The following is a 56,417-nucleotide window of genomic DNA, read 5'->3' on the forward strand; positions in this document are numbered from 1 at the left end:
GCCCGCCTTGCCGGCCGGGTCGGCTGGTTCAGCGCTGTGCTCGAACACGCCCTGGACGCCGCTGTCGAAGCTTTCCTCGTCGGCCTCGAGGTCGCGCAACTGCGCCACCGCCCGGCCATCGCGGAAGAACAGCACCCGCGCAGCCGGGAACATGCAGCCGAAGCCGGCCACCTGGGTCGCGCGCGGCGCCACCCCGACCACGCGGTAGTCCTTGCCCCAGGCCATGTCGGCGCGGATGGTCCAGCCGGCTGCGACCGCGGCGCGCGCCTCGCTCGACTTGGCGTCCTCGGCGCAGTCCGGGACGCTGCCGTCGTCGGCCAGCGGCGGCGTGGGCGCGACATAGCGGGGCAGTTCGGTCACCGCTTCCAGGCGCAGTTGCCCGACTTGGCCCTTGGCCCCCACTTGCGCAGCATCTGCCTGAGGGGTGTCGACTCGGGCAGCCTCTGCCCGGGTAGCATCGACCCGGCTCGCACCGACCTGGCTCGCACCGACCTGGCTAGCGCCGTCAGGAGCGGTGCCGACGGGGGTGGTGCCGTCGCCGGCCGAGCAGGCGCCCAGGGCCAACGATCCGAGCAATATCCAGGCCCGCGTGACGGCGGCAGTAGAGGGGTTGGCCTGCGATTCCATGGCGTCTGACTCCTGAGAAGAGCCCGCACGCTATCTGATCGCCGCGAAACGGGTCAATAATGACCGCCGTTTTCGCCTCTCGCCGTAACCGATGCCCTTTCTCGAACTGACCCTGCGCTGCAGCGAAGCCGAACAACCGCGCTACGAAGCCGCGCTCGACGATGTCGGCTCGCTGGCGGTGACGATGCTCGATGCCGATGCCGACACCGGCAACGAGCACGCGATCCTCGAGCCCGGCGTCGGCGAAACGCCGTTGTGGCAGTCGATCGTGCTCAGCGCCCTGTTCCCGCACGATGCCGACGCGCTGGTGATCCTGGCCGCGCTGGAATCGTTCGACCCGGGTCTGGAGTGGACCCAGGTGCGTTTTCGCCAGGTCGAGGATCAGGACTGGGAGCGCGCCTGGATGGACCAGTACGAGCCGCTGCAGTTCGGCCGCCGCACCTGGATCGTGCCGTGGAACCACGAGCTGCCCGCGGGCGCGGATGCGGCCGATGCCGCGGTGGTGCGCCTCGACCCGGGCCTGGCGTTCGGCTCCGGCACCCACCCGACCACCTCGCTGTGCCTGCAATGGCTCGACGCGTTGGCCGACGAAGGCGCGCTCGCCGATCGCAGCGTGCTCGACTTCGGTTGCGGCTCCGGCATTCTCGCCCTCGCCGCGCTCAAGCTCGGCGCCGCGCACGCGGTCGGCGTCGACAACGATCCGCAGGCGGTCATCGCCACCCACGACAACGCCGAACGCAACGACGTCGCCGAACGCATCGAGGTGCATTTGCCGCAGGACGAACCGGCCGCGACCTATCCGGTGGTGGTCGCCAACATCCTCGCCTCGGCGCTGGTCGCCCTGGCCGATACCCTGGCCGCGCGCGTCGCGCCGGGCGGGCGCATCGCGCTGTCGGGCATCCTCGCCGGGCAGGAAGACGAGGTGCTCGCGCGCTATGCCGCGGACTTCGAGGGGCTGCGCGCCGACCGTCTCGAAGACTGGATGCGCGTCACAGGCGTACGCCGGCGCTGAGCGCGACGGCATGATTGAATACTGAAATGTTCGCTGCCTGCCCCCATTGCGGATACCTCGTCGCGTTGATCGTCGCCAAGGACGGTCCGACCCGGGCCTGCCCGCGTTGCGGCGGCGACCTGGCCGCCGCGGCGGCGATCGAGTCGGCGGCTGCCGAATCGACCGCCGTCGAACCGGCCACAAACGAACCGGCCTTGGTCGAATCGGCGGCGACCGGCGCGGCGAGCGCGCCGGTTGCGAACGCAGCGACGGGCGCCGATGCGCTGTCCGCCGAAGCTTCAGCGACGCAGGCCAGCGCAACGCCGGCTCAAGCCGACGATACCGTCGCCGAGCACGACCAGGCCGGCCATCTTGCCGCCTCGCCGGAACCGGCGACGCTCGGCGCGCAGGGCGCCGCCGAGACGAGCGACGACGACGACGCAGTGATGGCCGTCCCGACCGCCGTGCTGACGCCACTTAGCGCTGCGGCCGATGCGGTCGTGCCGAAGCGCGCGGCGCGCAAGCGGGCCGGCAAATCCGAAACCGCGGTGGCGCATGCGCGCCTCGCGCCGAGCTTCGTGCGCAGCCGCGCCCGCGCAGCCGCGCCGGCGGCGCGCCGGCACTGGAGCGGCCCGGCGGTGGCGGTCGCGCTCGGTCTGTTGCTGGCCCTGCAACTGCTGCTTGCGCAACGCGACGAACTCGCCGCCGACGCGCGCTGGCGCCCGCTCGTCGGCGCCTTGTGCGGGGCGCTGCCGTGCACGATTCCGGCATGGCGCGAACCGGCTGCGCTGACCATGCTCAATCGCAACGTGCTGCCGGTCGCAGAGCGCGCGGGTGTATTGCGGGTATCGGCCAGCTTCCGCAACGATGCGCGCTGGGCGCAGCCCTGGCCGACCCTGCTGCTGAGCCTGGAAGACGTCGATGGCCGCCGCGTCGGCCAACGTGCGTTCTCTCCAAAGGACTACCGCAAGGGGTACAGGGAAGGCGAACTGATCGCGCCGGGGCAGAGTGCCGCGGTGCAGTTCGACGTGCTCGAACCGGCGCCGCGCGTAGTCGCGTTCACGTTCGATTTCCGTTGAAATATCGCACCGTCGCGTTGTCTACAGCGACTCCCGCGCGCTAGACTCCCCCTCCCGTCGGCGATGCGCAGCGAGCGTATCGGCAAGCCCCCGGCGGAAGTCACTTGCCACGGGGATGCACTTGAACGCTCTCAACGACCGCAACGAAGCCGCCCGCTCCGGACCTCGCGTTCCGCTGCGCGACCATGTCGCGACTTCGATCCGTCGTTACCTGGGCGACTTGAACGGCAGCGGCACCGAGAACCTCTACGAGATCGCCTTGCGGGAGCTGGAAATCCCGTTGTTCGCCGAAGTCCTGCAGCATTGCGACGGCAACCAGAGCCGCGCCGCGGCCATGCTCGGCATTCACCGTGCGACCCTGCGCAAGAAGCTGCGCGAGTACGGGCTGGAATAACAGCCGTCGCAGCGCAGCGAAAGGCCTGCGCGCGAATCCTCCGACGCGAACCCGGTGCAGGAGCGGCGTAAGCCGCGGCAGACGCAGCGGTCGAGTATCACGGCATTCGCCGAAACGGCCGATGCCCGGTTTGCCCCAAAGCCCGCAATACCTGCATACGCCCCCTGTAGGAGCGGCGTAAGCCGCGACAGACGCAACGGTCGAATACCACGCAATTTTCGCAGCCATCGACTCATCGTGGCAGCTCCCGGCTGTCCGGACTTCGGCCGTTGCGCTTGCGTACACCGCTGCGGTTGTCGCGGCTTACGCCGCTCCTACAAAGGCGACGAACCCTCCGGGGTAAGAGCGGCGCAAGCCGCGACAGGCGAAGGGGACGAATACCACACGGTTGCCGGAGCGCCGACGCTGCGGGCTTCCGATTGTCCGGGCTTCGGCAACGGCGCTTGCGTACGTCGCTGCGGTTGTCGCGGCTTACGCCGCTCTTACAAAGGCGACGAATCCTCGGGGTAGGAGCGGCGCAAGCCGCGACAGGCGAAGAGGGCGAATACCACGCGGTTGCCGGAGCGCCGACGCTGCGGGCTTCCGATTGTCCGGGCTTCGGCTACGGCGCTTACGTACGTCGCTGCGGTTGGTCGCGGCTTACGCCGCTCCTACAAAGGCGACGAACCTTCCGGGGTAGGAGCGGCGCAAGCCGCGACAGGCGAAGGGGACGAATACCACGCGGTTGCCGGAGCGCCGACGCTGCGGGCTTCCGATTGTCTGGGCTTCGGCTACGGCGCTTGCGTACACCGCTGCGGTTGTCGCGGCTTACGCCGCTCCTACAAAGGCGACGAACCCTCCGGGGTAGGAGCGGCGCAAGCCGCGACAGGCGAAGGGGGCGAGTACCACGGTTGCCGGAGCGCCTACTCTGCGGGCTTCCGATTGTCCGGGCTTCGGCTACGGCGCTTGCGTACACCGCTGCGGTTGGGCGTGTGACCGGACCAGCGCGCAATGCGCGCGTACGGCGCTTCTTCGTGTACTCGCTGCCGTCCTTGGCAAGACTTGCGCGAGCTTCGTGATGTCCGGCCCGGCCATCCTTGGCCGGGCGTGTAGCCGACGCGCGAGCCAATGGCTCGCGAGCGCGTCGGCTACACCCACCAATATCTGATCAGGTGGAAGAAGACAGGGGCGGCGAAGCAGACCGAGTCGAGACGGTCGAGGACGCCGCCGTGGCCTTCGATCATGTGGCCCCAGTCTTTGATGCCGCGATCGCGCTTGATCGCCGACATCACCAGGCCACCGTAGAAACCCATCAGGTTGATGACCAAGGCCAAGGCTGCCGCCTGCCAGGGCGTGAACGGGGTGATCCACCACAATGCCGCGCCCAGCGCGGTCGCCGAAGCGACACCGCCGACGAAGCCCTCGACGGTTTTCGACGGCGACAGTTTCGGCGCGATCAGACGCTTGCCGCACAGCTTTCCCCAGACGTATTGCAGCACGTCCGAGGACTGCACCACGATCACCAGGAACGCGATCAACAACAAGTTGCGCCCTTCGTAACCGGGGATGCGCAGATTGATCAGCGCCGGCACGTGCGAGATGCAGAACACGCAGATCATCAAGCCCCACTGCACCTTCGCCGTGCGCTCCAGATAACGCGTGGTGTCGCCGCCGACCGTCGCCAGTATCGGCAACAGCAAAAACGCGTAAACCGGAATCAGCAAGGTGTACAGGCCGTACCAGTCGGTGTAGACCAGCCAATACTGCAGCGGCAACGCGAGATAGAACGCGGCCAACAAGGCGTAGTAATCGCTGCGCCGGGTCGGAGTCAGGGTGATGAATTCGCGCAAGGCGAACAAAGACACCAGTGCGAACAGCGCGATCATGCCGACCCGGCCGACCACGAACGCCAGCCCGACCACCAACGCCATCACCCACCAGGCGCGGATGCGCGCGACCAGGTTGGCGATCACCGCACTCGGCCGCTCGCGCGTGCGCCAGCGCAGGTATTCGGCGATCGCGGTCGCGACCAGCAACACCGCGGCCACGCCGATGAACAGCAACAGCGAATGCGGCAGGCCGCGCAGCGTATCGATCATGAGCCGCCTCCCTGGCCGCCGTGGTCGTGCGCATGCGCGTGGTCCGACAGGGCCAACAAGGCATTGCGTGCGCGTTCGAGGAACTGGGGTTTGTCCTCGTCCGGGCCCAGCCGCAAGGTATCGCCGAAAGTCGCCGTGCACAGCAGCGGTAAGGGCAGCAGCTTGCCCTTCGGCATCACCCGCGCCAGGTTATCGATCCACACCGGCACGAATTCGAGCTCGGGCCGCCGGTGCGCCAAGTGGTACAGGCCGCTCTTGAACGGCAACAGCGGCTCGTCGCTCTGGTTGCGGGTGCCTTCGGGAAACAGGATCAACGAACAGCCCTCGTCGACGGCCTCGCACAAGGTGTCGATGGCATCCTGCTTGCGCTGTACGGGATCGCGCTCGATCAGCACGCCGTTGAAGACCTCGCGAATCAGATAGCGGCGCAGCGCGTCGCGCTGCCAGTAGTCGGCGCCGGCCACCGGCCGCACTTCGCGGCGCAAGGCCGGCGGCAGCGCCGACCAGATCATCACGAAATCGCCGTGGCTGACGTGGTTGCCGTAATAAACCCGATGATCGGACGAGGGCGCGCATCGCCACAGCGCGCGTGCGCCGGTCAGCAGGCGGATCGCGCCGCTGAAACCGCTGGCCAGCCACTGCGAAATCATCGCGCCTCCAGCTCGCGCACGATCGCGCGCAGACGCTGGGCGATGGTCCAAACGGCGCCGACGATCACCGCGGTCAGGGCCGCCAACAACATCCAGGCGACCACCACGGCATGCCCCAGGGCCAAGCCGATCGCCGCGAGCACGGCGGCGACGGCGGTGGCGATCATGCGCGTGCGCCGCGGCATCGGGCCCTCCTCGTGTTCGCGCAGGCCGCAGGCCATGCCGAGCACGCGCACGTAGGCGGTGCCGACCGCGAGCAGCGACGCCGCCCAGCCGAGGTCCGAGGCCCACGCCAGCCACGGCGTCAGACCATAACCCACGCCGAGGAACACCAACGCATCGGCGAGCCGGTCCGGCGCGTCGCTGTAGACCTCGCCGGCCTTGCCGACCATGCCGCCGCGACGCGCCAGCAACCCGTCGAGCCGGTTGCACAGCAAGCGCCCGACCAGGCACAGCGCCGCGAACAGCAACAAGACCGCGCCGTAATGCGGTGGGTCGCGCAAGGCGAAGAAGAACGAAAGCCCGGCCAGCGCCGACAAGCCGATGGCGAACAGGGAAATGCCGTTGGGCGTGGCGCCGTGCGCGCGCAAGCGCGCGGCCAAGGCCAGGCGCCAGTCCCGGCGCTGCAACGGCACCGGTCCGTTGGTTGCCGGTTCGGGTTGGTCTCTATCGGAGCCGGGCCGGTCGGAGCCGGGTTGGTCGGAATCGGGTCGTGTCGTCATCGCTGTACTCCGTTCAATCGCCACCGCCACCGCAACCGCCACAACCGCTGCCGCCGCCGCTGTCGCCGCCGCTGCCGCAACCGCTGGAACTGCTGCTCGAGTCGCTGGAACTCGACACCGGCGTGCGCAAGGTGTGGTATTCGGCCAAGGGCGTGCCGACCAACGCCATCGTCCCGGCCAGCGCGACGCGCTCGGCCAGATCGTCGGAACGGCGCGTCTTGATCGTCGCGTCCAGCAGCGCCCGGTCGCCGGCGCGGGTGCGGCGCTGCGCCGTGCACAGCTGCACCAACACCATCAATCCGGCCAAGGCGGTCAGCACCACCAGGAATCCGACCGGCCGCCCGCGGGCCTCGCCGATCGATATCTTGGTCACGCCTAGAACCACGACGGCGTACATCGGCAGCGCCGCGGCCAGGCGCCCGCGCCAACGCTGTCCCGCGCTGAGCCACCAGCCCTTGCTTTGCATCGGTTCGGCCAGGCGCGCGTAGTGCGCCTGCAGCGCCGGCATCGCCTCGGCGAGCTGCTGAGTGCGCTGCACGATCTTCGCCAGGCCCAGCAATCGCGGTGGCACGCCGGCCGCGCCGGCACTGGCGCGCAACCACACCGGCGAACGCGACGAAGCGGCGCTCTCCGCCGCGCCCGGATAATCCAGCCTGATCGCATCGCGGGTGAGCAATTCGACCAACGCCACATCGGCGGCGCGCTCGGCGCCGCCGGCCAGGAAGCCGAGTTCGATCGAATCGGCCGGCGCTTGCGCACTCGGGCCGTCGCGGCCGCGCATGAAGCGCTGCAGCGCGTTGCCGGCCGTATACGTCCAACCGATCACGGCGAAATACAGCGTCAGGAACCAACCGCCGCGCCACTCCAGCGGATCGAAGGTGCCGTTCCCGGCGCCGCCAAGCAGAAAGACCGCGGCCAACAGCCCGCTCCAGCCCCAGAACCACCGGCCCAGTCCCTTCGGCTCGAACAGCCAGGGCGAGTTGACCTCGGTCAGCGGCAACCACACCGATTCGTCCGCCGTCAGGCGCGCCGGCTGCGGTTCGCCGGCCCAGAACCGCGTCGGCGGATCGCCGAAGTAACGCCGGTAGCTGTCGACGGTGGCGAGGTATTGGCGGCGATGGCGCTCGTCTTCCGCCAGCCCGCCGAGCGAGGGCGAATGATGCAGCGGCTGTTCGAGCGCCTCGGGGCAGAACTTCAACCAGTAGTCGCGGGTGTCGGTCATATGCGTATGCCAGACCCGATCGACGATCTCGCTCGGGGTGACCGCATGGCCGGCGCCGACGGCGAGAAAACAGAAGCGCCGATACTCCTCGATCGCCGCCTGCGCGGTTTCGCGGGTCGACTGGCAGGCGTGCGCGACGCGGTCGACGAACGCCTCGGGTTGATCGCCGCCGAAGCGGTAATCGCTGAGACGCTGCCACAACGCCTGCCGTTGCGGCGTCCAGATATCGTGGTCGTCCAAGGGAACTCCGTTCATGCCCACACTCGTCCATACGCCCACACCAGGGCCGCCGTCTGCACCGACAGGGCGATCGCCTGGCGCATCATCAGACCACGCGCACCGCGCCAACGCGCCGGCCAGTCGCGGCCTTCGCGACCGGGCTTGAGCAAACCCAGCGCCAGCAGACTCGCGTCGAGCCGTTGTGCGGCGCGCGCACTGTCCTCGTCTTCGGAAGCGGCCTGGAACAGGCGCGCGTCGAAATCCACCCGCAGCGCGTAATAGCACTGCAGCAAGCCGGCGACGAAGCTCAGCGCGAGCGGCAACGCGCCCGGCGTAGCCGTCGCCACGGCCGCCGCCGGCAGCGCCGCCAGCAGCAGTGCCGCCGCCAGCAACAGCAGCGACAGCGCGTGCAGTTGCCTCCCCTGCGCCAGCAGGGCCGCCATGGCGCGCAGGTCGAACGACGTCGCGACGGGACTCGTCATACCGTTTGTCCTCGCAGCAGCCCCGCTGCGGCAGCGTCCGCGCCGCCGAGCATGACTTGGAGCGCACGCCGATGCGCCGCACCGAGCACGATCGCCGGCCGCGCCCTGCGCAGGATCGCGACAGCCTCGTCGACGTTGGCGGCGCGCCCGCTGAGCAGCAACCACGCGGCGATCGCCGCGGCGCTGCGCGAATAGCCCAGGGCGCAGCAGACCAAGGTCTTGCCGCGTTCGCGCACACGCTGGATGTCCTGCGCCACCTCGCGCAACTGCGCCGGCGTCGGCGCGACCAGGTCCAGCATCGGCCGCACCGCATCGCCTTCGCGCCACACCGGCAGCGGCAGCTCGGCGCTGCAATCGACGAGTGCGGCGAATTCGCCGCGCTGGCCCGCGCCCGGCACGCGGCCGAGCCAAACGCCGTCGGCCACCGCCACCGGTTGCGGCGCACGCCGCGTCCACCAGCGCGAATTGAGCCAGGCGCCCAGCAGGTAGGGCGCGTACAGCCAGCGCGCGGCCAGGCTTAAACGCCCGTCGTCGCGTTTCTGGAAACCCGCGGCGCCGAATACGGCGTAGTTCGAGGCGACCATCGCCAACGACCAGGCCGGCCACAACAGCCACCACGCCGCCCCGCCGAGCGACCACGCCGCGAACGCGGGCACCGCCGCACCGGCGCAATAAACCGCCGCCAACTTCCAACGCTGCGGATCGCGCGCCAGAGCCGCGCCGCGCCAGGGCGCGGCGACGCGCTCGGGCCACAACCACACGCACAGCCAGCCGGCCAGCAGGCCGGTCGGAATATCGATGAAGTGATGCTGGAAGGTGGTCAGCACCGACACGCCGATCAAGGCGAACCACAGGTGCAGCAGCCAGCGCCATGGCCCGCCCAGATGGTGCGCGAAACGCACCCACAACACGATCAGCAGCACGATGTGCAGCGATGGCGCCTGGTTGAAGGGTTTGTCGAAGCCCAGCAGCACGTCGAACAACCAGCCGAACAGGCCGTCGCTGTCGGGGCGCTGGAAGGTGTAGCGCAAGGGCAGCAACAGGAAGCAGCCGACCGCGATGATTTGCGCGGTCAGCAGGCGCAGCGCCTGGTTGTCGAGCTCGCGGCGGTCGCGGCAGACGAACAGCGAGATGCCGTAGAACAGGTCGATCGACCAGTACGGCACGATGGTCCAGGCCCAGAACGGAATCGCATGCTCCCAGGCGAAGACGATGTGCGGCACGTCGGTGCGCGCGGCCGCCACCGAATTGGCGTAGCCGTAGCTCAGGAAGAACAGCGGCCCCAGCAACGACAGCCACAGCAGCGCCCTGCCCCAGGGACGCCGCTTCGGCGCCCCGGACGATGAGCCGCCCCGCTCAGGCGCTCCCGAGCCGTGCGGCGCTAACGCCGCGGTCATGCCTCGACCCGCTGCGCCAGCGATACGGTGAAGATGCCCCAGGCGTCGATGCGCTGGTCGATCTTGCGAAAGCCGGCTGCGGCGACCAGGTCGTCCATCTCCTGCTGGCTGCGCCGCCGCATCACCCAGGCTTCGCCGCCGCGGTGGCTGGTCAGGGCGCGGGCGATGAATTCGAGCTGCGGGTGCCAGGGCTGGCCGGTGTAGACCAGATAGCCTCCCACCGGCACCGCCGCGGCCAAGCCGTCGAGCGAACGCCGCACTTGCTCGTTGTCGGGGAACAATTCGTACAACCCCGACACCACCGCCAGGGTCGGGCGCGGATCCAGGGCCGCAAGCGCTTGGCGGTCGAAGGCATCGCCCTGGTCGAAGCGCGCGATCGCGCCGGCGCCGAGCTCATCGATCAAGGCGCGGCCCTTGTCGACGTTGAGCTCGCTGTAATCGCGCAGGCGGATCGAGTCGGCGCGCTCGGCGCCGCCCGCCAACGCTTCCAGCGCATAGCGGCCATGACCGGCGGCGATATCGACCGCATCGACCGGCAGGCCGGCCGCGCGCAGGCGACGCATCGCGACCCGCAACAACTCGTGCAGATGGGTGCGGCGCACGCGGATACCGCGCCAGCCGATCGCCTGCAGATAATTGCGATCGATCATGCGGCCGAGCGGCCCGCTGCCGCGTGCCTCGTTGCGGTAGACGTAGTCCAGGCTGCTGCCGGAATCGAAACCGGTGCCGATGCCGAGCTTGATGCCTTCCGAGAAGCGGCCGCCGAAGCGCAGGCCGGCACGGACGAAACGCCAGCGCAAGTCCGCCAGCGACCAGCGCTCGGGCGGCCAGGACAGCTTTTCCGATTCCTCGAAACTCGGGCCATGGCGATGCGCATCGAGCAGGTCGGCGCGGCGCAAGGGTTCGGCGAAACGCGCCTGGACGAAACTGCGGACGCGGTTCACCGCCGCCGCCCGGCCTTTTTCGCCGAGGGTGTCGTGATAGAAGTCCGGCAACAGGTGGCGTTCCTTGATGCCCGAACCCAGGCGTTCGTAGAAACGGTCCTGCGGGCCGCGATGCACGACGAAGTCGGCGCCCGACACCAGCAACTGCGTCGGCACCGTGATCGCCTGGGCGTCGGCGACGATGCGGTCGGCGGCTTCGTACAGACCCAGCAACACGCGCACCGAGATCGGCCGCGCGATCAGCGGGTCGCTGCGATAACTGGCGATGCGTTCGGGGTCGTGGCTCAGCCATTGCGGCTGCACATAGCTGTTGACGAAGAAGTTGCCGCGCAACTTCTGCATCAGCTTCAAGCCCGGCCGCGCCAACGGCACGTACAGCTTGACCTTGAAGGCCGGCGAGGCCAGCACCAGCGCGCGCAGGCGCGGTGCGTAGTCGTGGACCCAGGTCGCCGCGACTACCGCGCCGACGCTCTGCGCGACCAGCGCGATCTGTTCGACGGCGATGCCGTGGGCCTCGGCGATGTGGGCGATGAAGCGGTCGAGATCGCGCACCAGGGCCTCGAAGCCGGACGCGTCGCCGCGTTCGCCGGGCGAGCGGCCGTTGCCGCGCGCGTCCCAGGCGAAAAAGTCGCAGTCGTTGAGGTTCAACTCGCCGACCAGGTGCGCGACCCGGCCGGAATGTTCGTGGCCGCGGTGCAACAGCACCACGGCGCGGCGCGGCTGTCCCGCCGCGGCCTGCGTCGCCGGCCAGTGGCGATAGAACAACTGCGCGTCGTCGAAGCTCGCGTAATGATGTTCCTGATGTTCCCTCATCGCTGTTCTCCTTGTCGTTGGCCGACACTGTCTTGCGCGGCATCATGCCGCAAACCGGCGCGCACCCGGCGCACCACGGTCCACACGCACATCAGACCCATCAAGACGAGCGCGAGTTCCGTAATCGCCGCGCCGATCCAACCGCCGGCGAGCAGGACGCCGAGCAGACCGATGCCGAAGGCGCGATCGCTCTTGCCCATCGGCCCGTCGTAGCGGCGCGGCGCGCCGACCATCAGCCCGAGCACGCCGGCGTACTCCGTCAGTGCCGCCAACAGCACGAACACGAGCAGCGGCGCCGCGGCGAGGCCCGGCACTGCGAACAGCGACAGATACAAGGCGCTGTCGGAGACCACGTCGCACAGCTCGTTGAGGTAAGCGCCGAGGCGCGACTGCTGGCCGAACTCGCGCGCCAGCATGCCGTCGATGGCGTTCATCGCCATGCGCAGGAACATCCACAGCGGCAACAGCGCGAACAGCCAGGGCCGCGCGGCGGCGCCCCAGCCGACCGCGGCCGCAACCGCGAGCGAGATCACCGCCGCCGCGACGGTGACCTGATTCGCGCTGACGCCCAGCGCATGCAGGCGGCGCACCAGCGGCCGCAGCAGCGCCTGGAAGCGCCCTTTCAAAGCGTAGATCGATGCCATTCCCTGTGCGTTCCATCCTGCCCGGCGTGGGCCGTCGCGCATCAGCTTAGCCGCTGGCCGGGGCGATGACAGTGCCGCGCCCGCTGAGGCCTCCATGGCAGTTGCAGGTGCGCGGCGACGGGATTCCGTTGGGGCGCATGGCGTTGCGGGTGTTGTGCGGAGAGCGAAATCCCCCCTGCCCCCCTTTTCCAAAGGGGGAACGACAGAGGCCGCCGCAGGGGTGACTGGCTTGCCGCTTCGCGCTGTCGCTTGGAGGTTCGAGAACCGCAGCCCCTCCCGCAGTTGCCTCCTTTGCAAAAGCCCGTAGTTGCCCCCTTTTCAAAAGGGGGCGGCGCTTGCGCAGCAAACGCGGGGGATTTGCTTTTGCTCTAAGCCCCGGCCCGCCAAACCGCCCGAAACCACGCAATCCCCGCCCTGCCCGCATGAACGGCCGGCGCCCGGGTCCCCCGCAGCCTATAATTCCCGCGCCCTTCCGCTGCCCTACCTCCCCGAATGACCTCCGATCGCCTGCCCGGCACGCCGGTTAAAATCCGCCGCGCCCTGCTGTCCGTGTCCGACAAGACCGGTCTCCTCGAACTCGCCCAGGCCCTGGCCGCGCGCGGGGTCGAACTGCTTTCCACCGGCGGCACCGCCAAGGCCATCCGCGACGCCGGCCTGGCCGTGCGCGACGTATCCGAGGTCACCGGCTTCCCGGAGATGATGGACGGCCGGGTCAAGACCTTGCATCCGCTGGTCCACGGCGGCCTGCTCGGCCGCGCCGGCACCGACGATGCGGTGATGGCCGAACACGGCATCGCCGCGATCGACCTGCTGGTGCTGAACCTGTATCCGTTCGAGAAAGTCGCGGCCAATCCGGCCAGCAGCTTCGACGACATCATCGAAAACATCGACATCGGCGGCCCGGCGATGCTGCGTTCGGCGGCGAAGAACTTCGCCCGCGTCGCGGTCGCGACCGACCCGGCCCAGTACGCCGAGCTCATCGCCGAACTCGACGCCGGCGACGGCGCGCTCAGCGCCAAGACCCGCTTCGCCCTGTCGGTGGCCGCATTCAACCGCGTCGCCCAGTACGACGCCGCGATCAGCAACCACCTCTCGGCGATCGCCGAGGACGGCAGCGCGCAGACCTTCCCGGCTCAGCACAACGCCAATTTCGTCAAGGTCATGGACTTGCGCTACGGCGAAAACCCGCACCAGCAGGGCGCGTTCTACCGCGACCTGCATCCGGTCGCGGGCACGCTGGCCACCTTCACTCAGCTGCAGGGCAAGGAGTTGAGCTTCAACAACCTCGCCGACGCCGATGCGGCCTGGGAATGCGTGCGTCAGTTCGAGCGTCCGGCCTGCGTCATCGTCAAGCACGCCAACCCCTGCGGCGTGGCCGAAGGCGTGGCCTGCGGCGATGCCTACGAACTGGCCTACGCCACCGACCCGACCTCGGCCTTCGGCGGCATCATCGCCTTCAACACCAAGCTCGATGCGGCGACGGCGAAAGTCATCCTGGACCGCCAGTTCGTCGAGGTGCTGATCGCACCCGACTATGAAGACGGCGTGCTCGACTACGCCAAGAAAAAGGCCAACGTGCGCGTGCTGCGCATCCCGCACGGCGACGGCCGCAACCGGCACGACGTCAAGCGCATCGGTTCGGGCCTGCTGATCCAGAGCAGCGATCTGCGCGAAGTCGGCCGCGACGAGCTCAAGGTGGTCAGCAAGCTCGCCCCGACCGACGCGCAGCTCGCCGACCTGTTGTTCGCCTGGCGCATCGCCAAATTCGTCAAGTCCAACGCCATCGTCTATGCGCGCGACCACCGCAGCATCGGCATCGGCGCCGGCCAGATGAGCCGCGTCGTCAGCGCCAAGATCGCCGCGCTCAAGGCCGAGGAAGCCGGTTTGATCGTGCCCGGCTCGGTGATGGCCTCCGACGCTTTCTTCCCGTTCCGCGACGGCATCGACGCCGCCGCGGCCGCCGGCATCAAGGCGGTGATCCAGCCGGGCGGATCGATGCGCGACAACGAAGTCATCGCCGCCGCCGACGAGCACGGCCTGGCGATGGTCTTCACCGGCGTGCGCCACTTCCGTCATTGATCGAACGGCGCGGATGCGTTGCATCCGCGCCACTTGCGAACTCCCGACTTATCGCTGCCAGCCACTGGCGGCGCTCTCTCCGCCATGAACCGACCGTCGCCGCGACACACGCTGGGCCGTTCGATCGCACGCAAGCTGCTCGTGCTGGCGCTACTGTGCGTGGTCCTCGCCGGCTGGGCCGGCTGGCAGTATTCGCGCCGGCAGGCGGTCGACAGCGAAGTCCTCGGCGACTACCGCGCCGGCGGGCGCGCCGTCACCCTGCTGCTGGTCGAACCGGACGTGTCGTTGAACCTCGACGCCGGCCTGCGCCGCGACTCCACCGCGCGGCTCGCGCGCGCGCTCGAACGGCGCCTGAGCGACCTGGGTTACCGCACCCTCGCCTTGTCCGCGCGCAGCGACGAGGAACGCTTCGGCCAGACCGCGCAAGCCGGCGTCCGCAACGCCGCGATGCAACACCAGGCCCGCACCACCCAGGCGATTCGCGAGGCCGGCGCGCCGGTGCTACGAGTGTCGCTCGAGGGCATGAAGCGCGATGGCCGCGAGATCGCCGAACAGGCCTACCGGCTCGAACTGCTCGACCCGCAGACCCTGCAGCCCGCCTGGCGCGCGACCCTGACCTGGCGCGAGGGCCGCTATCAATCCCTCGCCCTGCTCTGGCACCTGCGCCAGAACCGGTTGCCGCCACCGCTGTGGGACAGCCTGGCCGACCTGGCCATGGCGAAGATGCGCGAGGACGGGGTGATTCGCGCCGAGGCGCTGATCCAGTAATGCCTGCTGCGCTTCGGGTCGCACGCCGACCGCGGCGATCGCCAGCTTTGGGGTAGGAGCGGCGCAAGCCGCGACCGCTCGAAGCCCGGCCCCTCCAGCGCAACGCACTTCTCCGAAGCGACACCTCTCCTGCTGAACCACCTCTCCGGCCGGAGATCGTGGCTTGCGCCGCTCCTACCCGGAGCCTCGCTGCGCCAGGCGAGCCGTGCAGCGGTCGCCCCGCCCCCTGCCAGCGCGTAAAATCGGCGGCTGATGTCCTTACCCCCGCTGGAGCACGCATGAAGATCCTCGTTATCGGTTCCGGCGGACGCGAGCACGCGCTGGCCTGGAAGCTGGCCCAGTCGCCGCGCATCGACGAGGTGCTGGTCGCGCCCGGCAATGCCGGCACCGCGCACGAGGAGAAGTGCCGCAACGTCGCCGTCGCCGCCACCGACATCGACGGCCTGCTCAAGCTCGCCGCCGACGAAGGCGTGGCGCTGACCGTGGTCGGCCCCGAAGCCCCGCTGGTCGCCGGCGTGGTCGACCGCTTCCGCGCCGACGGCCGCCGCATCTTCGGGCCCACCGCCGCGGCCGCCCAGCTCGAAGGCAGCAAGGCCTTCGCCAAGGACTTCCTCGCCCGCCACGGCATCCCGACCGCGTACTACGCCGTGCACACCGAGGTCGATGCCGCCCTCGCCTACCTGCGCGAGAAAGGCGCGCCGATCGTGGTCAAAGCCGACGGCCTGGCCGCCGGCAAGGGCGTCATCGTCGCCATGACTCTGGAAGAAGCCGAAGCCGCCGTCGTCGACATGCTGTCCGGCAACGCCTTCGGCGCCGCCGGCGCGCGCGTGGTGATCGAGGAATTCCTCGACGGCGAAGAAGCCAGCTTCATCTCGATGGTCGACGGCAAGCACGCGCTGCCGATGGCGACCTCGCAAGACCACAAGCGCGTCGGCGACGGCGACACCGGCCCCAACACCGGCGGCATGGGCGCTTACTCGCCGGCGCCGGTGGTCACGCCGGAAGTGCACGCGCGGGTGATGCGCGAAGTGGTGATGCCGACCGTCGAGGGCATGATCGCCGACGGCGTGCCGTTCACCGGCTTCCTCTATGCGGGCCTGATGATCGACCAGGCCGGTGCGCCCAAGGTCATCGAATTCAACGTCCGCTTCGGCGACCCGGAAACCCAGCCGGTGATGCTGCGCCTGGATTCTGACTTGCTCGACTTGGTCGAAGCCGCGCTCGACGGCAAGCTCGATAGCGTGCAGGCGCAGTGGAGCCCGCGCCCCTCGCTCGGCGTGGTCATGGCCGCGGCGAACTACCCGGAAACGCCGCAGGCCGGCGACGTCATCCACGGTCTGACCGCGCCGCAGCCGCCGCACGCCAAGGTGTTCCAGGCCGGCACCAAACTCGGCCCCAACGGCGAGGTGCTGACCGCCGGCGGCCGCGTGCTGTGCGTCTGCGCCCTCGGCGACGACGTCGCCCAGGCCCAGCGCGAGGCCTATGCCGCCCTCGCCAAGATCCGTTGGGACGGCGAGTTCCACCGCAACGACATCGGCTGGCGCGCGATCGAACGCGAACAGGCGGCGAATGGCTGAGGCCTAGGTTTTATCCACCGCTGCGCATAAACCGAAACGGCCGGAAGAGTCCCCTCTCCCGGCCGTTTCTCTGCCCCCGACGCTTCGGTCGCGACTCACGTCGCTCCTACAAGGCAACGCAGCCCAGGGTAGGAGCGGCGCAAGCCGCGACCGCCATGCTCCGATCTCGCGACGCCATCGACCCGGCTCCTGTAGGAGCGGCGTGAGCCGCGACCACGGAATACGCAGAAACCACAAAGCCGTCGCCGTCGATATAAACCACGACCGCTACGCCGTATTCGCTCCACCGAACCATTCGCTCAACGCCGTGCTCAACCCGGCATCGCTCCCATCACCCACCCAAGCCACGTACCCGTCCGGCCGGATCAACACCGCCGCCGGTGCCGTCACCGCACCCAACGCCGGCAACTCCCAGGCGCCGTCGTAACCAGCCTCGACCACGCGCACCCGGTCCGCCCAGGCCCCGATATCGACGGCACCGGGCGCACCGAAATCGAGCAGCACCGGCCGGGCCTCGCGCAACAAGGCATACACCCGCATCGACTCATCGCCGACGAGCAAGTCCAGATCCGGCATGCGCCGCCCGAGCAGCGGATGCCCGTCGCCGAGCTCGTAACGAATCCCCAATCCCGACAACATCGCCGCAAACCGCTGGCGCGACTCCTCCGCCCCGAGCAACTCCGCGACGGTCTCGCGCAAGGCCGTCGTACGCTCGTCGCCGCGCCGCAACGCGATCGACGCCATCGTCGTACGCAGCACTCGCGCCGCGACCGGATGGCGCTCGGCGTGATAGCTGTCGAGCAGACTGTCCGGCGATATCCCCTTGATCACCTGGGCCAACTTCCAGCCCAGGTTCACCGCATCCTGCACGCCGAGTTGCAGACCTTGCCCGCCATCCGGCGCATGCACGTGCGCGGCGTCGCCGGCCAACAACACGCGCCGCTCGCGATACGTCGCGGCCTGCCGCGTCGCATCGGTGAAGCGCGAGATCCAGGTCGGGCTGTGTACGCCGTAGTCGGTCCCGCACACCGCGATCAAGGCCACACGCAAATCCTCCAGCGTCGGTTCGCCGCCGGCCCCGACCTGCGCCTCGGTCAGCATCACCCGCACCGGCCCGGCGTCGCCGTAGATCACTTCGCCGTTACGGATCTCGTACTCGACCCGGCCGAAGGAATGGATGCCGAAGCCGCTGCGGTGGATACCCAAGGGCGGCGTCTGCGCCATCTCGACCTCGGCGATCAGATGGCTGGTGGTCGCGTCCCAACCGGGAAAATCGATGCCGGCCGCCTTGCGCACCCGGCTGCGCCCGCCATCGCAGCCGACCAGATACTGGGCACGCAAACTCGTACCGTCGGACAGCGCGACCTCGACGCCGGCCTCGTCTTGCACCAAGCCCACTACCTCGCATCCGCGATGGATGTTCACGCCGAGCTCGTCGACCCAGTCGGCGAGAATGCGTTCGATATGGTTCTGCCACAGCCCGAGCCCATAGGGATGGCGGGTCGGAAAGCCGCTCAAATCCAGCATCACCCCGGCGAAGCCGGCGACCTGCGCCACCTGCCCCTGCGCGAGAAACCGATCGACGATGCCGCGCTGATCCAGCGCTTCGAGCGTGCGCGCATGCAGCCCGCCCGCGCGCGACCCGGCCAGCTCCCGGCTCGCGCGCCGCTCGACCACGACCACGTCGACACCGGCCAAAGCCAACTCGCCCGCCAACATCAAGCCGGTCGGCCCGCCACCTGCGATGACCACCGCATGCCGACTCGCCGCGCGCTCGTCGTGCCCCTGATTCGCGCGCAGCGCTGGATAGCGGCGATCCGTCGCCGTATCACTCGCGCCACCGTGATTCGCGCGCTCCCGCACCGCCCATTTCGATAACCACATGCTCATAGCCCGTCTCCCGGTTCCGTAGCCTCGCTACGGCGGGCGATTGAGCACCACGCCCGGGGGCTTGCCGCAAGCCCCCAGTCGGCTAAGATATTGATAGGGACGGAGCTGCCTTCCTATCGAAAACGCCCCGTCCCCCTTGTCGGAGCGGCGCACGCAGAACCCACCGCCGCGCCGACGACCAGCGACACAGGGGTAGGAGCGGCGCAAGCCGCGACCACGGGACGCGCAGAAGCCTCACCCTTATCGCCGAATATCGAGGCCGCGCAAGCCAAGGCCCCATTTCGCGCCGTCCGCCTCACACCAAGGCGAGAGAGAAACCGCTACGCAGCGCCCTCCTCAGGCGCCGGCTGCAAGGCCACCACCACGACCTCCAACTCGGCGATCTCCTTCTCCAGGGCGTCGTACAACTCGCCCTGTCGCGTCATCAGTTCCTCGATGTTTTCCGCCTGCTTGAGCTTCTTCAACTCGCCGTCGAACAGCAGCCACTGCGCGGTCAATTGCTCGACGTAGTTCTTGGCGTAATGACGCATTTCCTTGAGCTGGTTCAGCGCCGCATTGACCTGGTCCAACGGTGTCTTGGTATCCGCAGACATATCCGACCTCCTCTTCACCAAGGTGCCGGCCCCAGGGTAACGAGGCCATGCAGGCTCGATGTGAAATTCGGCATCGCTTTGCACCATTCAGGCTATGAACGTTCACCCGATGCCGACATTTCCGAACGCGCCGTCGGCCGTGCCAGACTTGGCGCCCAATCAAGATCGCAGCGTCGCAGCCACCACGGAAATCAGACAATTCATGGCACCGTTTCGAGACGGATGGACGAAGCAAGACATCGAAGCCGCAGTCGCACGCGGGTTGCCCGAAGAACTCCTGTATGTCCCCATCGTGATCGGCATGGACCCGCCCGATTGCGGGTGGGCAGAAGCAATCTGTCTGTCGCTGGTCGGGCACCCGGACTTCAACGTCAGAAGTAATGCCGTCCTCGGGCTCGGCCATCTTGCCCGTACCTGCCGCCGCCTCGACCTCGCGGCCGCCGTTACCGCAATCGCCGCGGGCTTGCACGACGAGAACGCGCACGTCCGCGGCCAGGCCGACAACGCCGCGGACGACCTGCTTCATTACCTCGGAGTCCGGGTGCCGGGCCACGTCCCCTAGAGCGCCGACCGCGGAGCGCCAACCGCGCTCAACTATCGCGAACCGCAGGCGACCGATGCCGAAACGTCGGCATGCAGCGAGTGCGGTCGAGCACGACGCGCTAACCAATGTCCTCTTACACTGCCGGTCAATTTTTCGAGCCAAGGACACCGCACCCATGTCGCCGACGATCGCACAAGGCGCCTATATCGCCATGAAGCTGGGCGAGGCTCTGGCGATCCTGGTCGGGGCCTGGCTATTGACTACGTTGCTGCGGCAATTGGTGCGGCGGATCTGCGCCCGCTACGACATCGCGCCGGCGTTCGGGCTGGGGCTGCGGCGGGTGCTGAGCACCTTGATCTACATCACCGCGCTGCTGCTGTTCCTCAACCGGCTCGGCATTTCCGGCTCGGTGGTGTGGACGACGCTGACCGGCTTCGTCGCGGTCGGTGCGGTGGCGTTCTTCGCCGCGTGGAGCGTGTTGTCGAATATTTTCTGCGCGTTCCTGATCCTGACCACGCGGCCGTTCCGCTTGTACGACTACATCGAGGTGCTGGAGAACGGCGACAAGCCGGGGCTGCGCGGGCGGGTCGTCGACATCAACTTCATCTACACCACCTTGCAGGAGATCCACGCCGACGGCGAGGACTCGGTGCTGCAGGTGCCCAACAGCCAATTCTTCCAGCGCACTACGCGGCGCTGGCGGCAGGAGCCGGCGTGGTCGCGGATCGCCCGAGAGCGGCCCGAAGGTTCGGCAGATTGGCAGGATGCGGCGGGGCGTTGAGTGGGGTGGGTGCTAAGCGACAGCGGCCGTTGTTGCCCCCGTTAGGAAAGTAGACGGTGTCTGCGCGGCAGACGCGGGGATTCGAGCTTTTGCTATCACTTTGCGTCAGCGCAAAAGCAAATCCCCCCTGCCCCCCCCTTTTCCAAAGGGGGGACCGGCGAAAGCGGCGCCTTAGACTGTAGAGGGGATAGGCGGCAGTTTGCCGTTGCCCCCTGTTGAAAAGGGCGCCGCGGCTCAGGGCGTTTCGTAACTCAAGGTGGTGTCGTTGGGCAGCACCAGCTTGCTGCTCGCCAGGTCGAGGATGATCTGCGAGCCCGTGGCCAACGGCGCCATGCTCGGCCCCGGTTGCCCATAGAACATCAGATCGCCCGCGGCGAGCAGCACCAGCCGGTTGCCGGCATGCACCACGTCTTCCTGCGGATAGAAGTTCACCCCGACGTATTGCGGTTCGCCGGCCACGCTCGGCTTGCCGTGCGCCAGACTCTCGGCGTGATTCAGGCTGAGCGAGGCGAAGTTGAACGGACGCAGCGTGCCGTCCGGCAATTGTTCGGCGAGGGTCAGCATCAGGTTGGCGCGCGCGCCGGTGGAGGCGACGATACCCTCGAAACGCGGCATGCCGGACAGGTGCAAGTCGTTGGTCAGCGGCGCGGTGACGAACGCGACACGATCGTCGGGCAACGGCGTCGTTTCGTTGACGTCCTGGCCGGAATAGTCGTTGTAGTCCGCAAAGCCCACGCTCTGGGTGGTGCCGAGCGTTCCGGTTACCTGCGGGTACAGCGTCACCTTCTTGCCGGTCGCGGGCCACCGCGGCTCGTTGCGCCACTTCCCGGCGTCGTCTTTCACCTGCACCCTGGGCGCGTCGAGGATGCCGGTGTTGCGATTCTTGAGGAACTGGTCGAACCACGCCGTCATCACCGTTATCCAGTCGCTGCGGTCCGGCCAGGCGTGATCCCACTGGCCGAGCCAGGCCTTGAACGGCACGTTGCTGCCCTGCAAGGCTTCGATCCAGCCCTCCATGTTGTGCGGCTTGACGTTCCAGTCCTGCAGGCCGTGGATGTAGAACACGCTGGCGCGCTTCTTCGAGGGGTCGGCCTTGAGTGCGGCAAGATGGTCGCGCGCCTGCCAGTACGGGGTCTTGTCGCCGGCGACGAGGGAGGTGAAACCTTCCGCGGTAACGTCGATGCGCTCCTTGCAGACCTCGCCGATCACCGCATCGGGCGCGGTGACCGGATCGAGCAACTGGCTGCCGCCTTCCAGGCCGGCCGGGACCATGCCGTCGAGCAGCCAGTAGTAGGTATTGAAGCCCCGGGTGTCTTCGATCGTCACGCCGTTGACGTAGTTGTACTTGTACATATCGGAAAGGCCGCTGATCGGCACGATCGTCTTCAGGTGCGGCGGCGCTTCCACCCACAGGTCCTGCGGCGCGGTGCCGTCGTAGCTCACGCCCATCGCGCCGACCGCCTGGTTGGACCAGGGCTGGGCGGCGAAGTACTCGATCGCGGTCGCCATGTCCTTGGCCTCCTGCGGTCCGCCGATGCTGAAGCAACCGCCGGACGCGCCGGTGCCGCGCATCGACAGGATGCCGAAGGCATAACCGCGCTTGATCAGCTCCTGGAACGGCTCGGCGATGGCGATGTTCAGCGGCTGGTTGGCGGCGCTGCTGACCGGTCTGGTCATAGTCGGATCGCCACCGCCGTAATACGGGGTGAGTTCGAGCACCAGCGGCACCGGACCGGTCAGGTTCGGCCGCACGATCCAGGCATCGAGTTCCACGCCGTCGGCCATGGTGATGCGGTGATGCTCGGTGATGCCGGTCATCCAGCTCACCCCGGGAATGGGCTGCGACACGTCGTGCAGGTAGCTCGACACGGACGCCGACGGCGTCACCTGCGGCGTGTCGACAGGCAGGGTGCCGAGATCCAGGGCGGATACCGCCGGAATAGCGAGAGCGACGAGCAGGACGGCAATAAAGCGGCAATGACGGACGGACATGGACCGGGCTCCTACGACGGATGCGGCCAATGTCGACATTGCCGCCGGCGTCCGGCACCCGGCAAAACCCTCAGCGGCATGACGGAAAACCACCAATGCGATTCAGTGGTGACGGCAAGAGCGATGGCTTGGCACTTGCGCGGCTTGGTGTAGACAACGCCGTTTGCCGTTGCCCCCCCTTTGGAGAGGGGGCGGCGCCTGTGCAGCAGGGCGCGGGATTTGCGCTGTTGCTGTTGTGGTTACGCTGGGTTGGAGCAAGGCCTCCATTCCCCCTCTTTTTCAAAGAGGAACGGCAACAACAGTAGCCTGACGCACCGCTGCGAACGGTCGCCTCACAGCGCGGTCACCTCGACGATGGCCTGCGCGAATGCCTCCGGCGCTTCCTGCGGCAGGTTGTGGCCGATGCCGCCCCGCAGTTCGCGGTGCGCGTAGGGGCCGGTGAACTTGCGCGCATAGGCCGCCGCCGGCGGGTGCGGGGCGCCGTTGGCATCGCCTTCCAGGGTGATGGTGGGCACGGCGATGGCCGGCGCCTGGGCCAGGCGCGCTTCGAGCTCGTCGAATTGCGGTTCGCCTTGGGCCAGGCCGAGACGCCAACGGTAGTTGTGGATCACCACCGCGACATGGTCGGGGTTGTCGAACGCGGCGGCGCTGCGCTCGAACGTCGCGTCGTCGAAGCGCCATTGCGGCGAGGCCAGTTCCCAGATCAGGCGCGAGAATTCGCGCCGGTTCTGCGCATAGCCGCGCTCGCCGCGTTCGGTGGCGAAGTAGAACTGGTACCACCACTGCAGCTCGGCCTTCGGCGGCAAGGGCGCCTGGTTGGCCTGCTGGCTGCCGATCAGGTAGCCGCTGACCGAAACCAGGCCCCGGCAGCGCTGCGGCCACAGCGCGGCCAGGATGCCGGCGGTGCGCGCGCCCCAGTCGCAGCCGCCGACGATCGCCGAGTCGATGCCGAGCGCGTCGAGCAAGGCGATGGAGTCGGCGGCGAGCGCGGCCTGTTGGCCGTTGCGCGGGGTGTCGGCGGAGAGGAAGGCGGTGGCGCCGTAGCCCCGCAGATAGGGGACGATGACGCGGTAGCCGCGCGCAGCCAGACGCGGCGCGACCTCGACGTAGGTGTGGATGTCGTAGGGCCAGCCGTGCAGCAGCAGCACCGGCGGACCATGGCGCGGGCCGAGTTCGGCGTAACTGACGCGCAGCACGCCTGCGTCGATTTGCTTGAGCGGGCCCCAGACGGCCGCAGTGGCGGCACGGCGAGGGCCGGCGCTGCCGGCGGGCTCGGCAAAGACGGAACCGACAGCGCCGAGCGGAACGGCGAGCAGAGCCAGGGCGGCGCCGCCGAGCAGGCTGCGGCGTTGCGGGTCGTGTGGGCGGTCGGTCGATGCGGCGGTCATGGCGGGCTCCTGGCGCGGTGGGCGGACCAGGGCATTCGACCGTGACGGGGTATCCGGCGCGTGTCCGCGGCCACCGGGTTTTGTATGCAAGCCGGGCGGGAACGGGCGCGGATACATTGGGATACACAAAGACGGCGGGGGCGTGGCTTCGAACGCGGGGAGGGCATGGAGCGCGGTTCTTTGGAGCGAGAACGGCCCCCTGCCCCCTTCTCGAAGGGGGAACGGCAAGACGGTTCTTGGGCGGAACCGCAAAGGCGGGTCGAGAGGAACGGCCATCGCAGCGTGGCGGGACCGCCGTGGTAAAGGCGTTGCGGCTTGGCGCCGTAGCTTCGGGGTCTACTTTTCCGCTACTCCGCCCGTTCCCGCTACACGGCGCGGGGATGGGTTTGTTAGGCTCGCCCGGCGAATCCTTCGCGCGAGCCGCACATCGACGTGCGGGTTTGATCGGACAAGCAGGACGGCATGGCGCACAACCAGTTCGCGTTGCTCACCCAACGGCGTTTCCTGCCGTTCTTCCTGACCCAGGCCCTGGGCGCCTTCAACGACAACGTCTATCGGCAGGCGATCATCGGCCTGTTGTTCTATCTCGGCGTCAGTCCGGAGCAGCGCACGCTCTATACCAATCTCGCGCCGGCGCTGTTCATCCTGCCCTACTTCCTGTTTTCGGCAACCGCGGGCCAGATCGCCGAGAAGCTTGAGAAGCACAAGCTGATCCGCATCACCACGACCATGGAAATCGCGATCATGTCGCTGGCCGCGGTCGGGTTCCTGACCCAGAACCTGCCGGTGCTGTTGATCGCGCTGTTCGGCACCGGGCTGCAGTCGACCCTGTTCGGACCGGTCAAGTATTCGATCCTGCCCTCGGTGCTCAAGCCCGAGGAACTCACCGGCGGCAACGGCCTGGTCGAGATGGGCACCTCGATCTCGATCCTGGTCGGCATGATCTTCGGCGGCCTGATCTTCAAGCTCGCCGGCAGCCACGGCCCGGTGGTCGCGGCCAGCGCCATCGTCGCCCTGGCGATCACCGGCAACATCGTCAGCCGCCTGATCCCGCGCGCCGACGCCGGCGAGCCGGGGCTCAAGATCAACTGGAACCCGATCCCCGAGTCGGTCAGGGTGCTGCGCATGACCCGGCGCCAGCCGGCGGTGCGAAACTCCGTGCTCGGGGTGTCGTGGTTCTGGTTCGTCGGTACGGTGCTGACCTCGCAATTGCCGACCTACGCCGTCGACAACCTCGGCGGCGCCGAGACGCTGTACATCTTCGCCCTGGCGCTGTTCTCGGTCGGCACCGGCGTGGGCTCGATGTTGTGCGAACGGCTGTCGGCACGCACCGTCGAGATCGGCCTGGTGCCGCTCGGCGCGTTCGGCATGAGCGCCTTCATGGTCGACCTGTTCTTCGCCCGCAGCGGCGCGGCCACGGTCAGCGGCCTGGAAGTCGCCGGTTTCATCGCCCAGCCGGGCAGTTGGCGGATCATGATGGACCTGGTCGGCATCGGCGTGTTCGCCGGTTTCTTCGTCGTGCCGCTGTTCGCGCTGATCCAGAACCGCACGCCGAAGAACGAACTGTCGCGCGTGATCGCCGGCATGAACATCCAGAACGCGGCCTTCATCGTCCTGGCCGCCGCGCTCGGCGTGATCGTGCAGAAGTTCTTCCACTGGACCATCCCGCAGATCTTCCTGGCCCTGGCGATCGCCAATGCCGTGGTCGCGATCTACATCTTCACGATCGTGCCCGAGTTCCTGATGCGCTTCCTGAGCTGGGTGCTGGTGCGCACCCTGTACCGGTTGCGGGTGTCGGGCACCGAACGCATTCCCGACGAAGGCGCGGCGCTGGTGGTGTGCAACCACGTCAGCTACATGGACGCGTTGATCCTCAGCGCGAGCATCCCGCGGCCGGTGCGCTTCGTCATGTACTACAAGATCTTCAACATCCCGGTGATGAGCTGGATTTTCCGCACCGCCAAGGCGATCCCGATCGCCGGCGCGAAGGAAAACCCGGAGGTGATGCGGCGCGCGTTCGAGGAAATCGAGGCCGCGCTCGACGACGGCCAACTGGTCGGCATCTTCCCCGAGGGCGCGCTGACCAAGGATGGCGAGATCGCCAAGTTCAAGTCCGGCGTCGAACACATCCTCGACAAGCGGCCGGTGCCGGTGATCCCGATGGCGCTGCGCGGCATGTGGTCGAGCATGTGGAGCCGGCGCAACGCGCGCGCCGAAGGCGGTCGCCTGGCGCGGATGCGAGTGCCGCGGCGTTTCCGCGCCCATGTCGAAGTGGTGGCCGACGCGCCGGTGCAGGCAGAAACGGTCAGCGCCGAATCGCTGGAAGCCCAGGTGCGCGCGCTGCGCGGCGACCGCGCCTGAGCGCCGCGGCCCAGCGGTATATCGGGCCGCACATCGGGCCTCGAACGCCCGGCCGGGAGTGCCGGGCCGCAAGGCGCGCTGATAGGATGCCCCGACCGCCGCGTCGCGGCATCCATCGTTCGAGAAAGGGGATCTCATGAATCAGCCGTCCGCCGGAGCACCGGTTTCGCCGTACCCGAATTACCTCGCCTGGTCGATCACGGTCACCGTGCTGACGTTCTGCCTGTGCTGCATGGTCGGCTCGATCCCCGGCATCGTCGCGATCGTCTACGGCAGCCAGGTCAACGGCAAGTTCGCTTCCGGCGACGAGGCCGGCGCGCGCCGCGCATCGGAGAACGCGAAGATCTGGACCTGGGTCTGCACCGGCCTGGCCGTGCTCGGCCTGATCTGGATGATCGTGTCGTTCTTCATCAACGGCGCCTCCTTCCTGTACGGCGATGCGCTGCAGGAATTCCAGCGCATGCAGACGCGCTGATCGCTTCAGGCAGCGCCGCAGCGACACCATGAAACCCGGATCGCGCCATCTCGCACTCGCCGCGACCGCCGCAGCCTCCACGGCCGCGGCGGCCGCCGGTGTGTGGGTGTTGCGGCGCTTCGACCCCAGCGCCGCCGGCAGCCCGCTGCCGGGTTGTCTGTTCTACGAGTTCACCGGCCTGTACTGCCCCGGCTGCGGCATGACCCGCGCCTTGCACGCGCTGGTGCACGGCGACCTCGCCCAGATGATGGCGATGAACCCGCTGCTGCCCTTGTTGATGATCGCGGTGCCCTTGCTGGCGCTGCAGGGCTTCGGTTATCGGCTGCCGTTGCCGAAGGCCGTCGTCGCCACGCTGATCAGCGCGAAATTCTGGATCGGCCTGCTGTTGGGCTTCTGGTTGCTGCGCAACCTGCCGTGGTGGCCGTTCGCCTGGCTCGCACCGGGCTGATCGCGCGCCGCCTGGCCGCTCAAAAACGATACGTCGCGCTGACCAGGTAATAGCGCCCGACCGGATCGTCGTCGACGATGCTGTAGCCGCCCGGGCTTTCGTCGTAATTGACCGGCGTGTGGTCGCTCAGATTGCTGACGTTGAGGCTCAGCAGCCAGTGCTCGAAGCCGCCGTAGGCGATGTTGAGATCGGTCACCGTCGCGCTAGGCGTGCGGCATTTGCCGCTGACCTGCCAGGTCTTGTAACAGCTCTTGGTAGGGTCGCCGAAATCGACCTTGGCCGGCCCCATGTAACGCAGGTTGAGGGTCGTGATCCAGTTGCGGTAACTCCACTGCACGCTGCCGAGCGCGCTGCGATTCGGCGTGGTGTAGCCGGCGTAGTCGAGCGCATCCACCTTCGGGTGCGAGCGGCGGATCAGGTGATCGAGGTAGTGGCCGTTGAGGCGCAGCGCGAACTTGCCCAGGCGCGCGGTCTCGAAGCGGTAGTCGGCGTCGAACTCCCAACCGCGCACGTCGGTGCTGCCGACGTTGTCGAGGTACATGTTGACGCCGATCAGGTAACCGTCGGAATCGCGCACCAGGGCTTCGGGGTACAACTCCGGCCGTTGCAGCGAGTTGATCACCAGGATCTCGTTGTTGCGGCGGATGCGGTAGTGGTTGACGCTCAGGCTGAAAGCGTCGGTCGGCGACCAGATCATGCCGAGCGTGCGGCTGTGCGAGGTTTCCGGCCTGAGCTTGGAATTGACGGTGGCGTGCTTGTCGACCTGGCAACTGGTTTCGCTGAGCTGGATCAGGCAAGGGTCGGTGACCGGGTTCCACGGCACGATCGCGGTGTCGCCGAAGGTCATCGGCCGGCGCATCTCGAACAGGGTCGGCGCGCGATAGCCTTCGCCGACCGAGCCGCGCAAGATCAGGCTTTGCAGCGGCGACCATTTGAACCCCGCCTTCGGCGAGACCCGGCTGCCATGGCCGCCGTTGTGGTCGACGCGCCAGGCGGCGTCGATCGACAGGCTCTCGTGCAGCGGCAGGTTCATCTCGGCGTACAGCGCGGAGTCGTAGCGATGCGAATTGCGCGCCTCCATCTTCTGCGCCAAGGCCACCTCGCCGCGCATGAACGCCCCGCCGGGGCGGCTGCGCAGGCGTTCGCGGCGCGCCTCGGCGCCGACCGCGACGGTGGCGTCGCCGGCGGGCATCGCGAACAGCGGGCCGTCGAAGTTGGCGACCACGCTGTCGAGGATGACTTCGCCGCCGAGGGTGTTCTGCGGCGAGATCTCCTCGATCACTTCTTCGGTGTTGCCTGTCTTGGTGAAACTGAATTTTTCCGCTTCGACCGCTTCTTCGAGCTTGGGCTCGTCGATCAGGCCGTCGATGCGGTTGAGCACCTTGTTGCGGCGCTGGGCCAGGCTCACATCCCACTCCCAGCGCCCGCGATAGCCGCGGAAACCCAGGGTCGAGTCGCGGGTGGTGGTGGTGGTGCGGTTGCGCACCGGCCCGACCTCGGAGAAAGCGTAGGCCAGGGGCAGGATCGGCATCGGCGCGAACGCGTCGGGGCTGTCGTCGGGCAGGTTCACCAGGCCGAAGAACGGCGCGTTCTGCATCTCCAGGACCACCCGGGTCGCGCGCACGTCGGCGTAGATTTCGCTGTGGCTGCCGACCGGTTGGCGGTAGTGGCCGTAGAAGGCGTTGCTGGTGATGCCCGGCTGCAGGCTGACGTAGCGGGCGCGGTCGAGGCTGCAGGCTTGGCCCTCGTTGCCGACGTCGAGGTCTTCGCAACCCTTGATGGGAATGTAGTAATTGCCGAAGTAATAGCCGAACGGAATGCGCGCATCCTGCAATCCGGTGTCTTCCTGATTGACCGTACTCCAGTCGCGCTGGCTGCCGACCAGCGGGTTGCGGGTGAAGTGATCGGCGCTGAGGAACACGTTGCCGCCGCCGCGGGTCTGCAGGCCCAGGTTGGCCGACAAGCGCTGCTGCTCGGCGTCGCCGCGCTCGGATACGCCGAAATTGGCGGTGACTTCGCCGCCGCTGTAGTCCTTCTTGAGGATGATGTTGACCACGCCGGCCATGGCGTCGGCGCCGTAGATGGCCGAGGCGCCGCCGTGCAGGATCTCGATGCGGTCGATCATGCTCAACGGGATGCCGTTGAGATCGCTGAGCGCGCCCATGTCGGTGGAGACCAGGCCGTAGTTCGCGATGCGCCGGCCGTCCACCAGGAACAGGGTCGCGCGCGGGCCCAGCGAGTACAGGCTCGACGAGGCCGCCGCGGCCGAGGGCACCTGCGAGGCGCCGCCGGCGGTGGCGACGTCGCGCGGATGGTGGCCGGTCATGCCCGGCATCAGCCGCAGCAGGTCGAACAGGGTCTGGTGCCCGCTCGAGCGGATCTGCTCGCGGGTGATGATGGTCAGCGGGGTCGAAGTCTGGAAGGCCGAGCGCGGGATGCGCGTGCCGGTCACGTGCACGGTGTCGAGCTGGGTCGGCGAACCCGGACCGGAGGTGTCCCGTCGCACGGTCGCACGAGGCGTCGCGACCGGTCGCGGGCGCGGCACAACCTGCAGCAAGTAGGTATTGGCGTTTACGGCCACCGCCGTGAGGCCGGTGCCCTGCAGCAAACGGGCCAGTGCGTCGCGCGCCGAGACATGGGCGTTCAGGCCGCTGCTGCGGCGGTTCGCCACCAACGACGGGGAATAGAGGATCTGTACGCGGCTTTGGGCCGCGAAGGCATTGAGTGCGTCATCCAGAGCGCCGGCCTGGATGCGGTAGCCATCTGCAGTGAAATCGCCTTTGGGAGCCTGGTAGGCCCCGACTTCAGGCGCGAATGTCAGCGCGACGGAAACGATGAACGCATAAGAAATCTTGACCATCCACCAACCGCATCGATCAGACCAGAGCGGAACTCGGCGCCCCCTGTTGACGGCGCTGTCCAACCATAGCATCGACGCGGCCCACGCAGGCCGGGTCAGCCGGATTTGCGGCGCAGGACGATGTCGCCGTCGTCGTTCGGTTCGCCCTTCAGCGACCAACCGCGTTCCAGGACTTCCAGCAGCGAGGCCTGGTCGCCGATGTGGAACACACCGCTGACCGGGATCGCGCCCAGGCCAGGCTCGGCCAGACGCAGCTTGGTGGCCGAGTACCGGTTCATTTCCAGCAGCAGGGCGTCCAGGCGGCGGTTCTTGAACACCAGGTTGCCGGCCGGCCAGGCCTGGGCGGCCTTGATGTCCAGGGGTTCGGCGGCGCCGAGGCGGCCGCTGTCGTCGTAGCTGAGCTGCTGACCGGGTTGCAGGGTGCTCGAAGCCTGGGCGACGCCGCCAGAGACGATCACCGAGCCCTCGATCAGGCCGACGCTGACCACCGCATCGGTCTTCTCGACCTGGAAGGTGGTGCCGATGTCGCGGATCTCGCCGCGCCCGGCCTTGACCAGGAACGGACGCGCCGGATCGGCGGCGACCTCGAAGCGGACCCGGCCGCGGTCGAGCACGACTTCGCGGCCGCGCTCGCTGAAGCGCGCGACGATCGCCGAGTCGGTGTCGAGCAATACCCGGGTGCCGTCGGTCAGGCGCAGCGAACGCTGCTCGCCGACCGCGGTGGCATGGCGTTCGTCGGCGACCGGCACCGGCGCGGTGCGCAGCCAGGTCACGCCGACCACGGTCGCGACCAGCAAGGACGCGGCCAGCGCGGTCGGCGCCCACCAGCGCGAACGCGCCGCTTCGCGGCCGGTGGTGCGCCAGGCGATGCGCGCGGCCGCCTGCAGCATCTCGTCGTTGGCCAAGGCCGCGGCCAGCTGATGGGTGCGCTCGGCCTGCACGTACTCATCGACGTGTTGCGGCGACTCGTCGAGCCAGCGATCGAACTCGGCGCGTTCCTGCGCCGTGCACTCGGGCGACGCGAGCCGCGCGACCCACGCTTCGGCGCTGCCTTCGCCGGAAAGCGCCGTGTTCGGATCCATCGATGTAGAAGTTGATGTCTTCATGGTGCTTGTAAGGTCTCGAAGCCGCTGTCCTTCATGCGTGCGCGCAAAAGCGCGAGCGCCCGGCCGATATTCTTCTCCACTGCCTTTACAGAAATACCGCAATGGCGCGCGATCTGTGTGTAACTCATGCCGTTGATGCGATTGAGCAGATAGATCTGTCGACTGCGCATCGGTAATTGCATGATCGCTGCACGCACCAGCGCCAGCTCCTGCTCGGTCGCCACGCGCTGATCGTGCGTGGGTTCCTGCGAAGGCAGCGCGTGATAGTCCTCGTCGAGGCTGACGTGCTCGGGCGCATGCCGGGTTTTCTGGCGCCGCCCGCGGTCGTTGAGCGCGTTGATCGCGATGCGGTACATCAGGATCTTCAGCGCTTCGGCCGGCTGGTCGCGATAACGCAGCATGCGCATCATCGTTTCCTGGGCGATGTCCTGCGCATCCTCGTGCGTCGCCGCGGATTTGCGCAGAAACGCGATCAACGGCTCGCGATGCTCGCGCAGGAACACGATGAAGTGATCATCGTCCTGGCGCGTCGAAGCGGGTTGGTTCGCCGCTGGAGAATCCTGACCCACGTCCACCTTCGTCCACGCTCCAGGAAATTGCTTCGATACTAGCCCAGGCGCGTCGGCCGGGTGAACGAAGCCCTGGCCGTCGTGCGCGGCGATGCCAGGCGCGAAACCGGCGTGGATGATGGACGTGAAGCGATTCACCAGATCGAGTCCTCCGCAAACGTGAGGGCGCGCAGGCGCGATGCGGGACCGCTCGCCTTACAGGGGTTCAGATCGTGACCACCGGACTCCTGTATCGCGTAACGGGTATTGCATCGCTCTGTCGCCGGAACCGTGCTGTTTGTCGCAGCCGCGCTGGGCAGCGCGGCCGGTCGCCAATGCGCCGGCGGCGCGCGGGTCCGTCCGCCCCCAAGGCAGGACCGGCGTTCGACCCGCCGGCCCGGCCGGGGGGGAACGCGCTACTCGCGCGGCTCGCAGGATTCCTGGAAACCTGTCGGTACAAACGCAGGCCGAGCGGCGCCCCCCTACCCCCATCCATGCGGGGGCGTCGGTTTCGGCTAAGCGGTCTCAAACGGCAAACCGGCGGCGCTCGCCTCAGGCAACGAAACCGGCGATCACGAACAGCGCCAGGACCGCCAGCCAGACCAGCAGGCTGCGCCAGACCAGGCTCATCGCGTCGCGCAGCTCGGGCGCCTCGGACGCGGCCAGGGCGACGGCGGTGTTCGCCACGCCGGATTCGTCGACGTAGTCGGCGGCTTCTTCGGCCAGCTCGCACTTCACGCTGGCGCGGGCGACGGCGCCGAGGAAGCGGTTGTCGAGACTGAAACGCGCCCCGCCCGATTCGCGCCAAGCGCCGAGCACGGTGTCGAAATTGCCGACTAGGGCCAGCGCCAGGGTCAACAACTGGGCCACCGGCCAGTCCAACAGCGCCAAGGCAGTGCGCGCGCCGGCCAGAGTCTCGCCGGGCAGATGGCGCGAGGCCTCGCCTTCGGCGGCCAAGGCCACCAGGCGGTAACCGAGCGCGCCGACCGGGCCGAGCAGGAGGAACCAGAACAACACGCCGAACCAGCGCCGCAGGGCGTTGCGGAAGACCGCCTCGACCAGGGAGCCGCCGTCGAGCGACGGCGTGCCGCCTTCGGGCCAGAACCGCGCCGCGGCTTCGCGCCGGCTGTTGAGGTCGCGCGCCGAAGCCAGGGCTTCGACGTCCTGGTCGAGGTCGCGCGGGCCCCAGGCGTAGAACAGCACGATGATGCCGAACAGCAGCCCGCCGAGCCCGATCAAGGGTTCGTCGAGGGCCAGTTGGAACAGGGTCACCGCGAGCAGCGGCGGCACCACGGCCATGACCAGGCCCCAGCGTCCGCGCCAGAAACTGTCTTCCGGAAAGCGGCTGTCGATCCAGCGCAGCCAGTCGCTGTACCAGCCGTAGTGACGCACCGACGCGGCCAGCGACTGAGCAAGATGGCCGAGCACGAGTGCGACGACGGCGGCGATCAGCGTGACTGACATTGCGGCAACGCTCCTGGCATGGCGAAAAAATCCCGGTCCGATCTGCCCGGGATTCTAGCGCGACCGCGCGACACCGCGACTGTAGGCGACCGTAACGGCGATGCATCGGCTCCGTACCGCCGCGCATGTCGCGAGCACGCGGGCAGCGCCTTTCGGGAATGCATCCCTTGCCGGGATCAACGCCCGGCGTCGGCCTCGGCGGCCAGGCGCCATTGGTCGATCAGCCAGCGCGAGATCGAGATGCTCGGCGACAGCAGCGGGCCGTCGTCCTCAAGCGCGGCATCGCGCTCGCCTGGCGCCGACGCCGCATCGCGTTCACCGCGCGCGGACGCGGCACGGATTTCCTCGAGGGTGAACCAGCGCGCTTCTTCGAGTTCGTCGCCGACCTGCGGTTCGTCAGCTTCGGCCAACGCAGCGAAGCCGAGCATCAGCGCACCCGGGAACGGCCACGGCTGCGAACCCAGGTAACGGCAGCTGCGCACGCGCACGCCGGTTTCTTCCAGCACTTCGCGGGCGACGGTCTGCTCCAGCGATTCGCCGGGTTCGACGAAGCCGGCGATCACCGAATAGCGCCGCGCCGGCCAACCGGTCTGACGGCCGAGCAACAAACGCTTGCCGTCGCTGACCGCGACGATCACCGCCGGGTCGGTGCGCGGGTAGTGTTCGCTGCCGCATTGGCCGCAACGGCCGAGCCAGCCGGCGCGCGAGAAGGCGATCTCGCCGCCGCACACGCCGCAGTGGCGATTGCGGCTGCGCCAGTGCTGCAACGCGCGGGCCTGGGCGAACACGCTGGCTTCGAGCATCGGCCAATGCGCGGCGGCGCTGCGCAGGTCGACCCGGCGCGGCGCCTCGAACGCGACCAGTTCGGCATCGAGCGCGAACCAGCCCTGCCCGTCCGGCGCCAGCCCTAGGAAGATCGACGCACCGACGCCGCCGGGGCCGTCGGTGAGCTCCGGGCCCAACGGCGCGCACAAACTGCCGTCGGCATTGGCCAGAGCGCTGCCGGCGTTATCCAGCACGATCACCCGCGCCTGCGGCCACAGGGCGGTCAAAGCATCGGCTTGGTCGCGCAGATGGTCGGCACGGTCCAGCGACGCGCGCCAGGCCGAATCGGCTTCCACGAATGCGAACGGTCTCATCCAGCGCCCCAGAAGGCTGTTTCAGGAAAGGCGATGCAAAGGCCAGGGCGCACGAAACGCGGCCCCGTGCATCGCGGCGCCGCTCAAACGCCGAACGACGACCCGCAGCCGCAGGTGGTCTTGGCGTTCGGATTGCGGATCACGAACTGCGAACCGTGCAGGCTCTCGGTGTAGTCGACTTCGGCGCCCATCAGGTATTGCAGGCTCAGCGGATCGACCAGCAGGGTTACGCCGTCGGTCTGCACGGCGAGGTCGTCCTCGCCCTGCTGCTCGTCGAACTCGAAGCCGTACTGGAAGCCCGAGCAGCCGCCGCCCTGGATGTAAACGCGCAGCTTGAGGGCGTCGTTGCCTTCCTCGGCGATCAGTTCGCGAACCTTGTTCGCGGCCGAAGACGAGAATTGCAGAGGCCGCTCCAGCGATTGATAGCCCGGTGCGGCGGAAAGAAGGGTGGTTTCCATGGTGAAAGGATGAGGGCCGCGCGGCGCGCATTCAAGCGCACCGGGCGAACACTGCGGATCAGCCGCCTGCACCCGGGCCGCCGTTGTCGCGGGTGGCGTCGGCCCAGCTGAAGGATTGTTCGATCACCGCGCCCTTCTGCGGGGTCAAGCGCACCGTCACCCGCACCGGGGTCAGGCCGGGCGGCAGGAACACGTCGCCCTCGACCTGCTCGAAATACTTGAACGAATACGGCGTGCCGGGCGCATCGGGCTGCTGGCGCAGGTCGGCCCAGAGCAGTTTTTCGAGCTTGCCGGCTCGGGTGCCCTCGAGCGCGAGGGTGACGCGGCCGGCGCTGACGGCGCCGCGATTGAGGTTCTGGGTCAGGGTGGCGGTGAAGTGCCAGGCCGACGGCGCGCCTTGCTGCGGCTGCATCTTCAGCGCATGCACGGTCAGGCCGCGGCGCTGCCCGGTGGCGCCGACCAGGCGTTCGTAGAAGGCGACGTCGGCGCGCAGGCCGGCGATTTCCTCGTCGCGCTCGGCCAGGGCGCTCTGCAGGTCGCGATTGGCCTGGCGGCTGATGCCGTCGGAGCGGCCGAGCGTGGTGACGCGCTGGCGCAGGCCTTCCAGTTCGGCCTGCATCTGCCGCGGCGTCATCGTCGCAGCCCCTACCGTGGGCGGCGGTACCGGCTCGTCGGAACGGGTGATCGCGCCCCACAGGCCCCAGCCGCCGAAGGCCAGGGCCACGGCGAGGGCCAGCCCGGCCAACAGCCGGCCGCGATGCCCGTGGACGGGCGGCGCAGCGCTGGGCGAGGCGGAACCGGTGGGCGGCGCAGCCGCTGCGGCGGGTCCGGCCGGAGCCGGGGCCGGAGCCGGGGCCGAAGCCGGGGCCGCGTCGGCGGGAGACGGAACGGGCTTGGAGGGTTCGTCGCTCATCCGTTCCGTCTTGGGGGTTGGGGCGGCGCCCCTCAATCCATCAGGGCATCCGCGGTAATCAGGGCTTCAGGCGCGGGCAACGCCGCGGTGTGGGCATCGACATGAATCAAACGGCCGGTGAGCATCGAACCGGCCGTCATCTCGACGACCTTGTAGTGGACGTTGCCTTGGACCCGCGCCTTGGCGGCGAGTTCCACCCGCTCGCTGGCGTAGACGTCGCCGTTGAGCTCGCCGTTGAGCACCACGATCGGCGCCCGCACCTCGCCCTCGATGCTGCCGTTCTCGGCCAGGGTCAGGCTGGCCGGCTGGCCGTCCTGGGCCACCAGCTTGCCGATCACCCGGCCTTCGATGTACAGCCCGCCGCTGAAGTGCAGATCGCCTCGGATCACCACCTGCGGCCCGATCATGGTGTCGACCTGGCCTTCGCGGATCTGGGTCGGTTTGTTGGTCTTGAACATCGCTTAAGTTTCCCCGGTTACGGTAACGCCGCTCTTCCAGGCGAAATGCTGCTCGATCGCCGCATTCTCCCCGCGCAGCGAGACGCGCACGCGTTGCGGGGTGAATCCGGCCGGCAACATGACGCTGCCACCGAGTTGCTGGAAGTAACGGAATGAATAGTCCTGGATCGGTGCCTTGGGCTTCTGGTGCAACTCGTCCCAACCGATCGATGCGAGCTTGCCCCCTCGCACCCCCTCGACCTGGAACTGCAGGCCGCCGTTGCTGACCGCACCCCGGTTGAGGTTCTGGGTCAGCACGATCTGGTAACGCCAGGTGCCGCCGGTCTCGGGCTGGAACTCGACCGAATGCACGTTCAGACCCTTGGCTGGCGCCGTCGCGCCGACCAGGCGCTCGTAGAAGGCGATGTCGGCGCGCAGGTCGGAGATCTCGGCGTCGCGCTGGGCCAGCGAGCCCTGCACCTGCTTGTTGGCGGCGCGGCTGATCTGGTCGGAGCGCTGCAGGGTGGCTTCGCGCTGGGCCAGCCGGTCGAGCTGGTTCTGGCGGTCGCGCAGTTCGCGCTGGGTGGTTTCCAGCTCGGCGACCAACTTGGGCAGCCGCGGCGCGGCCAGCGACTGCGACCAGAACCAGGCCACCAGCAGCGACACCAACCACGCCACGCCCACGGCGCTCCAGATATAAGGACGCTTGTCGGGCTGCTGCTGGACGATGACGAAACGGGGCGGCGGTACTTTGGCCATGCTCGACGACGACGGCTCACACCGCCGGCTTTACCTATACTCAACCTTAAATCTTAACGGGAATGCCACGATGTCCGATGCGCACCTGTTCGCAGTTGGCGTAGTTCTCGCCTGGCTGTCGGGGGTCCGGGTCTACCTGACCGTGTTCGGCGTCGGCCTGGCCGGCTGGCTCGGCTGGCTGGACCTGCCGCAGGCCCTGCAGGCGACCCAGTCGCCGTGGGTGCTCGGGGTCTGCGGCCTGCTCGCCGCCGGCGAGTTCTTCGCCGACAAGATCCCCGGCGTCGATTCGGGCTGGGACCTGCTGCATACCCTGTTGCGGGTGCCGGTCGGCGCCTTCCTCGCCGCGGCGACCATGTCGCCCGACGGCGAGCTCGGCGCCGGCGCGCTCGCCGCCGGCGCCGGCGTGGCCCTGACCAGCCACCTGCTGAAGTCCGGCTCGCGCGCCCTGCTCAACACCTCGCCCGAGCCGATCAGCAACTGGACCGCCTCGGTCACCGAGGACGCCGCCGTGGTCGGCGGCCTCGCCCTGGTTTTCGCCTACCCCTGGGTGACCCTCGGCATCGTCGTGCTGATCAGCGTGCTGATCGCGACGGTGCTGTGGTGGATCTGGCGGAAGATTTTCCGGCGCAAACCTAAAGAGCTGGGAGTGAGTTGAGAGGCGTGAGGAGTGAGCGGGGACGAGCGCCAAGCGCGATGTCGCAACGGCTTGCCGATCGCCCAAGAAAAAAGCCGCCGGCGCAAGCCGGCGGCTTTCTGTTGTCTGGCTGGCTGCGCGCCTTGCGCGCGGCTGGCTGGATACCTGCTGGGACAGTGAAGCGGCAGCGAACGCTTTACTCGTTCCTCACTCTTCGCTCCTCGCCGCTCGTTACTGAACGCCCTCAGCCTTCCTCGATCTTGGTCAGCAGATAGTTCTGCTCGCCGAGACGCTCGATCAGGGCGAGCTGGGTCTCGATCCAATCGACGTGTTCTTCCTCGGAATCGAGGATGTCGGCGAACAGCTTGCGGCTGACGTAGTCGCTGACCGTCTCGCAGTACTTGATCGCTTCGCGCAGCAGCGGGATCGCTTCGAGTTCGAGCGCGAGGTCGCAGGCCAGCAGTTCGCGCGGGTTTTCGCCGATGCGCAGCTTGCCCAGGGCCTGGAAGTTCGGCAGGCCGTCGAGGAAGAGGATGCGGTCCGACAGCTTGTCGGCATGCTTCATCTCGTCGATGGACTCGTGGTACTCGTGTTCGGCCAATTCTTTCAGGCCCCAGTTCTTCAGCATCTTGGCGTGCAGGAAGTACTGGTTGATCGCGGTCAGCTCGTTGTAGAGCGCCTTGTTGAGATATTCGATGACCTTGGGATCGCCTTTCATGGCCGTGCTCCGACGTTGCAATGGGCGGCACTTTAGCCCTTTCGCGAACGCCATGACGGAACGCGAATCGTGCGCAACGGGAGTCGAGAATCACTGTCGTTCAGGGCCGCCGACGAGCGATCGCGGCGATCGTCCGAGCCGGTGACGCGACACGCCGGGAACGGACAGCTCTAGCCCAGCGCTGGGGAGGCGCGGTGTGAGCGGATCGGCGGGATAGTACAGGGAGCGGCGGGCCGAATGGCCCGCAGGCAACGCGGCTCAGGCGGCTTGCTGCAGCACGTCCAGCGGCAGCTCGCGCACGTTGCGGGCCTGTTCGAGCAGCGAGGTGGCCAGCTCCAGGCAACTGCCGCAATTGGCGCCGGCGCCGGTGCGCATGGTCAGCTCAGGCACGCTGCGGCAACCGGCTTCGGCGGCCTGGCGAATGTCGCGGTCGGTGACTCCGTTGCAGATGCAGACGTACACGGGCGTGGGCTGTCGGTCATGCAGCCGGATGGCTGCAGGGCCATTCCGCCACGGATGCGAATGATTGTCAATTAACAGCAAGCAACCAAGTGTTGGGATGGCGTGTGGCCCCCAGCCGGACGGGCCCGGCGGGTAAGGCCTAGCCGGGTCAGCCGGGCTCGGCCGCCCGCCCGGTCCGGGAGGTTCAGCTGCCCGATTCGGAGCCGCTGCCGCGCACCGGATTGCCGGGCCCGCCGCAGGCCCGCGACCGCGGGTGGTTGCAGCCCGACAGGTAGGCCTCGTGCGACCGGGCATCCGGACCGGGCGCGGGCACCGCCTGCTGGCCGGCGACCAGACGCGCGAACGGGGCCAGATGGCGCAGGGCGCTGGCATAGACGCCGCGTTTGAACATCACCACGTGCTCGACCGGATACCAGAAATCGACCCAGCGCCAATGATCGAACTCGGGCTTGTCGGTCAGGTCCAGGCGCAGATCCGACTCCTCGCCGGTCAGGCGCAGCAGGAACCACACCTGTTTCTGGCCGATGCAGACCAGGCGGTCGTTGCGGCGGATCGCCCGCCGCGGCAGGCGATAGCGCAGCCAGCCCGGGGTCGCGCCGAGCACTTCGACATGCTGCGGGAGCAGACCGGTTTCCTCGCGCAACTCGCGATACATCGCCTCGAGCGGCGTCTCGTCGGTGTTCATCCCGCCCTGCGGGAATTGCCAGCCATCGCGATGCACGCGGCGGGCCCAGAACAAGCGGCCGTCCGGGTGCATCAACACGATGCCGACATTGGGCCTGTAGCCGTCCGGATCGATCACGATGCGGACTCCAAATTCACTGTGTCCGACTCTGCCACGGGGTGGCCGGGACGACAAGTCGGGCAAACAAGTCGGTCGCGATGCGCTCAGACGATTGACAAGAGCCCGTCCGGCATGAAGAATTCGCGGTTCCCCGTGGCTATGTAGCTCAGCCGGTTAGAGCACAGCACTCATAATGCTGGGGTCGGTGGTTCGAGTCCACCCATAGCCACCATAGAATCGCCGCGCAGCAAGACCCAGGGCCCGCCAGCGCAGCGGGCTTTTTCGTATCCGTCGCCAGGATGCGCGCCGGCCCAGAATTCCAGATCGTTCCAGATCACGCGCCACGCCGCGCCACCGCGCGACGCGCCACCGCCCGACCCGGTACCGCACTATGACTGCTGTGAACATCTTCAAGGTCTTCACTCTCGAAGCCGCCCACCGGCTGCCGAACGTGCCGGAAGGCCACAAGTGCGCGCGTTTGCACGGGCATTCGTTCCGCATCGAGGTGCACCTCAGCGGCGAACTGGGCGAGCACAGCGGCTGGGTAATGGACTACGCCGACGTCAAGAAAGCGTTCCAGCCGACTTACGACCGCCTCGATCATCACTACCTCAACGACATCCCCGGCCTGGAAAACCCGACCAGCGAACGCCTCGCGGTGTGGATCTGGGACCAGCTCAAGCCGGTGCTGCCGCTGTTGAGCGAAATCGTGGTCCACGAGACCTGCACCGCCGGCTGCCGCTACCGCGGCTGAGCCCGGGGCGGCTACGCCCCCAGACCTTCGACAGTCATCGCGGCCGGCGCCTTGTCAGACGCCGGCAATGCCGTGGTCATGGCCCCGAATTAGGCTTTGCCTGAACGGCTGCTTGGTCGCTAACTACCTGAACAGGCAGGCTTTCTGAACGGCTTTCGACCGCTCGTCGGCCCGATGTTGCATCGCAACAAAACCCCGCCTATGCTGCACCGCACAATCCAGTCGTTCTCCGTCTGGACCTTTCAGGAGCTCAGCCATGTACCAGCAATTCAACGAACAGTTCGCCGCCGCTACGCGCCAGTTCGCGGACACGGCCGCTCAGGTCAACCGTCTGGCCCTCGACAACGCCGAGGCCGTGTTCGGCCTGCAGGTCGCCGCGATCGAAGACCGCGTCAACGCCACTTTCGCTTTCTTCGGTGAAGCCGCCGAAGCCCGCGACCTGGAAGCCTTCAAGACCCTGTGGCCGAAGGGCGCGCAGATCGCTCGCGAGAACCTCGAGCGCGCTGTCAGCACCGGTCAGGAAGCTTTCGGCCGCACCGTGAAGACCAACGAAGCGATCGCCGAGCTGGCCAAGTCGCAGATCGAAACCGCTGCCAAGGCCACCCAGGCCAACGTCGAGAAGGCCGCCAAGGCCGCGGCGAAGGCGACGGCTCCGACTGCCGCTGCGACCAAGTAAGCGCACCGTCTCTCTCTCCGGCCGTCATGGCGGATACGAAAAACCCGGCAGCTTCGGCTGCCGGGTTTTTTGTTGCGCGCGATTCGGCCTTCGCCGTCGCCACGGATCGCAGGCGGACTGCAGAGCGATCGCCGCGCTAGCCCAGCGGCTGCAAGCGCCCGGCCAGGGCCTGCGGATCGGGCGAGGCGAGATACGGCAGACGCCCCCAGCACGGCACCGGCAGACGCCGGCGCAGGATCTCGAAGTTGTCGTCGGCGCGCGCCATGTGCGGGTCGATGTCGTTGGCGATCCAGCCGACCAGGCGGGCGCCGTCGGCCTGGATCGCGCGCGCGCTCAGACGCGCGTGGTTGATCGCGCCCAGGCGCAGGCCGACCACCAGCACCACCGGCAGGTCCAGCGCGCGCACCAGGTCGATCTGGTCGAGCGTGGCGCTGATCGGCGCGGCCCAACCGCCGACGCCTTCGACCACCACCGTGTCCGACTGCGCCGCCAAGCGCGCATGCGCGGCGAGGATCGTCGCCAGCGCGATCTCGACGCCGGCCTGCGCGGCGGCGAGTTCCGGCGCCAACGGCTGCGGCAAGGCATAGGGATTGACGTCGTCGTAGTGCGGTCTCGGCGCACTGGCCGCTTGCAACAGCAAGGCGTCCTCGTTGCGCCAACCCTCGGGCGTGCGTTCGCAACCGCTCGCCACCGGCTTCATGCCGACCGCGCGCAGCCCGCGCGCGCGCAAGGCGTGCAACAAGCTCGCGCTGGCCACCGACTTGCCGATGCCGGTGTCGGTGCCGGTGACGAATACGCCGCGCGGAAACACCGCGGGCGCGGCCGTTGGTCGGGAGCCGGCCTCCACCGGGGGCTGGGTGTGACTCATCTCGCGCTTTTCCCTGGGGCGTGGAGTCCACCATGGTAGTGGCGGCGGATGCCGCTGTTACACTCCGATGATGTTTAAAACCTCCGCACTATCGGGCGACAAGCCCGAGCAATACGCGCAGCTGCTCGCCCAGGCGCGCGGTTTGCTCGACGGCGAACGCGACCGTATCGCCAATGCCGCCAACCTGTCGGCGTTGGTCAGCCATGCCCTGCCGGAACTCAACTGGGTCGGCTTCTATTTCTACGACGGCGAAGAACTCGTGGTCGGCCCGTTCCAGGGCTTGCCGGCGTGCGTGCGCATTCCGCTCGACAAGGGCGTGTGCGGCGCGGCCGCCTCGACCCGCCAGACCCAACGCGTCGCCGACGTGCACGCCTTCCCCGGCCACATCGCCTGCGATGCCGCCTCGCGTTCGGAAGTGGTGGTGCCGCTGGTCCACGGCGATTCCCTGATCGGCGTGTTCGACCTCGACAGCCCGGTCCCGGACCGCTTCGATGCCGACGACCAGGCCGGCCTGGAAGCGCTGGCGCGGGTGTACGTGGAGGCGCTGGCATGACCGCGCCGAAGATGCGCAACATCGGCCCCAAGAGCGCGGCCTGGCTGCGCCAGGTCGGCCTGCGCACGCACGAGGACATTTCCGCGATCGGCACGGTCGAGGCCTTCATGCGCGTCAAGCGCGCCGGCTTCAAGCCGACGCTCAACCTGCTGTACGCGATCGAAGGCGCGCTGCTGGACTGCCATTGGCAGGAGATCAGCGACGAGCGCCGGCAACAGCTGATCCAGGCCGCCGAAGCCGCGACCGCGCTGCTGCCGCCGCCGCGCAACAAGCCGGCCGCCGCGCCGGTGCACACCACCGTGCACGCCGAAGAACGCCACGACGCGTTCGAGGCCGGCGGTCTGGACGGCACCGGCCTGGACGACGACGACCGCCCCGGCGGCCACGACGAGGACGACGGGCGCGACTGAGCCCGTCGGCGCCGCTGCGCCCCTCCGGCCGGCCGCTCCGCCCGTCCGCGGCTTTGGCCCCGGGCGCCGGCTTCGCGTAGACTGCGCACCGCTTCAAGGTGACCCGGCGGCTTTCTCCATCGCCGGGTTGAAACGGGAAGCCGGTGACGCGCCCTCTCCTGCGGGAAGATCGGCGCCAGTCCGGCACTGCCCCCGCAACGGTAAGCAAGACAGATCGCGGCAACCGCCACTGTGCTCGGCACGGGAAGGCGCCGCGATCGGCCGCCCGACCCCGCGTCGGCGCTGCGCTTGCGAGTCCGGAGACCGGCCTTGAGGCGCCACAGGTTGCGATGCGGAGGGCGTCGCGGCGGCTGCTATCCGGCTGTCTGCACGGCCCGCTGCCTCCTCGCAACCGTCTTCCGCCGTCGTCGTCGCGCGCCCCCGGGTGCGCGCGCTGGAGCTTTACCCATGTCCGCCCCGAACACGTACGCCCTGAATCTGTCGCTCGCCATCGCCTGTGCGCTGGCGCTGCCCACCGCCGCCCTCGCCGCTCCGGCCGGCGACGCCACCGACCTCGACGAGGTGGTGGTCACCGCCAACCGCACCGCGGTCAGCGTCAACGACACCCTGACCCCGGTCGACGTGCTCGACCGCGAGACCATCCAGCGCAGCCAGGCGCGCGACCTCAACGACCTGCTGCGCGGCCGCGCCGGCATCACCATTTCCAACCAGGGCGGCGCCGGCAAGCTCACCACCCTGTTCCTGCGCGGCAGCGAGTCCGACCACGTGTTGGTGCTGGTCGACGGCATCCGCGTCGGCTCGCCGACCTCGGGCCTGGCCGCGCTGCAGGACCTGCCGCTGGCACTGATCGACCGCATCGAGATCGTGCGCGGCCCGCGTTCGAGCCTGTACGGCGCCGACGCCATCGGCGGCGTGATCCAGGTGTTCACCCGCCGCGAGAAGCAGGGCTTCGCGCCGCGCGTGCACATCGGCGGCGGCAGCAACGACAGCCTCGAATTCGGCACCGGCTTCGGCGGCCGCAGCGAGCGCGGCTGGTTCGGCGCCGACTACAGCTTCCGCAAGACCGAGGGCATCAACGCCTGCCGCGGCGCCGGCTTCCCGGTGTTCGCCGGCTGCTTCACCGACGAACCCGACCGCGACGGTTACGAAAACCACGCCCTGTCGCTGCGCGGCGGCCTCGAGTTCAACGAGCAGTGGAGCATCGAAGGCCAGGCGCTGCGCGCCGAAGGCGAAAACGATTACGACGGCAGCTTCGTCAACCGCTCCGAGACCGTGCAGCAGGTGATCGGCGGCAAGCTGCAATGGCGTCCGTCGGAAACCGTCCACCTACAGTTGCTGGCCGGCCGCAACGTCGACAGCTCGGATAATTTCCTCGGCGAAGTACCGATGGGGTTCTTCAAGACCGATCGCGACAGTGCGACCTTGCAGGGCGACTTCACCCTGGCCGAAGGCCACGTGCTGACCGCGGGCTTCGATTGGTTGCGCGACCGTGTCGACAGCGACACCGTGTACGACGAAAGCGAGCGCGACAACAAGGCCGGCTTCGTCCAGTACCAGGGCCGCTTCGGCGCGCAGTCGTTCGAGGCCAGCCTGCGCCGCGACGATAACGAACAGTTCGGCGGCCACACCACCGGCGGCGCGGCCTGGGGCCTGAACTTCGCCGAGCGCTGGCGCGTCACCGTCGGCTACGGCACCGCGTTCAAGGCGCCGACCTTCAACGAGCTGTATTACCCGTTCTTCGGCAACGCGACCCTGCGCCCGGAAGAGTCGAAGACCTGGGAGCTCGGCCTGGCCTATCGCGGCGAGCGTTTCAACGCCCGCATCGACGGCTTCGACACCCGCGCCGACGACCTGATCACCTACGACTCGTCGATCAACCTGCCCAACAACATCGACCGGGCGCGCATGCGCGGCGCCGAGATCGGCATCGACACCACGTTCGCGCAATGGACCCTGGCGGCGAGCGCCAGCGTCCTCGACACCGAGAACCGCGTCGGCTTCTACCGCGGCAACGACCTGCCGCGCCGCGCCAAGCACAGCGCCCGCATCGACCTGGACCGCAGCTTCGGCAAGTTCCGCTTCGGTGCGACCGCGGTCGGCTCGGGTTCGCGCTACGACGACGTCGCCAACAGCACCCGCCTGGGCGGCTACGGCACCCTCGACCTGCGCGCCGAGTACGCGATCACCCCCGCGCTGAGCCTGCAGGCACGCGTGGCCAACGTGTTCGACCGCGAGTACGAAACCTCTTCGTACTTCAATCAGCCCGGCCGCGAGTGGTTCCTGACCCTGCGCTACGCACCGGTCAACTGAGCGGTCGACCGATCTGCGGATCGTCGAGCGTCGACGGAAAGCCCGGCATCGCCGGGCTTTTTGTTTTTTGGCGCAGAAACACCCACGACCGATGAACGCAGGCTCAGGTCGGCCGCAGCCCGCATTGCACCCAACTGCGGCCGGCAATGTCGGCGACCACGCCGATCATGCCGTGGCGCCAGCGCCCGTCCTCCGGCCCGGCCGCCAAGGCCTCGTAGAGCTGCGCTGGCGCGCCGTCGGCGAGGCTGCGCAGCTTGGCCGTCACTTCGGCATCGTCGCGGAACATCGCCTTGGCCACGACGAACCAACTCAACGCACGCGGCGAACCGTCGGCCGAGAACGCCAGGCTGATACCGCTCGGCCGCGGCAACTCCGAACCCGGCACGACCCGGGCGAGCATGGCCATCATCGCGGCGCTGTCGCCGAGCACCGCAACTGCCATCCCTTGCAAGGCACGCCAATCAAGTTCCTGTGCGCGCGCATAGAACTCGACGCTGCCGTCGCAGTTCACTCCGCTCAGACGCCAGGTCATCAGGTTCGAGCGGAACAACACATGCTTGTCGCGCCAGGCCGCGGGTAAACGCCCATCGGGCAGGTCGACGTAGAGCTTGGTCGCCGTGCCTTCGCCATGGCGCGCCGCCGCCCACGCCCCGAAGCTCATCGCACCTTCGCGCTGCAGGTCCAGCCAAGGTCCCAAATCGCCTTGCCAATCCAAGGCCTGTGCGGCAAGCAGGAGCCGCTCGCGATCGGCCACTTCCGGCGCGGCGACTTCGGCCGCCCACCGCACCACCGGCTCGCGCGAGCTCCAGGAGAATTCGACCGGCATGCCGGTATTGGTCAGGCTGCTGAAACTGCCGGCCACTTCCGGCCAGACCGAACGGCCGAGCGGCGCGAGTACGTCGCCCAACAGGCCAGCGGCGGCGGCGGCCTGCGCCGGCAGCACCGTGCCGAGTCGCCGCAAGGTGGCGGCGACCGGGCCGGCGATGTCGGCACCGAGGCTTTGCTGCATCGGCGCGAGCCAGGCCGCTCCGGTACCGCCGCGCGTGTCGATGACGGTATCGCTGCGCATGTCACTGCACCGCGACCAGTTCTTCGGTCTCGGCGACCCAGGCGCGCTGATCGAACTGTCCCTGCATGCCGACGAAGGTGAAGCGCCGGCGGTAATTGCGCAGGTCCTTGTTCTTCAGGGCGATGCGCAGCTTGACCGGATCGGTCTGGCTGCCGGCCATCTCGATGCGTTCGTTGCGCTTGTAGGCACCGTCCTCGTACTTCACGTCGATGTAGACGCGCTTGACCATGGCCGGGTCGAACACTGGGATGAACTCGAGCTGCAAGGCATCCTCGAAGCTGTCGTGGACGATCAACTGCGGCACGTCGAGCTCGACCGGCGGCGTCGCCGGGTCCGGATTGGCCACGCCCTTGCGCCGCTGCACCAGCTGATAGGTCACGCCGCGGTTGGCCGGGCCGGGCTTGGCGCCGCGCAGGCGCCAGGTCTTGGGGCCGGACTCCTTGGTCAGCTTCAAGGTGGTCTTCGGCTCGGGCTGCGAGTAACCGCGCGCCTGCAGCTTGACGTCGATCGAGTCGACCACGTCCCAGTCGATATCGCCCGGGATCGCTTCGATATGGCGGAACTCGACGTGCTCGTAGGGGTTCACGAACATGGTCCGGTCTTCGGTCGAGGCGGCCGGGATCGTGTAGGAGGTGCGGTCGGCGGCCCAGTCGGACTGCGGGTCGAAGTGGTACTGATACGACGCGTCGTAGTCGATATCGCGCGTGGCGTTCATGAACACCTCGAAGCGCTTGACCCCGGTTTCGCCCGGGCCGAACACGAAGTCGGCATGCTTGTGATCGCGCGGCTTGCTCTTGTCGCCGTAATCCAGCGCCACCTGCGCCGACAACAAATTGATCGGCTCGAACGCGATCGGCATGCTGGCTTCGACCGCGAACTGGCGGAAGAACGGATCGTCGAGGTCGATTTCCTTGAAGTACTTCGACTTGTCGCTGAGGTCGCCGAGCATCAAGCCGAAGAAGCCCTGCGGCGCATAAGTGCGGCGCGTGGCCTCGGCGCGGTTGTAGCGCAGGGTCAGTTTCTTGCGCTCTTCCTGGCGCACGAACTTGAGCTTCAGCGACAGACTCATCGCGGTCGGCGGCGTCGGCACCGTCGGTTGCGGCTGCGGCTGCGGCTGCGGCTGAGGCTGAGGCTGAGGTTGGGGCTGAGGTTGGGGCTGAGGTTGGGGTTGTGGCTGCGGCTGCGGCGTGATCGAAGCCGGCCGGGCCAGACGGCCGCGCCAGCGGCTCGGCGTGGTGCCGGCGACCCGGCCGATGACATGGACGACGCGATTGTCCGGGTCGCCGCCCATCGCCGAATGCGAGCCCGGACGTCCGCTTGCCGGGCTGTCGCCGTGCGCGTTGGCCGGGGTGATGGTGAAGTTGCCGCCGCCGCGGCGCACCACCGCGGCAGCGACTTCCAGCCGCCGCTGCGACAGCGCCTGGTTGTGTGCATTGCGCTGCGTTTCGTTCGCGCCGCTCACGTGCTCGTGGCTGGCATACGCTTCCAGACGCATGTTACGCGGCGCGGGCAGGCTGCGCACCCAGGCCTCCAGGCGTGCGGCGCCGCGTTCGGGGCCGCTCCAGTTGCCGTCGCCCTCGATGCGCAAGGTACCGGAAGCATCGCGGTAGCGCGGATCGGTCGTGGTGTTTTCCACATAGGCGCGGTATTGCTGCGACGGCGGATTGAGCCGCCAGCCGGCAGCGGCCGGCTTGTCGAAGTCGAAGAACAGGCCGAAGGTCTGCTCCTGCGTCGCCGCCGGCCATTCGACTTCGATGAGTTTGTTCGAGTCGGGATTGACGGTGACGGTGATGCGCCCTTGCGCGTCCGGCGTCACCACTTGGCTCTCGACTTTCACCACCGCGCCGGCGCCGGTCACGGTGATGGTTTCGGCCAAACCGTTCGCGGCCGGCGTGTGGGTGACCGACTGTCCCGCGGGCAAGGGCGTGGGTTCCTGCAATTCGACCGCGAGCCCGGCCGGCTGGATCTGCGGCGCGGTCGGTGCTGTGCCGCCGGTGCCGCCGCCAGTGCCGCCCCCGGTGCCGGTCGTAGTGCCGCTGGTGCCGTTGAAGCCGCCACCGGGCGCGGTACCGCCCGTACCACCGCCAGTGCCGCCAGTGCCGCCTGTACCTCCGGTTCCTCCGGTGCCGCCACCTGAACCACCGGTGCCGCCGCCGGTTCCACCCGTTCCGCCGCCCGTACCGCCAGTGCCGCCGCCAGTGCCGCCCGTACCGCCACCGGTTCCGCCCCCGCCGGTACCTCCTGTACCGCCGCCGGAGCCGCCACTGCTGCCCCCGGTACCACCGGTGCCTCCACCGGTTCCTCCCGTACCACCGCCAGTGCCTCCGGTACCGCCACCGGTGCCACCGGTGCCACCGGTGCCGCCGGTATTGCTGCCGGTTCCCGTGCCCGGGCCGGCACGCGCCGCATCGGTCGCCAACTGCCCCGGGGTCAGGGTCGGCTCGAACCACTTGCTCAGCAGATCGTCCTTGAAGAAATCCAGCGCCCACTTTTCCTGGTCGCGGCGGTCTTCGGCGTCGGTGAAGGCTTCGACCTGGATGTCGATGACGCCGTTCTGCACCAGCGACTCGAACGCCGCGTCGATGCCGGCCTTGAACCAGGCGTACTGGCCTTCGAGGCTGGCGCTGAAGTGATTGAAGATGCGCTCGAAATCGGCGGTGATGGTGACCCGCAAGGCCGGTCGCATCGCCAGATATTTGAGATCGTAAATCACCCCGATCGGGGTCATGCCGTCGCTGAGCGCCTGCTCCAGTATCGTCGCGCCCTCGGCTGACAGGCTGAGGCTGAAGGCCGCGCGGTTGGCCGCGTCCATCGACGGCACCGATGCGCCGAGGATGTGCTCGACCGCGTTGAAGGTGCCGGGCGCTGCCGGTTGCGCCGAGGTGCCGCCGCTGCCCTGCACGTTCAAGGCGATGCATTGCACCGAGCCTTCCTCGAAGGTCGCGGTGGTCAGGCGCACCGGCGGCGACACGCCGGGTTCGGAATTGAGCCGGCCCATAATCTTCGATTCCATCTGCGGCGACAGCTGCAGGGTGGTCACGAACATCACGAAACCGCCGCCTTTGTCGGCCGCGGTGGCGTCGGCGACGCGGTACTTGAGGAAACTGAATTCCTTGCGCTTGTCGGCCGCGCGCACGGCCAACTGCGGCGGACCCGGCAAGACCCAGAACTGGTTCTTGTCGGCGTGATCGCGGAACACGGTGATGCCGTCGACGGTGATCGGCTTTTCGAGGCTGAGCATGACGAACTCCAGAATTCGAGAGTTCCTCGCGGCGGCATGCGCGCGGCGGAACGATCCTTGTACGTGGGGACCTCACCGCCGCGGGGCGTAACCCGCGGCGGTGCGGCGACCTGGCGCGTTCGCTGCGCGCCGCAGCCCGGGACCGCGAAGTCGTCGCCGACCTCAGGCGCGCCGCGACCAGCGGACACGCATAGAGATCGAATCCAACGACTCCATCGCCACCGGATCCCCGCCTCCGCGGGGACGGACAGCCACGGCGAACCTCAAGGCATCTTCAACACCAGATCGGTCGCGTCGGTCGCGGCCCAGTTGGTGGTCTTGTTGGTGCCGTTCTCGAGCAGGTAACTGGCCTTGTACTCGTAGCGCATGCGCGCCGGGTCGAGGTAGTCGTACTCGAACTCGCCGGTGGCCTGGGCGCTGTCGAACTCGAAGTCCTCGGCGAACGACAGGCCGCCGGCGAAGTCCTCGAAACGCAGCGACACCTTGGTGCGGCGCATCTTGCGCTTGGCGAAATCGGCCGGCGGCTTGACCGTGACGATGCGCCGGCCCTTCATGCCGGACTTCAGCATCACCCGGTTGCCGTTGGTCACCGACTCGGGGATTTCCTCGATGTCGCGGCCGTCCTTGTAGAGGATGCTGACGCTGTAGAACACGCCCTTGACCTCGGGGTTGCGCAGGTCCACGGCGAAGGTCTGCGCGGCGGAGCCTTCCTGGAACGACATCTGCTTTTCCTCCAGCAGGTCGTTGGCGCGATCGACGTAACGCAGGTCGACGAAGGCCTCCTGCACCTCGCTCCAGTTGAAGTTCGGCACCACCTGCACCACGCGCCGGGTCGGGAACGGGTTGCGTACCGTCACTTGCGGCTCGTCCTGGGTGGTCCAATCGCGCACCACATCGCCGCCGGCGATCGCATGGAACACGGTGCGCACCTCGTAGTTGACCTTGGCCGGGTCGAGCATGAACATCTTCCAGTTGCCGCCCGGGGCATCCTTGGTCAGCCGCACCAGGTCGCTCTGGTTGATCTTGTTGGCCGGGTCGCGGTAGCGCAGGAACACATCGACCGAACTGTAGCGCTCCCACGGGAAGTTCTCGGCCAGCACCGGCACGGTGTTGATCGTGTACAAGTCGCGCGGGATGATCTCGATGTTCTCGACGTCGTAGATCTGCGGCTTGGACTTGAGCTTGGTCGGCCGTTCGGCCGCGTCCACGCCCTTGAAGCTGACTTCGTATTCGACTTGCACGTCGCGCTTCATCGCCCCGCGTTCGAGCTGGCTCAGCCACTCGAAGCTGGCCTCGCCGGCGTTCGCGCCGAGCAAAGCGTTCATCGGCTTGTCGCCATAGCGCACCCGTACGTTGATGCTGCCGATGTCGTCGGCAGCCAGGTCGGCGCGCGAAATCACCTTGACCCGGCGCTTCTTGAAGAAGTCGTTGTCCAGACTGATCTGCTTGACCAGGCGCTCGCGCGGCACGCTGCCCTCGCGGATGGTCTTGAACAAGGCCGCCAGATGGCCCTGCGGATAGATCGAACGCTTGATCGCCACGCGTTCGGAGAAGTTGACGTTGAGCTTCTTCTTGTCGACGCGCTTGTAGTCCATGCGCTTGTAGCTGAAGCTCGGCATCAGCGCGCCGATCGGCCCACCGGCTGCCTGGGCCGAAGACTGCGCGGCGAACTTGCCGATCGCATCCAGGCCGCGCTCGAAGTCGGATTTCTTCTCCGGCGTCCACGGCGGCAGGCTGACCTGGAAGAAGGCGTCGGTGATCATGTTGCGCACCTGCGCCAGGGCGGCGTCGCGGCGGTCGATGATGCCGCGGGTGTCGTCGCCCTCGGCGACGAAGGTGTCGGCCTCCAGCACGATCGCGCGGTTATCGACCAATTCGTCGACCGCCTTGCCGATCTCGGTGGAGAAGAACATGTTGCCGCCGGAGAAGCTTTCGTCCATGTGCTTCTGGACCCGCTCCCAATCGACCTTCAGGCTGATGTTGTAGGCCGGGCGCAGGCCGAGGAAATCCAGCGAGTAGATCACCGCCACCGGCAGGATCTCGCCCTCCAGGCACTGCTCCATGACCGTGTAGCCGTCCTGGTCCAGGCGCACCGAGAACGCGGCCTGGTTGGAGCCGTACAGGGCCGGTTTCGCCGACTGGTCGATCTTGAGCACGAACTGCGGGCCGGCGCCGGGCGTGGGCGCGACGTCGCCGCTGGCCTTGCCGAGCATCAGCAGCTTCACCGTGCCGTCTTCCAGCGGCACCGGCGCGATGCGCGGTTTGTTGCGCAGGTTCTCGCTGTTGGCGATCTCGCGGGCGAGATCGTCGAGCTGTTTCTGGCTGGCGCCGATGTTGCAGTCGAAATTGAGGAACCCGCCGGTGCCCGCGTCGCCGCGGAAACCGATCAGGAGGAACTGCGGCACGTCCATGCCGAGGGTGTTGTCGCGCACCGTGGTCAGGTGCGGCGTGGTCGGCATGTAGTACCACTGCTCGGGATCGGCATGGTCGGGGAAGACCGAGATGCCGTTGATCTCGCGAGTGCGGCTGTCGAGGAGAAGCATGATCGGACTCCTTCCGAGTCAAGCATGATGGAACGTTCGGGTGACGCGTCGGCCGTCGCAGGGCCCGGCCAACGGGTGGCCGGGCTGCGTGCGATCAGGCGGCCGGAAGCTCGAGGAAGACCGTCAGGTCGGTCTTGGTCTCCGGGCCCACCACCTTGCGTTTGCCGTCGCTGAGGAAGTAGGTGACCGTGGCCTTGTACTCCGGCGCGTCGCCGTCGTTGAGCGGCAACTTCCAGCTCTTCTCCTCGTCGCCGGGCTTGAAGCGCAGGTCGATGCGCTTGGGCCCGTGCGACAAGGCCACGCTGACCATCTTCAGCTCATCCCAATTGAGCAAGTCCGGCACCACCGCCACTTCCAGCGCTTCGAGCTTCTTGCCGACCAGGATGGTCGAGCGCGTCGCGACCTTTTCGGCCTCTTCCTTGCTGGTGCCGTCGGCGAACAAGGTGGTGACCGAGTACTTGACCTCGCCCAGGGCTTCGTCGACGACCGGGAAGGTCCAGTCGAACGAAGTCATCTCGCTCGACAACGTGACGATGCTCTTCTGCGCGTACTTGTTGGCGGTGTCGGTATAGCTGGCATCGACGGTGATCGAAGCGATCTCCGCGGCCAGATCGCCGGCGGCGCGGAAGCTGATGGTCTTCGATGCCGAGAACGGGTCGTCGACGTACAGCTCCTTGGCCTGCTGCTTCGCCGTCTTCTTGACCTGGCGGCCGTCGGCGAGCGTGTACAGGAACTCCAGGTCGATGTCGTTGGTGCGCGGCGCACCGATGATCTTGCGCAGCTGGAAGGTCGGCGTGTCCTTGGTCATGTTGAACTTGGCTTCGACCGGCTGCTTGCCGCCCTTGTAGCGCACCGTGACCTGAGTGCGCGGCACCTGGGCGAAGTCGATATCGCCGGGGCCGATGTCGAGCGCGAGCACGCCGAGGTCGTCGACGTTGATGGTCAGGTTGGTGTCGTCGGTCTTGATCTCCTCCGACACCTGCTTGAACGTCGCGCCCTTGTAGTTGACTGTTACCTGATAGGTGAAGTCGCGCTTACCCTCATGCACGAAGGCTTCGAACTTGGCCACGTCGTCGGGCTTGGTGAAGACGAATTCCTGCACCTTCTTGTTCGGGCCGTAAGGGTAGCGGATCTTGACCTCGACGCTGTGGATCGGCAGGTTGGCGAAGTCTGCGTTGACCCGCATCACCACCTGCACGGTCTTGAGGAACTCGTCCAGGTTGATCTTGGAGTAGTAATCCTCCCACTTCAGCGGCTTGTTCTTGTCGTCCTTGAGCGAGGTGATGGTCGGCAGCATGCCCTGCGGATTGCGGTTGACGATGACCGCCTTGGCCTCGCTCCACTCCACCCGCACGTTGGCCATCTGGGTCTTGTTGATGCTGCGACGGATGTCTTCGATGTCCTGGCCTTCCTGCAGCTCCTTGGTGTTCGGGTCGACCTCGGCGATTTCCTTGAGCAGGTTGCGCTGCACCGCCGCTTCCAGTTGCTTGTTGATGATCGCGCGGATGTCGGCCTCGAGCTTGGCGTTGTCCTCCGCACTGAGGTTCGGCGCCTGCACGAACTCGAAGTGGCTCTTGGTGACGTCGTTCTTCCAGCGGCTGGAGCTGACCGCCTCGGTGTAGCTGTCCTCGCTGTACCAGTTGTCTTCGGTGTCGATGGTCTGTACGAAACTGTAGAACTCCGAGGCGTTCCAGGTACCCCAGGCTTTCATTTCCGGCAGGCGCATGTACAGGTTCATCTTGTAGACGACCTGCACCGCCGAAGCCGAACCGGTGCTCAGGGTTTCCTTGAAGATCGCCGTGCCCAGCTCGGACAGCTCGACCATGAACGAGGCCACGTTCTTGCCGTAGATCGAAGGCTTGCCGGCGCCGCGGATCTTCTCGACCAGGGCGCCGCCCTCGGTCAGCAGCAGCTCGACGGTGCCGTCGGTCCAGGTCACCGGCGCGATCGCCACCTTCGGCGGCGTCTTGCCCTTGTATTTTTCGGCGAGCTTCTTCTGCAGCTCGGCGGCGATCTTGGTCTGCACGTCGGCGGGAACCGACAGCTCGGTGTCGAAGGCGATGAAACCGCCGAACTTCTTGCCGCCGTCCTCGCGGATCTGGCCGTACTCGACGAAGCGCAGCGCCAGACCGCCGCTGGCCATCTTCGCGAAGTTCGGCGCGTTCGGCATGATGTAATAGGTGAAGTCGTTGGCGTCGTCGCCATAGACCACATGGTCGTGAAGCGTATCTACGTTGTCGATCTTAAGCATGGACCTGCTCCTTATCCGATGTCTGAAATGCGCGCGTTCCTGTTGCGCGCCTGCCTGTTCCGCGACTGTCCTGCGTGCCCTTTCCGTGCGATGTCACGACCGTGCTTCGCGACGCAACGTAGTTCGGTACGAATGATTCAAACGCCGACGACGCTTCGCACCGGACAACGATCACACTTTTTTTCCAGCTGTTTTCAGCGACGTTTCGAGCGCGCACATGCCCCCATCGATGCGCGCTTGCGGGCGCGAATCGGTGTATCGAAGGCGAAGGGCATCGACGCGATTCGACATCGCGCGCGGCTCTCGTCGTTTTTCCCTGGCGGCATCGCCGCCGACGCAATGCGCGTCACCCACGGACCCGAACCGCTCCGCGAACGGCGTATGCCAGCGCGTTCGCGGTCGCGAGACGATCCAACCGGGCCGGCCGCCGCGCACGACGGCCACCGACCCGCAACTCTAGCTACGCGGCAGACCCCAATCGGCGGCATCGGCCGTGTACTGCTGTGTTCCGTCGGCATCGCCGCCGTCGTCGGTGTCGACCTGGCTTTGCCGGTATAAGCCGGCGCTCATCGCCTCATCGCCCTGGCGCGAGCGCAACGACAGATCGACCTCGACCGATTCGCTCTGATAGGCCGACGCACTGCGCCGCATCGGCGCGGCATCGGTGACGGCGTAGCGCACCGCCATCCAACCGTGTTCGCCTTGCAGTGCCTTGCGCACCTTCGCCGCCTGCTCGCCGTCGAGCATGACGTTGAAGGCGGCGTGGTAAGGCGGCACGCCAGACGATTTGCTGTGGGCCAGCGCGACATAAGCGCCTTGGCCGTCGCCGAGCATCAGGCTTGCGCCGTCGACCGTCACCGGCGCCTGCCGCAGCGTCACCCGCTCCAGCGGCAGTTGCGCGCGCCCCGCCAGTTCGACCCGGATCGCATCCAAGGTCGCCGCCGACACGCCCCAGGCGCTGGTCAGGGCCAGCATGACCACGCTGCCGACGCTCATCAGGTTGAACTGCGGCCGGCCGTCGGCGCCGCTGGCCAGTCCCGGCGAACGGGCGCGGTAATGCCAGGTCGCCGCTTCGTCGGCCGGCGCCACCCACACGCCGAGAATGTCTTCGTAATTGTCGCTGCTGTCGCCGGCACTCATGTGCGTTCTCCGATCGTCGTCCTTGGGGCGTCGCTGCTGTGCAACTGCAGCGGCGTGTCGGGTTGCAACACCTCGGACCAGGGCGACTGCGCCGACCAGCGCCAGCGATAGCCGGAACGGAACGGCGACAGCGACAGCCAGGTCCACTGCGCCTGCGGCGTGCTGCGGGTGAATCTCACCTGCCTGCGTCGTGCAGGCTGGTCGACGGCGTCTTCGGGCGCGATTTCGATCACCCGCTGCGGCGCGTCGTCGTCGAATTCGCAATGCAGGGCCAACTCGCGCGAGCCGCTGCCTTCGAAGCTGAAGGCATCCAGGCGCAAAGCTTCGGCATCGACCGGCGCCATCGCCCGCTGGGTGCCGTCGCTGCGCGCACGCGCGTTGGCGCGGATGGTCGCCTGCTCGACGTCGGCCGGAATGGCGAAGGCGAAGCTGGCCGAGCTGCGGTCCAGGTTCGCGCGCGCCGACCACGGCTTGCCTTTGCGCAGGCCTTTGCACTCGACTTCGATGTCGGCCTGCTCGACGAACACCGGCTCGGCCTCGACCGGCACGAAGCGCAGGCCGAAGTCGTCCGGCGCGACCAACAGATGCTCGCGGCTCGAATTGCGCAGCGGGCCCTTGATGGTTTCGGCGCGCCCGTCCGACAGCAGCAGGGCCGTGGCCTGCCACGCGTAATTGAGCTCTTCCTTCGGCGACAGGCGCAGGTCCAGAGTGGTCGGACGATCCGCCGCTGCGAGTCGCGCCGAGGCCTTGATCGTGAACATGCGCGCCGGCGGCTTGGCCGGCACTTGCACGTCGACCTGCGCCTGGACGATGCCGATACGCCGCTCCGGCAGGTTCGGCCGCACCGTGATCGCACGCCAGCCGCTGCTCAGGCTGCGCACGTCGTGACGCCGCACCACCGTGTCGTGCAGGCTTGCCGCCGGCAAAGTGCGCAGCGGGCCGAGCGGGTCGGCTTCGACCGCGAACAGGCGCGGCGCCAGCACCGGCTCGGACAGATTCCAGCGCACCGAACCGGTCGCCATCGCCGCGGCATCGAAGGCGACGCGCACGCCGGTGGCGGCATCGGCCGGCGACGGCAGCAGGTTGGCATAGCGCACGACGAGGCGATCGATCAGCGCATCGGCGAGCGGCTCCTTGAGCAGATCGCCGGAGCTCGCCGCGA

Annotated in this window: 50 protein-coding genes, 1 tRNA gene and 1 riboswitch (2 of these 52 cut by a window edge); of the genes, 18 read left to right on the plus strand and 33 right to left on the minus strand. The window is 67.9% G+C overall.

The window, feature by feature from the left end; all coding sequences use genetic code 11:
• On the minus strand, positions 1 to 627 hold the 5' portion of the coding sequence (locus tag ACKN61_RS20295) for a hypothetical protein (protein WP_408950972.1). It extends 447 nt beyond the left edge of the window; the window shows 627 of its 1,074 coding nt (coding positions 1-627); it begins with the start codon at positions 625 to 627; its stop codon lies off the left edge, out of view.
• Positions 628 to 718: 91 nt separating this feature from the next.
• Here ACKN61_RS20295 and prmA point away from each other — a divergent pair, with 91 nt between their 5' ends.
• From prmA to fis, 3 genes are all read left to right on the plus strand, one after another.
• Positions 719 to 1,639, plus strand: coding sequence for a 50S ribosomal protein L11 methyltransferase (gene prmA, locus ACKN61_RS20300; protein WP_031370278.1), 921 nt, complete (start codon positions 719 to 721; stop codon positions 1,637 to 1,639).
• Positions 1,640 to 1,665: 26 nt separating this feature from the next.
• Positions 1,666 to 2,697 carry a DUF3426 domain-containing protein gene (locus ACKN61_RS20305; protein WP_408950973.1) on the plus strand — a complete coding sequence of 344 codons (1,032 nt, stop codon included), beginning with the start codon at positions 1,666 to 1,668 and terminating at the stop codon, positions 2,695 to 2,697.
• A 121-nt stretch (positions 2,698 to 2,818) separates the two neighbouring features.
• Positions 2,819 to 3,091, plus strand: coding sequence for a DNA-binding transcriptional regulator Fis (gene fis, locus ACKN61_RS20310; RefSeq protein WP_031370276.1), 273 nt, complete (start codon positions 2,819 to 2,821; stop codon positions 3,089 to 3,091).
• 1,127 nt (positions 3,092 to 4,218) lie between these two features.
• On the opposite strand, the gene ACKN61_RS20315 is transcribed toward fis, so the two are convergent.
• The 8 genes from ACKN61_RS20315 to ACKN61_RS20350 form a co-directional block, all read right to left on the minus strand.
• Positions 4,219 to 5,169 carry a phosphatidate cytidylyltransferase gene (locus tag ACKN61_RS20315; RefSeq protein WP_408950974.1) on the minus strand — a complete coding sequence of 317 codons (951 nt, stop codon included), beginning with the start codon at positions 5,167 to 5,169 and terminating at the stop codon, positions 4,219 to 4,221.
• Entirely contained in the window at positions 5,166 to 5,819 is a 654-nt protein-coding gene (locus ACKN61_RS20320; protein ID WP_408950975.1) for a lysophospholipid acyltransferase family protein, read from the minus strand. The genes ACKN61_RS20315 and ACKN61_RS20320 overlap by 4 nt, the downstream gene beginning before the upstream one ends.
• Positions 5,816 to 6,448: a CDP-alcohol phosphatidyltransferase family protein gene (locus ACKN61_RS20325; RefSeq protein WP_408953879.1), complete on the minus strand. Its 633-nt coding sequence runs from the start codon at positions 6,446 to 6,448 to the stop codon at positions 5,816 to 5,818. The genes ACKN61_RS20320 and ACKN61_RS20325 overlap by 4 nt, the downstream gene beginning before the upstream one ends.
• A 106-nt stretch (positions 6,449 to 6,554) precedes the next feature.
• Entirely contained in the window at positions 6,555 to 8,018 is a 1,464-nt protein-coding gene (locus ACKN61_RS20330) for a TIGR04222 domain-containing membrane protein (RefSeq protein WP_408950976.1), read from the minus strand.
• Positions 8,015 to 8,464 carry a hypothetical protein gene (locus ACKN61_RS20335; RefSeq protein ID WP_408950977.1) on the minus strand — a complete coding sequence of 150 codons (450 nt, stop codon included), beginning with the start codon at positions 8,462 to 8,464 and terminating at the stop codon, positions 8,015 to 8,017. The genes ACKN61_RS20330 and ACKN61_RS20335 overlap by 4 nt, the downstream gene beginning before the upstream one ends.
• Complete coding sequence (locus ACKN61_RS20340) at positions 8,461 to 9,861, minus strand: phosphatase PAP2/dual specificity phosphatase family protein (RefSeq protein ID WP_408950978.1); 1,401 nt, start codon at positions 9,859 to 9,861, stop codon at positions 8,461 to 8,463. The genes ACKN61_RS20335 and ACKN61_RS20340 overlap by 4 nt, the downstream gene beginning before the upstream one ends.
• On the minus strand, positions 9,858 to 11,618 hold the full coding sequence (locus ACKN61_RS20345; RefSeq protein ID WP_408950979.1) for a bifunctional alpha/beta hydrolase/class I SAM-dependent methyltransferase: 1,761 nt from the start codon (positions 11,616 to 11,618) through the stop codon (positions 9,858 to 9,860). Before ACKN61_RS20345 ends, ACKN61_RS20340 begins: the two co-directional genes overlap by 4 nt.
• Complete coding sequence (locus ACKN61_RS20350; protein ID WP_408950980.1) at positions 11,615 to 12,262, minus strand: CDP-alcohol phosphatidyltransferase family protein; 648 nt, start codon at positions 12,260 to 12,262, stop codon at positions 11,615 to 11,617. Before ACKN61_RS20350 ends, ACKN61_RS20345 begins: the two co-directional genes overlap by 4 nt.
• Positions 12,263 to 12,754: 492 nt before the next feature.
• Here ACKN61_RS20350 and purH point away from each other — a divergent pair, with 492 nt between their 5' ends.
• The 3 genes from purH to purD all read left to right on the plus strand — a co-directional run bounded on the left by purH (position 12,755) and on the right by purD (position 16,686).
• The gene (gene purH / locus ACKN61_RS20355) at positions 12,755 to 14,341 is read left to right on the plus strand and encodes a bifunctional phosphoribosylaminoimidazolecarboxamide formyltransferase/IMP cyclohydrolase (protein WP_408950981.1); all 1,587 of its coding nucleotides are present in this window, start codon (positions 12,755 to 12,757) and stop codon (positions 14,339 to 14,341) included.
• Between the two features lie 84 nt (positions 14,342 to 14,425).
• Positions 14,426 to 15,109, plus strand: a complete 684-nt coding sequence (locus ACKN61_RS20360; RefSeq protein WP_408950982.1) for a hypothetical protein — start codon at positions 14,426 to 14,428, stop codon at positions 15,107 to 15,109.
• 278 nt (positions 15,110 to 15,387) lie between these two features.
• Entirely contained in the window at positions 15,388 to 16,686 is a 1,299-nt protein-coding gene (purD, locus tag ACKN61_RS20365) for a phosphoribosylamine--glycine ligase (RefSeq protein ID WP_408950983.1), read from the plus strand.
• A 267-nt stretch (positions 16,687 to 16,953) separates the two neighbouring features.
• On the opposite strand, the gene ACKN61_RS20370 is transcribed toward purD, so the two are convergent.
• Both ACKN61_RS20370 and ACKN61_RS20375 read right to left on the minus strand, forming a co-directional pair.
• Positions 16,954 to 18,576: an FAD-dependent monooxygenase gene (locus tag ACKN61_RS20370; RefSeq protein ID WP_408950984.1), complete on the minus strand. Its 1,623-nt coding sequence runs from the start codon at positions 18,574 to 18,576 to the stop codon at positions 16,954 to 16,956.
• Between the two features lie 320 nt (positions 18,577 to 18,896).
• Positions 18,897 to 19,169 carry a hypothetical protein gene (locus ACKN61_RS20375; RefSeq protein ID WP_031371175.1) on the minus strand — a complete coding sequence of 91 codons (273 nt, stop codon included), beginning with the start codon at positions 19,167 to 19,169 and terminating at the stop codon, positions 18,897 to 18,899.
• A 94-nt stretch (positions 19,170 to 19,263) separates the two neighbouring features.
• Between ACKN61_RS20375 and ACKN61_RS20380 the strand changes: the two genes are divergently transcribed.
• Complete coding sequence (locus ACKN61_RS20380) at positions 19,264 to 19,731, plus strand: hypothetical protein (protein WP_408950985.1); 468 nt, start codon at positions 19,264 to 19,266, stop codon at positions 19,729 to 19,731.
• A gap of 157 nt (positions 19,732 to 19,888) precedes the next feature.
• Complete coding sequence (locus ACKN61_RS20385) at positions 19,889 to 20,494, plus strand: mechanosensitive ion channel domain-containing protein (protein ID WP_408950986.1); 606 nt, start codon at positions 19,889 to 19,891, stop codon at positions 20,492 to 20,494.
• Positions 20,495 to 20,728: 234 nt separating this feature from the next.
• On the opposite strand, the gene ACKN61_RS20390 is transcribed toward ACKN61_RS20385, so the two are convergent.
• Both ACKN61_RS20390 and ACKN61_RS20395 read right to left on the minus strand, forming a co-directional pair.
• Positions 20,729 to 22,486 (minus strand): CocE/NonD family hydrolase, encoded by a 1,758-nt coding sequence (locus tag ACKN61_RS20390; protein ID WP_408950987.1) that lies wholly within the window; start codon positions 22,484 to 22,486, stop codon positions 20,729 to 20,731.
• A 332-nt stretch (positions 22,487 to 22,818) separates the two neighbouring features.
• Entirely contained in the window at positions 22,819 to 23,874 is a 1,056-nt protein-coding gene (locus ACKN61_RS20395) for an alpha/beta fold hydrolase (RefSeq protein WP_408950988.1), read from the minus strand.
• A 462-nt stretch (positions 23,875 to 24,336) separates the two neighbouring features.
• On the opposite strand from ACKN61_RS20395, the gene ACKN61_RS20400 reads away from it, so the two are divergent.
• From ACKN61_RS20400 to ACKN61_RS20410, 3 genes are all read left to right on the plus strand, one after another.
• Entirely contained in the window at positions 24,337 to 26,235 is a 1,899-nt protein-coding gene (locus ACKN61_RS20400) for an MFS transporter (protein WP_408950989.1), read from the plus strand.
• Positions 26,236 to 26,371: 136 nt separating this feature from the next.
• The gene (locus tag ACKN61_RS20405; RefSeq protein WP_031371169.1) at positions 26,372 to 26,710 is read left to right on the plus strand and encodes a CD225/dispanin family protein; all 339 of its coding nucleotides are present in this window, start codon (positions 26,372 to 26,374) and stop codon (positions 26,708 to 26,710) included.
• 28 nt (positions 26,711 to 26,738) lie between these two features.
• The gene (locus ACKN61_RS20410) at positions 26,739 to 27,158 is read left to right on the plus strand and encodes a DUF2752 domain-containing protein (protein WP_408950990.1); all 420 of its coding nucleotides are present in this window, start codon (positions 26,739 to 26,741) and stop codon (positions 27,156 to 27,158) included.
• Between the two features lie 19 nt (positions 27,159 to 27,177).
• Here ACKN61_RS20410 and ACKN61_RS20415 read toward each other — a convergent pair whose 3' ends face one another.
• From ACKN61_RS20415 to ACKN61_RS20455, 9 genes are all read right to left on the minus strand, one after another.
• The gene (locus ACKN61_RS20415; protein ID WP_408950991.1) at positions 27,178 to 30,018 is read right to left on the minus strand and encodes a TonB-dependent receptor domain-containing protein; all 2,841 of its coding nucleotides are present in this window, start codon (positions 30,016 to 30,018) and stop codon (positions 27,178 to 27,180) included.
• Between the two features lie 95 nt (positions 30,019 to 30,113).
• Positions 30,114 to 31,100 carry a FecR family protein gene (locus ACKN61_RS20420; protein WP_408950992.1) on the minus strand — a complete coding sequence of 329 codons (987 nt, stop codon included), beginning with the start codon at positions 31,098 to 31,100 and terminating at the stop codon, positions 30,114 to 30,116.
• A gap of 20 nt (positions 31,101 to 31,120) precedes the next feature.
• Positions 31,121 to 31,831 carry an RNA polymerase sigma factor gene (locus ACKN61_RS20425; RefSeq protein ID WP_318025797.1) on the minus strand — a complete coding sequence of 237 codons (711 nt, stop codon included), beginning with the start codon at positions 31,829 to 31,831 and terminating at the stop codon, positions 31,121 to 31,123.
• A gap of 393 nt (positions 31,832 to 32,224) precedes the next feature.
• On the minus strand, positions 32,225 to 33,136 hold the full coding sequence (locus ACKN61_RS20430; protein ID WP_408950993.1) for a cobalamin biosynthesis protein: 912 nt from the start codon (positions 33,134 to 33,136) through the stop codon (positions 32,225 to 32,227).
• A 176-nt stretch (positions 33,137 to 33,312) separates the two neighbouring features.
• Positions 33,313 to 34,275: an NAD(+) diphosphatase gene (gene nudC / locus ACKN61_RS20435; RefSeq protein WP_408950994.1), complete on the minus strand. Its 963-nt coding sequence runs from the start codon at positions 34,273 to 34,275 to the stop codon at positions 33,313 to 33,315.
• 83 nt (positions 34,276 to 34,358) lie between these two features.
• On the minus strand, positions 34,359 to 34,733 hold the full coding sequence (erpA, locus tag ACKN61_RS20440) for an iron-sulfur cluster insertion protein ErpA (protein ID WP_031371162.1): 375 nt from the start codon (positions 34,731 to 34,733) through the stop codon (positions 34,359 to 34,361).
• 58 nt (positions 34,734 to 34,791) lie between these two features.
• Complete coding sequence (locus tag ACKN61_RS20445; protein WP_408950995.1) at positions 34,792 to 35,646, minus strand: DUF6776 family protein; 855 nt, start codon at positions 35,644 to 35,646, stop codon at positions 34,792 to 34,794.
• Positions 35,647 to 35,678: 32 nt separating this feature from the next.
• Complete coding sequence (locus ACKN61_RS20450) at positions 35,679 to 36,104, minus strand: polymer-forming cytoskeletal protein (RefSeq protein ID WP_408950996.1); 426 nt, start codon at positions 36,102 to 36,104, stop codon at positions 35,679 to 35,681.
• 3 nt (positions 36,105 to 36,107) lie between these two features.
• A complete protein-coding gene (locus tag ACKN61_RS20455) occupies positions 36,108 to 36,842 on the minus strand; it encodes a DUF6776 family protein (protein ID WP_031371159.1) in 735 nt (244 codons plus the stop codon).
• Positions 36,843 to 36,912: 70 nt separating this feature from the next.
• On the opposite strand from ACKN61_RS20455, the gene ACKN61_RS20460 reads away from it, so the two are divergent.
• Positions 36,913 to 37,497 carry a DUF4126 domain-containing protein gene (locus ACKN61_RS20460; RefSeq protein ID WP_408950997.1) on the plus strand — a complete coding sequence of 195 codons (585 nt, stop codon included), beginning with the start codon at positions 36,913 to 36,915 and terminating at the stop codon, positions 37,495 to 37,497.
• Positions 37,498 to 37,720: 223 nt separating this feature from the next.
• Here ACKN61_RS20460 and bfr read toward each other — a convergent pair whose 3' ends face one another.
• The 3 genes from bfr to ACKN61_RS20475 all read right to left on the minus strand — a co-directional run bounded on the left by bfr (position 37,721) and on the right by ACKN61_RS20475 (position 39,458).
• Positions 37,721 to 38,194: a bacterioferritin gene (bfr, locus tag ACKN61_RS20465; protein WP_031371157.1), complete on the minus strand. Its 474-nt coding sequence runs from the start codon at positions 38,192 to 38,194 to the stop codon at positions 37,721 to 37,723.
• Positions 38,195 to 38,452: 258 nt separating this feature from the next.
• Positions 38,453 to 38,656, minus strand: a complete 204-nt coding sequence (locus ACKN61_RS20470; RefSeq protein ID WP_031371156.1) for a bacterioferritin-associated ferredoxin — start codon at positions 38,654 to 38,656, stop codon at positions 38,453 to 38,455.
• Positions 38,657 to 38,840: 184 nt separating this feature from the next.
• Entirely contained in the window at positions 38,841 to 39,458 is a 618-nt protein-coding gene (locus tag ACKN61_RS20475) for an RNA pyrophosphohydrolase (RefSeq protein ID WP_051884608.1), read from the minus strand.
• 137 nt (positions 39,459 to 39,595) lie between these two features.
• On the opposite strand from ACKN61_RS20475, the gene ACKN61_RS20480 reads away from it, so the two are divergent.
• From ACKN61_RS20480 to ACKN61_RS20490, 3 genes are all read left to right on the plus strand, one after another.
• Positions 39,596 to 39,672: transfer RNA gene (locus ACKN61_RS20480), tRNA-Met, on the plus strand.
• 168 nt (positions 39,673 to 39,840) lie between these two features.
• The gene (gene queD, locus ACKN61_RS20485) at positions 39,841 to 40,194 is read left to right on the plus strand and encodes a 6-carboxytetrahydropterin synthase QueD (RefSeq protein ID WP_408953880.1); all 354 of its coding nucleotides are present in this window, start codon (positions 39,841 to 39,843) and stop codon (positions 40,192 to 40,194) included.
• A 256-nt stretch (positions 40,195 to 40,450) separates the two neighbouring features.
• Positions 40,451 to 40,870, plus strand: a complete 420-nt coding sequence (locus ACKN61_RS20490; RefSeq protein WP_408950998.1) for a phasin family protein — start codon at positions 40,451 to 40,453, stop codon at positions 40,868 to 40,870.
• Positions 40,871 to 41,006: 136 nt separating this feature from the next.
• Here the strand turns inward: ACKN61_RS20490 and bioD are convergent, their stop codons facing one another.
• Positions 41,007 to 41,738 (minus strand): dethiobiotin synthase, encoded by a 732-nt coding sequence (bioD, locus tag ACKN61_RS20495; protein ID WP_408950999.1) that lies wholly within the window; start codon positions 41,736 to 41,738, stop codon positions 41,007 to 41,009.
• Positions 41,739 to 41,808: 70 nt separating this feature from the next.
• On the opposite strand from bioD, the gene ACKN61_RS20500 reads away from it, so the two are divergent.
• From ACKN61_RS20500 to btuB, 3 genes are all read left to right on the plus strand, one after another.
• Complete coding sequence (locus ACKN61_RS20500) at positions 41,809 to 42,291, plus strand: GAF domain-containing protein (protein WP_031371151.1); 483 nt, start codon at positions 41,809 to 41,811, stop codon at positions 42,289 to 42,291.
• A complete protein-coding gene (locus tag ACKN61_RS20505; protein WP_408951000.1) occupies positions 42,288 to 42,701 on the plus strand; it encodes a TfoX/Sxy family protein in 414 nt (137 codons plus the stop codon). The genes ACKN61_RS20500 and ACKN61_RS20505 overlap by 4 nt, the downstream gene beginning before the upstream one ends.
• Before the next feature lie 79 nt (positions 42,702 to 42,780).
• Positions 42,781 to 43,028, plus strand: a riboswitch (cobalamin riboswitch).
• A gap of 120 nt (positions 43,029 to 43,148) precedes the next feature.
• A complete protein-coding gene (gene btuB, locus ACKN61_RS20510; RefSeq protein ID WP_408951001.1) occupies positions 43,149 to 45,011 on the plus strand; it encodes a TonB-dependent vitamin B12 receptor in 1,863 nt (620 codons plus the stop codon).
• Positions 45,012 to 45,114: 103 nt separating this feature from the next.
• On the opposite strand, the gene ACKN61_RS20515 is transcribed toward btuB, so the two are convergent.
• The 7 genes from ACKN61_RS20515 to ACKN61_RS20545 form a co-directional block, all read right to left on the minus strand.
• The gene (locus tag ACKN61_RS20515; protein WP_408951002.1) at positions 45,115 to 46,080 is read right to left on the minus strand and encodes a hypothetical protein; all 966 of its coding nucleotides are present in this window, start codon (positions 46,078 to 46,080) and stop codon (positions 45,115 to 45,117) included.
• Position 46,081: 1 nt separating this feature from the next.
• Complete coding sequence (locus tag ACKN61_RS20520) at positions 46,082 to 49,321, minus strand: hypothetical protein (RefSeq protein WP_408951003.1); 3,240 nt, start codon at positions 49,319 to 49,321, stop codon at positions 46,082 to 46,084.
• 263 nt (positions 49,322 to 49,584) lie between these two features.
• Complete coding sequence (locus ACKN61_RS20525; RefSeq protein WP_408951004.1) at positions 49,585 to 51,864, minus strand: hypothetical protein; 2,280 nt, start codon at positions 51,862 to 51,864, stop codon at positions 49,585 to 49,587.
• A gap of 94 nt (positions 51,865 to 51,958) precedes the next feature.
• Positions 51,959 to 54,115 carry a hypothetical protein gene (locus ACKN61_RS20530; RefSeq protein WP_408951005.1) on the minus strand — a complete coding sequence of 719 codons (2,157 nt, stop codon included), beginning with the start codon at positions 54,113 to 54,115 and terminating at the stop codon, positions 51,959 to 51,961.
• A gap of 171 nt (positions 54,116 to 54,286) precedes the next feature.
• The gene (locus ACKN61_RS20535; RefSeq protein ID WP_408951006.1) at positions 54,287 to 54,559 is read right to left on the minus strand and encodes a hypothetical protein; all 273 of its coding nucleotides are present in this window, start codon (positions 54,557 to 54,559) and stop codon (positions 54,287 to 54,289) included.
• A gap of 12 nt (positions 54,560 to 54,571) precedes the next feature.
• Complete coding sequence (locus ACKN61_RS20540; protein ID WP_031371144.1) at positions 54,572 to 55,255, minus strand: hypothetical protein; 684 nt, start codon at positions 55,253 to 55,255, stop codon at positions 54,572 to 54,574.
• Positions 55,252 to 56,417, minus strand: partial view of a hypothetical protein gene (locus ACKN61_RS20545; RefSeq protein WP_408951007.1) — the 3' portion only. It continues 619 nt past the right edge of the window; only the last 1,166 of its 1,785 coding nucleotides appear in the window; the start codon falls outside the window, past its right edge; its stop codon occupies positions 55,252 to 55,254. The genes ACKN61_RS20540 and ACKN61_RS20545 overlap by 4 nt, the downstream gene beginning before the upstream one ends.

It is taken from the genome of Lysobacter sp. Hz25 (genome assembly GCF_046097045.1).
GTDB classification, from domain to species: Bacteria; Pseudomonadota; Gammaproteobacteria; order Xanthomonadales; family Xanthomonadaceae; genus Lysobacter; species Lysobacter antibioticus_B.

Bases quoted from the DNA above. Each gene is read 5' to 3' on its own strand.
- prmA (WP_031370278.1), top strand. From the start codon at position 719: ATGCCCTTTCTCGAACTGACCCTGCGCTGCAGCGAAGCCGAACAACCG.
- ACKN61_RS20305 (WP_408950973.1), top strand. From the start codon at position 1,666: ATGTTCGCTGCCTGCCCCCATTGCGGATACCTCGTCGCGTTGATCGTC.
- ACKN61_RS20315 (WP_408950974.1), bottom strand. From the start codon at position 5,169: ATGATCGATACGCTGCGCGGCCTGCCGCATTCGCTGTTGCTGTTCATC.
- ACKN61_RS20320 (WP_408950975.1), bottom strand. From the start codon at position 5,819: ATGATTTCGCAGTGGCTGGCCAGCGGTTTCAGCGGCGCGATCCGCCTG.
- ACKN61_RS20330 (WP_408950976.1), bottom strand. From the start codon at position 8,018: ATGAACGGAGTTCCCTTGGACGACCACGATATCTGGACGCCGCAACGG.
- ACKN61_RS20335 (WP_408950977.1), bottom strand. From the start codon at position 8,464: ATGACGAGTCCCGTCGCGACGTCGTTCGACCTGCGCGCCATGGCGGCC.
- ACKN61_RS20340 (WP_408950978.1), bottom strand. From the start codon at position 9,861: ATGACCGCGGCGTTAGCGCCGCACGGCTCGGGAGCGCCTGAGCGGGGC.
- ACKN61_RS20345 (WP_408950979.1), bottom strand. From the start codon at position 11,618: ATGAGGGAACATCAGGAACATCATTACGCGAGCTTCGACGACGCGCAG.
- ACKN61_RS20350 (WP_408950980.1), bottom strand. From the start codon at position 12,262: ATGGCATCGATCTACGCTTTGAAAGGGCGCTTCCAGGCGCTGCTGCGG.
- purH (WP_408950981.1), top strand. From the start codon at position 12,755: ATGACCTCCGATCGCCTGCCCGGCACGCCGGTTAAAATCCGCCGCGCC.
- ACKN61_RS20360 (WP_408950982.1), top strand. From the start codon at position 14,426: ATGAACCGACCGTCGCCGCGACACACGCTGGGCCGTTCGATCGCACGC.
- purD (WP_408950983.1), top strand. From the start codon at position 15,388: ATGAAGATCCTCGTTATCGGTTCCGGCGGACGCGAGCACGCGCTGGCC.
- ACKN61_RS20370 (WP_408950984.1), bottom strand. From the start codon at position 18,576: ATGAGCATGTGGTTATCGAAATGGGCGGTGCGGGAGCGCGCGAATCAC.
- ACKN61_RS20375 (WP_031371175.1), bottom strand. From the start codon at position 19,169: ATGTCTGCGGATACCAAGACACCGTTGGACCAGGTCAATGCGGCGCTG.
- ACKN61_RS20380 (WP_408950985.1), top strand. From the start codon at position 19,264: ATGAACGTTCACCCGATGCCGACATTTCCGAACGCGCCGTCGGCCGTG.
- ACKN61_RS20385 (WP_408950986.1), top strand. From the start codon at position 19,889: ATGTCGCCGACGATCGCACAAGGCGCCTATATCGCCATGAAGCTGGGC.
- ACKN61_RS20390 (WP_408950987.1), bottom strand. From the start codon at position 22,486: ATGTCCGTCCGTCATTGCCGCTTTATTGCCGTCCTGCTCGTCGCTCTC.
- ACKN61_RS20395 (WP_408950988.1), bottom strand. From the start codon at position 23,874: ATGACCGCCGCATCGACCGACCGCCCACACGACCCGCAACGCCGCAGC.
- ACKN61_RS20400 (WP_408950989.1), top strand. From the start codon at position 24,337: ATGGCGCACAACCAGTTCGCGTTGCTCACCCAACGGCGTTTCCTGCCG.
- ACKN61_RS20405 (WP_031371169.1), top strand. From the start codon at position 26,372: ATGAATCAGCCGTCCGCCGGAGCACCGGTTTCGCCGTACCCGAATTAC.
- ACKN61_RS20410 (WP_408950990.1), top strand. From the start codon at position 26,739: ATGAAACCCGGATCGCGCCATCTCGCACTCGCCGCGACCGCCGCAGCC.
- ACKN61_RS20415 (WP_408950991.1), bottom strand. From the start codon at position 30,018: ATGGTCAAGATTTCTTATGCGTTCATCGTTTCCGTCGCGCTGACATTC.
- ACKN61_RS20420 (WP_408950992.1), bottom strand. From the start codon at position 31,100: ATGGATCCGAACACGGCGCTTTCCGGCGAAGGCAGCGCCGAAGCGTGG.
- ACKN61_RS20430 (WP_408950993.1), bottom strand. From the start codon at position 33,136: ATGTCAGTCACGCTGATCGCCGCCGTCGTCGCACTCGTGCTCGGCCAT.
- nudC (WP_408950994.1), bottom strand. From the start codon at position 34,275: ATGAGACCGTTCGCATTCGTGGAAGCCGATTCGGCCTGGCGCGCGTCG.
- erpA (WP_031371162.1), bottom strand. From the start codon at position 34,733: ATGGAAACCACCCTTCTTTCCGCCGCACCGGGCTATCAATCGCTGGAG.
- ACKN61_RS20445 (WP_408950995.1), bottom strand. From the start codon at position 35,646: ATGAGCGACGAACCCTCCAAGCCCGTTCCGTCTCCCGCCGACGCGGCC.
- ACKN61_RS20450 (WP_408950996.1), bottom strand. From the start codon at position 36,104: ATGTTCAAGACCAACAAACCGACCCAGATCCGCGAAGGCCAGGTCGAC.
- ACKN61_RS20455 (WP_031371159.1), bottom strand. From the start codon at position 36,842: ATGGCCAAAGTACCGCCGCCCCGTTTCGTCATCGTCCAGCAGCAGCCC.
- ACKN61_RS20460 (WP_408950997.1), top strand. From the start codon at position 36,913: ATGTCCGATGCGCACCTGTTCGCAGTTGGCGTAGTTCTCGCCTGGCTG.
- bfr (WP_031371157.1), bottom strand. From the start codon at position 38,194: ATGAAAGGCGATCCCAAGGTCATCGAATATCTCAACAAGGCGCTCTAC.
- ACKN61_RS20490 (WP_408950998.1), top strand. From the start codon at position 40,451: ATGTACCAGCAATTCAACGAACAGTTCGCCGCCGCTACGCGCCAGTTC.
- bioD (WP_408950999.1), bottom strand. From the start codon at position 41,738: ATGAGTCACACCCAGCCCCCGGTGGAGGCCGGCTCCCGACCAACGGCC.
- ACKN61_RS20500 (WP_031371151.1), top strand. From the start codon at position 41,809: ATGTTTAAAACCTCCGCACTATCGGGCGACAAGCCCGAGCAATACGCG.
- ACKN61_RS20505 (WP_408951000.1), top strand. From the start codon at position 42,288: ATGACCGCGCCGAAGATGCGCAACATCGGCCCCAAGAGCGCGGCCTGG.
- btuB (WP_408951001.1), top strand. From the start codon at position 43,149: ATGTCCGCCCCGAACACGTACGCCCTGAATCTGTCGCTCGCCATCGCC.
- ACKN61_RS20515 (WP_408951002.1), bottom strand. From the start codon at position 46,080: ATGCGCAGCGATACCGTCATCGACACGCGCGGCGGTACCGGAGCGGCC.
- ACKN61_RS20520 (WP_408951003.1), bottom strand. From the start codon at position 49,321: ATGCTCAGCCTCGAAAAGCCGATCACCGTCGACGGCATCACCGTGTTC.
- ACKN61_RS20525 (WP_408951004.1), bottom strand. From the start codon at position 51,864: ATGCTTCTCCTCGACAGCCGCACTCGCGAGATCAACGGCATCTCGGTC.
- ACKN61_RS20530 (WP_408951005.1), bottom strand. From the start codon at position 54,115: ATGCTTAAGATCGACAACGTAGATACGCTTCACGACCATGTGGTCTAT.
- ACKN61_RS20540 (WP_031371144.1), bottom strand. From the start codon at position 55,255: ATGAGTGCCGGCGACAGCAGCGACAATTACGAAGACATTCTCGGCGTG.